The organism is Faecalicatena orotica (assembly GCF_003149245.1).
GTDB classification, from domain to species: domain Bacteria; phylum Bacillota; class Clostridia; order Lachnospirales; family Lachnospiraceae; genus Faecalicatena_A; species Faecalicatena_A orotica.
Genome location: NZ_QGDL01000004.1, coordinates 115344 through 173014 on the forward strand (window position 1 = coordinate 115344; position 57671 = coordinate 173014).

A 57671-nucleotide genomic window follows, 5' to 3' on the forward strand; every position below is an offset into this window, starting at 1 on the left:
ACGGCAGTTACAGATCCATTTGTCTCCTTCGCCTCTACCGACTGTGTATCGGCCGGTGAGTTGTTCGTTATCTTGTTCAGGGCCGTCTGTACGGATTTCATTTTATCAAAGTTGTTCAGAGTCGTAACCCCCATAATGATCACAATCAGTACAAGGCACGCACTGACTGCATACATCAGACGGTTTGTCCTTTTATGCTGCTGTTGTTCCTCGCGGGTTCTAACCAGACTGCGAAAGTCCTTTGCAGCACGATCTTCCACAGTTTCCGAGGGACTCACCCCATTCTTCTTTCTAGTCGAGATCATATAGTTCTGCATGCAAGGGTTCTTTTCATAATATGTATAGTGCCCGCCTATCTCCATCAGGTCATTAAACTTCTGGACGTAGTATACCTCGTCCTTCTCCACGGGATCCTTCATGATCAGGACCGTATTTTTTTTCGGGAACGATTTTTTATGCAGCTTCACCATATTGTGCTCCGGCGATAAAGGTACCCCCGAATGGGCAACAAACCATCCCAGCATCTCCCCATCCTCGAAGTACTGCTTGCAATCCTCGTACGCTTTCTTCCATGTATCATCATCAATCTCGTAATCATTGCCCGACACTTTCAACTCGTGCATCTGGATCGCTCCATATATGTATACATACTCCTCCTCATCCGATTTCTGCATATCTCCTATAAGAAATGCTCCTATTGGGTTCTCCCCCGCTTTTTCGCACAACTGGGCGAAAAATGTATCTACATAATCTTCTACATAAATCTTCGGGCTGTCACTAACATTCCCGATCTGACGCACATTTTTAGGAATTTGTCTCTCCATAACACTCACCTCTGAATAAAATTTTTCTAAAGCATAGCATAACGAAAAGGCTGAATTTATCGGTTGATGTCAGGTGAGTTCGACAAAAATACCGCATAGGGGTCAGACCCTTTTGCAGTCCATTTTCAGAATATTCTCAATTTTTCTCTCAGAAATTCCCGTTTCCCGTTTGCATGTCCTTAAAAAGTCCTCTTTTAACTGCCCAATTGTTAATATTGTCTGAACCTCTTCAATCCGGTGATCAAACATGTATTTTTCTACAAGAATCTTAACACGTTCATAGTTGTGAATGCATTCATCTTCAACGGTGTCGAGAAATGACTTCTGCTCGAACAGTCGGTGAAAATGCCAGAACTCTTCTGAAGTCTGAAAGCGTGTCCCTATTCTCTCATATGAAGTCTCTCCTATTAATTCTGAAGTGCCTGCAAAATACTCCTGTGCACTGCTGAATTCGTAGTCAAAAGACTCTCTTACAAGACCGATTTTGACCGGATTGTTATGGATATATCTCAGGCAGCACCAGTAATATTCCTCTGTATCCACGCAGTCACTATAGTAACGGCCCTGAAACACGTGTCCTGTCCTGTCGTATTTGGCATTATACAGTTCTGCATATGTCGAATTTAAATGCTGCATAAATTTAGGCAGTATGATTTTGCTTGTTTTAATTTGTTTTTGTGAATCATGGTCCCGAAACGGAACGGATATCCTGGCAGGCATTTTGCTTCGTCAGGTTCATATACTGCAAAAACTGAACTGTGAAAGTTCACGAATCTAAAGAAATGCAGCAATAGATATTAAGAGAATATCATATTTTTCTTAATTTTGCTATAGAAAAATTGAAACCAGTTACCCCTGGTGTTATGATAATGTTACTGTTAATATAAAAAATCAGAGGTGACATTTATGTTGTTTAAAAATAAATTACTCACAAATCTGCGGCGGGAAGCATCCGAAAAAAGGGAGGACCTCCGTAGGGACTGGGGAGAAGATTTTTACGAATGTATCCGGGATATCGCAGAACACCCTGTTGTGCTCCGTATGAAACTATATCCGCATCACGGGCGCACGAATTGCTACCAGCATTGTCTGCATGTTGCTTACTATAACTATGTATGGTGCCGCTTTTTTCATCTGGATGCAGACTCCGCCGCCCGCGGCGGTATGCTCCATGATTTGTTCCTATATGACTGGCACACACATACCGCCAGAACCGGGGACCATTTCCACGGAATGACGCATCCGGCCTGCGCTTATAAGAATGCCAGAAAGTTCTTCAAACTGAACCGGGTTGAAGAAGATATCATAAGGAAGCACATGTGGCCGGTCACACTTTTCCACTTCCCTCGCACAAAAGAGGGCTGGATTGCCACATTAACCGATAAGTACTGTGGAACTTTGGAAACAAGCCAGCGATAGTACATTAACCAAAAAGACAGTATCCCAGCTTAATAGTTGAGATACTGTCTTTCTAAATTGTCAGTATATTCTGAATACGGACCGCAAAAGGGTCTGACCCCTTTGAGCTATAAGAAACTTTTTACTTTCTCATAGATTGAATCTGCATCTAATCCATACTTTTTAACCAATTCTACTGCAGGTCCTGATTCTCCGTAAGTGTCATTGATTCCGATCTTCATAACCTGTGTCGGAGCCTTTGCAGAAAGCACATCGCATACTGCGCTTCCGAGCCCGCCAATGATGGAGTGTTCTTCAACTGTAACGACTTTCCCTGTCTCTTTTGCTGCTGCAACTACTAATTCTTCATCGAGAGGCTTAATTGTATGAATATTAATAACTTTCGCGTCTACTCCGTCAGCTGCAAGTTTTTCTGCCGCTTCCAGACAATTTGCTACCGGAAGTCCTGTAGCGATAATAGTAATGTCTTTTCCTTCGCGGAGTACAACACCTTTGCCAAGCTCGAATTTGTATTCCGGCTTATCATTGATAACCGGCACTGCAAGTCTTCCAAAACGCATGTATACAGGTCCTGCGTGCTCGTAAGCTGCCTGTACGGCTGCCTTTGCCTCAATATCATCGGAAGGATTGATTACAACCATACCAGGGATGGTTCTCATCAGGGCAATGTCTTCATTACACTGGTGTGTTGCACCGTCCTCACCTACAGAGATTCCTGCATGTGTGGCACCGATTTTCACGTTCAGCTTCGGGTATCCGATGGAGTTACGTACCTGCTCGAAAGCACGGCCTGCCGCAAACATTGCAAATGAACTTGCAAACGGTACTTTTCCGGCTGCCGCGAGTCCCGCTGCCACGCCCATCATATTGCACTCAGCGATGCCGCAGTCGATATGTCTTTCCGGAAATGCTTTCTTGAATACACCTGTCTTTGTAGCTGCTGCAAGATCGGCATCCAGTACTACAACTTCGTCATGTGCTTTTCCTAATTCGGCTAAAGCATTACCATAGCTTTCTCTTGTTGCAATCTTCTTTACATCTGACATAATGCTTCACCTACTTTCTCTAAATCTTTCATAGCAACTTCATACTGCTCATCATTCGGAGCCGCACCATGCCATGAAGCCTGATTCTCCATATAAGAAACGCCTTTGCCTTTAACAGTCTTTGCAATAATTGCCGTAGGCTGGCCCTTCACAGTCCTAGCTTCTTTAAAAGCAGCATCAATCTGGTCAAAATCATTTCCATCGATATTAATTACATGGAAATTGAATGCCTCAAACTTCTTATCGATCGGATATGGTGAATTAACCTCTGTTATTGCACCGTCAATCTGAAGGTTATTATTATCTACGATCACAACCATGTTGTCCAGTTTCCTGTGTGCGGCAAGCATGGAAGCCTCCCATACCTGTCCCTCCTGGATCTCCCCGTCTCCGAGCAGAGTATAGACTCTGTAGTCATCCCCGGACAGTTTTGCTGCAAGTGCCATTCCGACAGCCGCAGAAATTCCCTGTCCCAGAGAACCTGATGACATATCTACACCCGGAATATGCTTCATGTCCGGATGCCCCTGAAGGTAAGAACCTGTATGGCGCAGCGTCTTCAGGTCTTCTACCGGAAAATATCCTCTATTCGCCAATGTGGAATAAAGTCCCGGCGCTGTATGGCCTTTAGACAGTACGAATCTGTCGCGGTCAGCCTTCTTAGGGTCCTTAGGATCGATGTTCATTTCTTCAAAATAAAGGTATGTGAAAATATCTGCTGCAGACAGTGATCCGCCCGGATGTCCGGATTTCGCACTGTGGACTGCTGTCACGATGCCCTTGCGGACTTCGTTGGCAGTTTTCATTAATTCTAACTTGTTCATTGGAATTCCTCCTAAATTTTATGTTTAAAACAGACTTTTTCAGAGGGGTCTGACCCCTTTGAAAATCTTCGAAATTATTCGCCGAATACCGCCTTATAATCTGCCTGGAATTTTGCGATTCCTGCATCTGTCAGCGGATGGTGTGTCATCTGCTCGATTACGTTGTAAGGTACTGTTGCGATATCAGCCCCTGCAAGTGCACAGTCTGTTACGTGAATCGGGTTACGAACGCTTGCTGCGATGATTTCTGTCTCAAGCCCTGCTACTGCGAAAATCTCTGCGATCTCTGCAATCAGGTCTGTTCCGCGAACGGAGATGTCGTCCAGACGTCCCAGGAATGGTGATACATATGTTGCGCCTGCTCTTGCTGCAAGAAGTGCCTGGTTTGCAGAGAAGATCAGTGTTACATTTGTCTTGATTCCCTCAGCTGTAAGGGCTTTGCATGCTTTTAACCCTTCTACTGTCATAGGAATCTTAACTACCATGTTAGGGTGGATTTTCGCAATTTCTCTTCCCTCTGCGATCATTCCTTCTGCATCCGTTGTTGTAGCCTTTACTTCACCGCTGATCGGTCCGTCTACGATAGAAGCAATCTCTGCGATGACTTCTTCAAAAACACGTCCTTCTTTTGCAATCAGTGACGGATTTGTTGTAACTCCGCAGATCACTCCCATGTCATTTGCTTTCTTAATATCCTCTACTTTGGCTGTGTCGATAAAAAATTTCATTGTTCGTTCCTCCTTGAACTAGAATCCCTTTGTTTTCTATCCTTGATTATAGTCGTTGTAGTGAAGACGGTCAATAGGACGAAAAATTATTAATAATTTTATCCTATTAATATTTTCAAATTATTAGTCAAGAAACATGAAAAACTTTTCTCAACAATTGCAGTAATACGATATAACTCCTCCATTTTTCGGCTTATCCATTGTTCCAAAATTCATCCTAGCGCAGGATTATTAATAATAATTTTATACAATAAATTAATTTTTCTTTTTTCTGGTCCTTGGATAGGATGTGGTCCCTCTCGAGACAAGTCTCGGTTCATACTCAACATGGTAGATGCTGACAGGCTCCATTTCTGAATACTGCCTGTCCCTCGTCTTAATCTTTTTCATGATAATATCACAGGCATCGCGGCCCTTATATATCACGAAATGTTCGATCGTTGTCAGGGATATTTTCTGCATTTTTGCGAAAAGGGTATTATCACATCCCATCACGGACATGTCACCCGGAACTCTGTATTTCTCATCATAGAGGGCATCCAGAATTCCAAATGCAATCATATCATTCAGCCCTACAATTGCTGTCAGCTCCTTATCCTCCGCCAAAAGCTCCTTCGTCAGATCGTAGCCAATCCGGTATTCAGAATCAATCCCCGGAATATCCCGGTCGATCTCTTCGTTTGCCGCCTTAATCACCACATTGTCACCGAGTCCGGCTTCCTTAAATTCTTTCAAAAAACCTTCCACCCTCTTGGAACGCTGTTTCTGACGCACAGTCAGAGGTGGAGCGATATAGGCCACATGCCTGTGCCCCAGATCCAGCAGGTGGCGCGCCATAATACGTCCAAGCTTCGAGTTGTCCAGCTCCACGGCATCTACATCAAGCTTCTCATTCTGGTTATTAATTACCGTGAACGGAATCTTTCGCGACAGCTCCTCCACAACGGGCATAAAACAACGGCTGGGATTGCACGTGTAAATGACCCCCTGGGGATTCAGGGAAGGCATCATTTTCAGATACCGTTCCTCCAGTTCTAGATTTCTCTGTGTATTGCAGACAAACAGACCGAACCCCTGCTCTGTAGCCCGGGATTCAATACCCTGGAGAAGCATTACATAATACGGGTTCGTCAGGTTCGGGCAAAATACAACGAGAAGCTTTTCCCGCTTATTTTCCTTTTGCTTTTTCCGCTTCGGCAGTTCATAGCCCAGTTCCTTTGCCGCAGCCTCCACCTTCCGGATTACGTCCTTCGAAAAGGAAACATTATACTTCTTATTCAGCACCATAGAAACTGTCGCCTGAGAAACCCCGGCCTTTCGCGCCACATCCGAAGATGTTACTTTTTTCTTATACATCATCCCACATCCTTAAGTTCTGGTACATGCACAGTTTACCGTTCGGGCATTATGAAGCCCCTGCCTACAACTGGGTTCTGCCTTCCAGGGCCCTCAAAAGAGTTACTTCATCAATATATTCCAGATCTCCCCCGACCGGCACCCCACTGGCAATCCGGCTTACCTTGATACCTGTAGGCTTGATCAGCTTGCTGATATACATCGCCGTCGTCTCCCCTTCCAGACTGGAATTTGTGGCAATGATCACCTCGTCCACATCACCCTGGAGGCGCTCCATCAGCTCTTTCAGCCGGATGTCTCCGGGTCCGATTCCCAGCATCGGGGAAATCGCGCCGTGCAGCACATGATAGACGCCGTTATATTTCCCGGTCTTCTCATAGGCCGCCAGATCTCTCGGCGTCTCAACCACCATAATCGTCTTCTGGTCTCTGTCCGGGTTATTACAGATCGGACAAAGTTCCCTGTCCGTCAGCGTACAGCACTGGGAACAGTATCTTACATTATTACGTGCATCCAGAAGACACTTCGCAAGATTCTCCACCTGCTCCTTTGGCATATTAATAATATGAAAGGCAAGCCTCTGCGCAGACTTCGCCCCGATCCCGGGAAGCCTCGAAAACTCCTCGATCAGCCTGCTGATTTGATTACTATAATAATCCATCTGGTATTCACTCCTGTTTTCTCTTTATGTTCCAAAAAGCAAATTCACTCAAAAGGGTCAGACCCTTCTGCAAAGGGGTCTGACCCTTTTGAGCTCCGTTGTCAGAATATTTAGAACATTCCAGGCATTCCGCCGCCCATTCCGCCTGTCAGCTTATTCATTGCCGCCCCGGATACTTCGTCAACCTGGCGCAGTGCTTCGTTCGTCGCCGCCACGATCAGGTCTTCCAGCATCTCGATATCTTCGGGATCAACAACTTCTTCCTGAAGTTTCACCTTTAAGACCTCACGCTTACCGGAAATCGTCACCTCGACTGCACCGCCGCCTGCTGTTGCCGTAAATTCTTTTGTCTCAAGCTCTTTTGCCTGTTCTTCCATCTGGCGCTGCATCTTCTGCGCCTGTTTCATCAGATTTGCCATGTTGCCAGGCATTCCGCCGCCTGGAAATCCGCCTCTTTTTGCCATGATTTAATCCTCCACTATAATTTCCATATTAATTTTCTTCTCAATGTCCACAAATGTATCTTCAAAGTGGCGTCCCTCTTCCACATGCCGGACTTCCACTTCAACCTTTTTCCCGATCCGGTTCTCAATCAGACTTTCCAGTTCCTGCCGGTGGTCTTCCCTGCCGACAACCTCCGCCTCCATTGCTCCGGGCATGACGATCATCAGCCGGTTATCCCCGCCGAGGCTTAACCTTGCCTTCTTTAGGAATGTCCGGATCATCCCGGATGCCTCATCTGCAATGGGTCTGAAGTTCTTCACAACCTCTTTCACATCATCCGGTATAGCATTCGGAAGCTCCGGTTTCGGGGCCGTTTTTCCCGGTGCCGCAGCATTGTCGCCGTTTACATAAACCACCTTTTCCTGCACGGCCGACGCAGGAATTCCCTGCTCCAGCTTCTCTTCAACTGCACGTATGCGGTCCAGAAGACTGTCCTGATCCACCTCCATCGCCGGAGTACACAGCTTAATCAGTGCCACCTCCAGAAGAACTCTCTTCTGCGAAGCGTACTTGAGCTGCCCTGATAGCTCAGAAAAAATACGGATATACCGAAGCAGCATGTCGGTCTCGATCATCCCAGCCTCTTCTTTCAGCTGCTGCATATTCTCCGTAGATACATCCAACACATCCTCTATATTATCAGAAGTTTTCATCAGAAGCAAGTTCCTCAGATACCATGTGAAATCAACCGAAAGCTGTGTCAGTTCCCTTCCCAGCATCACGAGTTCCTCCACAGTATCCAGTACCTTCGGCACATCACGCCTGATGATATTGCGCAGAAGCTGGCTGAAGACATCCGTATCAACGGCTCCCAGTACTTCCAGTACATGATCATAGGTCAGCTTCTGTCCCATGTAAAAGGCAATACACTGGTCCAAAAGACTCAGCGCATCCCTCATGGAACCGTCCGCCGCCTTGGCCACATAGCGTATAGCCTTATCCTCGACCTCCACCTGCTCCTCGATCATTAATTCCTTCAGTCTGTCAGAAATCGTCTCGATACTGATCCGTCTAAAATCATAATGCTGGCATCGCGACAATATCGTAATCGGTATCTTATGCACCTCCGTTGTAGCCAGTATAAAAATAACATACTCCGGCGGCTCCTCAAGTGTCTTCAAAAGCGCATTAAAAGCACCTATGGAAAGCATATGCACCTCGTCAATAATATAGACTTTATACTTCCCTTCCGTCGGCCGGTATGCTACTTCATCACGAATCTCACGGATATTGTCCACACCGTTGTTGGATGCGGCATCGATCTCGATCACGTTCATGGACGTTCCCGCAGCAATAGACCTGCACATCGCACACTCCCCGCAGGGGCTGCCGTCCACCGGATGTTCACAGTTCACCGCCCTGGCAAATATCTTCGCCACCGTAGTTTTCCCGGTCCCCCGGGTCCCACAGAACAGGTAAGCATGCCCGATACGGTCTGCCTTGATCTGATTCTGCAGTGTTGTAATAATATGGTCCTGCCCTTTTACGTCTGAAAACTCAGTCGGGCGGAACTTTCTGTATAATGCCGTATACGACATGAATCACACCTCTGTTCTCTTATTTCACTCTATTGTATTTTATCGCCAAAACTGATGCCCGTAAGCCTTGCCTCTTTGATAAGGCTGCATTCGGGATCAACAAATTTCAGCTTTCCGGCTACATCCTGAAGCGGCACCTTCGTTGTCTCACCATTTCTCATAGCAACCATATATCCAAAATCCTCATTTAAAATCAGTTCTGCAGCTGCAGCACCCACCCTCGTGGAAAATACCCTGTCGTAAGGACATGGGGAACCACCTCTCTGCGTATGTCCCGGAACCGTAATGCGGACCTCTTTATCTGTCTTCTTCTGAATCTGCTCGGACAGTTCATAGGCAATCGAAGGATACTTCCTTTTCTCTAATTTTTCTTTATATTCCTTCTTCTTCAGTTTCGCGTCTTCCTTGGAAATAGCCCCCTCTGCAACCGCAAGTATGGTAAACGGCTTTCCGGCCTCGCTCCGCTTCTGGATCACATCGGCAATAACATCTATATCATAAGGAATCTCAGGAAGCAGTATAATATCGGCCCCTCCTGCGATCCCCGCATGGAGCGTGACATGGCCGACCTTGTGTCCCATAACTTCTATAATAAATACACGGCTGTGTGAAGTTGCTGTCGTGTGGATCCTGTCAATCGTATCTGTAGCAATATCCACAGCGCTCTGGAATCCGAAAGTCATATCTGTTCCCCAGAGGTCATTGTCAATTGTCTTCGGGAGCGTAATCACATTCAATCCTTCCTCCCTCAGAAGGTTCGCTGTCTTATGCGTACCATTGCCGCCTAAAATCACCAGGCAATTCAGGCTCAGCTTATGGTATGTATGCTTCATCGCAGCAACCTTGTCCAGCCCGTTCTCATCCGGCACCCGCATCAGCTTGAACGGCTGTCTGGATGTCCCCAGGATTGTACCGCCCCTGGTCAGTATCCCTGAGAAATCTTTGGATGTCAGCATCTCAAAATTCGCATAAATCAATCCTTTATATCCATCTTTAAAACCATATATTTCTACATCCTTACGTTTAGAACAAACGCCTTTTACAACACCCCGCATAGCCGCATTCAGTGCCTGGCAGTCCCCGCCGCTTGTCAGCATCCCGATTCTCAACATAATACAAATCCTCCTTTTTCAAAGTTCCCTGCATATACCCCTGTCTGTATGCCCGCAGGAAAAATCAACAGCGAAAAGCTTCACTGTAAAGTGAAGCCTCTTCTTACTTTTATAATTATACCCCATTTCAGACACTGTAACAAGAAAATCTTAATATCCGAAACTGACAGTTCAAAGTACTGTTTCCGCCCTCATTTTCCCGGAAATGCTTTCTTTTTATAAATATATTATCATTTTACTTTCCAAAAGTACATTTTCACCATCTTTTTGCACAATTGTATTGTAATTCAGCTCAAAAACTTGTACAATATCAACAAGGAATTATGAAAGAGAGGACTTATTATGAAACAGAACAACATGTTAGCAATGATCTTAGCTGGCGGCCGTGGTTCTCGCCTGCATGAACTGACGAATAAAGTAGCTAAGCCAGCCGTTTCATATGGCGGAAAATACCGAATCGTCGATTTCCCGTTAAGTAACTGTGCAAACAGCGGTATCGATGTCGTCGGAGTACTGACCCAGTACGAATCCATTTTACTCAATAGTTATGTGGCGGCAGGGCGCCGCTGGGGTCTGGATGCCCAGAACAGCGGGGTATATGTACTGCCGCCGCGCGAAAAGGCAGACGCCAATCTGGACGTTTACCGCGGAACAGCAGACGCAATTTCCCAGAATATAGACTTTATCGATTCATTTTCACCGGAATATGTCCTGATCCTCTCAGGTGACCACATTTATAAGATGAATTATGCAAAGATGCTGGCATATCACAAAGAATGTCAGGCAGATGCAACCATCGCCGTCATCGAAGTACCGATGAAGGAGGCGAGCCGTTTCGGTATTATGAATACCGATGAGGAGGGGCGCATCGTAGAATTCGAAGAGAAACCGCCACAGCCGAAGAGCAATCTTGCATCTATGGGAATCTACATATTCAACTGGAAGCTGCTCCGCAAGATGCTGCTGGCAGATATGAAGGATACGGAATCAAACCATGATTTTGGAAAGGACATCATCCCGACTCTCTTAAATGATGACAAGAGGCTGTACGCCTATAAATACAAGGGCTACTGGAAAGACGTCGGAACCATCGACTCTCTCTGGGAAGCCAATATGGACCTTCTCAACAAGAACAACGAACTTGACTTAAACGACCCGAGCTGGAAGATTTACACAGAAGACGGCTATACCCTGCCTCATTATGTAGGCGCTGAAGCAGATATTAAGAATGCATTCATCACACAAGGCTGCATTGTCAACGGAGAGGTTAAGAATTCTGTTTTATTCACTGGCGTAAAAGTTGGGGCAGGAGCCAAAATCATCGACAGTGTACTGATGCCGGGCGTTGTAGTTGAAGAGGGCGCACAGATAACACGCGCACTCGTTGCCGACGGAATCAAGATCGGCAAAAACGCTGTCGTGGGCAGTGCGGACAGTGAGCATATCGAACTGGTTGCGAAACATGTAAAGGGGGCAGAATAGTATGAATAACGCATTTGGAATAGTTAATCCTTCCGGAAACCACATATGGGTAGAGGGTCTTCAGACGTACCGCAGTATCGGGGCATTTTCTTTCCTTGGAAGATACCGCGTCATTGACTTCCCGATCTCCAATATGAGCAACAGCGGCATCGACCAGATACAGGTTTATTTAAGAAACAAGCCCCGCTCACTCGTAGACCACCTCGGAACAGGAAGACATTACAATATCAATTCAAAGCGGGGAAAACTGCGCGTGCTCTTTTCTGAAAGCAGTTCAGAAAATGATATTTATAATACAGATATTGCTGCATTTATGGAGAACATCGAGTGCATCGAGAGAGTACAGTATCCATATGTAGTCATCGTACCGGGCTATATGGTATATACCCAGAACTTCGATCACCTTGTACAGACACACATTGATTCAGGCGCGGATATCACCTTGCTTTACCACTCAACAGATAATGCGAAGGAAAACTTCCTCAACTGTGACCTTCTGAACCTGAACCGCCAAAAGGGTGTCCTTTCCATCGAGAAGAACCGGGGGACCGCAAAAAACAGAAACATTTTCATGGACACTTATGTAATGAAGAAAGAGTTATTTATCGAGCTAATACATAAGGCAAAGAATCTTTCCTCTATGTACAGACTTGCCCAGATCGTGAATAACCAGTGCGGCGAACTCGATATACGTGCCGTACCCCACCGTGGATTTTTTGCTTCCATCACGGATTTCAAAAGCTACTATGAAGCAAACCTTTCACTAATTGACTTTAAATATGCATCAACACTATTTGATGATGAATGGCCGATCTACACACGGACAAATGACTCCTGCCCAACACAGTATTATGATACAGCAGACGTAAGGTCTTCCGTTGTATCCAATGGATGCTTAATCGAAGGCACCATTGAAAATTCTGTCATTGGACGCGGATGTAACGTTCACAAGGGCGCCGTTGTCAAAAACAGTATCCTCATGCCGGGTGCAATTATCGGGAAAGATGTACATGTTGAGAATCAGGTTGTGGATAAAGGAGCTCATGTTCTGCATGCAAAAGAAGTCATAGCTTCTCCAGAAAAACCAGGTTATATCAGGCGGGGGGATACCCTCTAAGGGAATCTTTGAAGACGATATGTAATTTTACTGGCTGCACGAGCGCAGTGAGAACGGGGCGGAAAGCGCTCCCGCGGGTGGCCGGCAGGTCATTTATAAAGACAGGTCGTTTGCTAACTAACAGTAAAGAGTAAAAGGCGGAATCGCAGGGTATCATCAGCATTCGACGCCTAAGCTGATGCTTAGACGCCTCAGGCTGATTTGGAAATTGATTCGGAATCAATTTCCAACCCTGTGATTCGGCCTTTTTCTCTAACTGTTAGTAAGCGCACTTGATGCCTTTATATATGACCTGCCGGCCACCTGCGGGAGCATTTTCCGCCCCATTCTCACTGCTGGGTGCTTCCGGATTTTTACGGGAATCGTCCTCTGGGTAGTGGATTCTACAATTATTTCTTAACAGGCAACTTGAAGTGAAGTTACTCCGCTGATCATTTCCTTTGGAAGTTCTTGTTCTTTTATTGGGGTTCCGTCTGTGAAGATGATCATTGTTGTTGTGGGTTTTCCGAGCTGGCGGATTTTTTGTATGTCTGCTTTTACGAGGATGTCGCCTTGTTTTACGTTGTCGCCCTGATGGGCGTGGATCTCGAAGCCCTGGCCTTCTAAGGCTACGGTGTCGATTCCTATGTGGATCAGAACTTCGCGGCCGTCCGGACTCTGGATTCCGAATGCGTGACCGGTCGGGTAGGCGGCGGCTATTGTTCCTGAGAAGGGGGCCCTTATGGTGCCGTCAGTGATATCTATGGCAAAACCGTCCCCGAGCAGTTTCTGTGCAAATGTTTCGTCTGCTACGTCTTTAAGGAGTACTGTTTTTCCTGTTGCGGGCGCTGTAAATACCTCTTCATCCGGCACCAGTGCTTCTTTTGGTATTGCAAACAGGCAGGTCAGGATAAAGCATAGCGCGACGCAGAATACAGAAATCAGGAAGTAGAACAATATCTGGTGCCCGTTGTAAATATACATCAGGTAGGATGGCAGTACGGCCAGTCCGTAGGAATTCGACTGTATGCTGAAGATAGATAAAAGGGCCGCCCCTGTACCTGATGTCAGCAGCATAACAATGAGTGGTTTTAAGTTAAAACGCAGCTGGATACCAAACAGTACAGGCTCACTGATACCGAAAAGCTGTGACAGCATTGCTCCTATACTTGTCTGTTTGATTCTCCTTGATTTTGACTTTACTGCAAATGCAAGACAGGTCCCGACGTTTGCAAATCCGTACATGGCACATAATGTGATCAACGGGTTGAACCCTGTGTTGGCAAGCAGAGAAGTCTCTATCATGACATATGTGTGGTGAAGACCTGTAATAACTGCCAGAGGGTAAGTAAATCCTATGATAAACCCGCCAATTCCCATCGGGAGGTGGATGAGGTTCTCGATGATCCCAACCATCCCAAGTTCGATCTGGTGCATCACCGGACCCACGCCCAGCAGCATGACAAGCATGGTGATCAGCATGACAAAAAACGGAGTGAAGATCAGGTCCAGTACATTCGGCATGATCTTACGCAGTTTCTTCTCCAGTTTTGAACCAAACCAACCCGTAAAAATTGCGGTCATGACACTTCCCTGACAGCCTACGAGGGGAATGAATCCGAATGCTTTAATCGCCTCTACTCCGCTGTTTGGGTCTGCCACACTGTATGCGTTGGGCAGGGCAGGTGAAAGGAGCATCAGCCCGATTACAAGGCCAATTACCGGTGTCCCGCCAAAGACCCTGAATGCGGACCACGTGATAATTGCGGGCAGGAATGCGAACGCCGTATCGGTCAGTACGGTGACAAGCGTCTGGATATACGCCGGAATATCCGCGGTCGACGCACCGAACAGCGACAGCACGTTATCATTAAAGATACAGCCTTTCAGGCCGAGGAACAAACCGGTTGCGGCAATCACAGGGATGATCGGCACAAAAATATCCGCAAGCGTACGCATCAGTTTCTTGATTCCTTTTTCATTCTGCTTCACAGCTTCATCCTGTTCCTTTTTGGACAGCGTCTTAAGTCCCAGCGTTTCGATCTGCGCATAGACTTTATTTACAATACCTGTACCCAGAATAATCTGATACTGTCCTGAGGTGAAGAAAACACCCTTAACCTGGTCGATTTTTTCTATTTTTTTATCATCAATCACATCTCTGTCTTTTACCATCAGACGAAGTCTGGTCGCACAATGTGTGGCTGAAACGATATTCTCTTTTCCGACCACTTCCACAATGGCTTTTGCTATATTGAAATATTTATCTGCCATGATATCCTCCCTCTTCTACTCCATCTTCATATCTGTGCAGCTGCTCCTATACATCAATGTCTGGAACGGCGCCAGCACAATACGTTCCTTTTCCTGAATTCCTTTATCATTTGCATCACACCCGGCATTTGTTCTTACATCGAGTGTCTCTTCTGTATTCAGCACGATTTCCCTGATCTGTGAAGGCAGGATTTCTTCCTGTGCCTCCCTCGAAAAATTAAAGTAACATACAATGGACATTTCTTCCGTGCTTCTTCTGTAAGCAATGATATCACCACAGGCCGTTTCAAGCGGCTGGATATCTCCGTAAATCAGACATTCGCTGAAAGCGCTGTCCTGACGCAGTGCAATGATATGGCGGTAAAAATGGAAAATACTCTCAGGATCGTTCCTCTGTTTCTCTGCGTTGATCCGGTCCTGGTCTCCGGTTACCTTAAGCCACGGCTTAATGCTGCTGAATCCGGCGTGCTCCCCTGCTGTCCACGGGAACGGGGTCCTTGCATTATCCCGGCTCCTTAAGTTGATATAATGGAGCGCTTCCTCCTTTGTGCAGCCCTCTTCCATCGCACGGTAGTACTGGTCGATACTGGAAATATCATTGAATTCATCAATACTGTCACGTACAAAATTCTGCATTCCAAGCTCCTGCCCCTGATAAATGAACGGCGTACCCCTCAGGAAGAAATACATTGCACCCAGCGTTTTTACAGCCTTCGCATTTCCTGCCGCCTCCAGCAGATATTTTGTCGTGGCACGGGGCTGGTCGTGGTTTTCAATAAAGTTGGCGCTCCAGCCAGCCTTCTGTATTGCCATCTGGCTCCTCATCAGCCGTTCATTGAGGTCTGCAATCGTCCACGGGACCCTCCTGAACCATTCGCTGCCGCCGGCCACATCGAGGTCCGCATGTTTGAAATCAAATATCATGGAAAAATACCCGTTTTCCCCGATAAAATCTTCCAATTCATCGTATCCGACTCCCGGCGCCTCTGCAACAGTAACGCAGTCATGTTTCTGAAATGTTTTCTCTTTCAGTTCCCGTAGTAATTCACCGATTCCCGGCTGGTTCCTGCTGCCCTTTGTACATTTTGCCAGGCCGTCCGCCCCGTCCGGTTCCAGATTTCGAAACGTCAGGTCCTTCTTGATAAAAGTAATGGCATCAATCCGAAATCCTGCAATGCCAAGCTCAAGCCACTGGTTGACCATCCCATAAAGAGTCTCCCTCACCTCCGGGTTTTCCCAGTTCAGATCCGGCTGTTTTGTGCCAAACGCGTGAAAATAATACTCATCCCTTCCGGATACCTTCTCCCAGACACTTCCCCCGAACACAGAGCGCCAGTTATTCGGCCTTTCTTTCCCCTCTTTAAATATATAAAAGTCATGCCACTTGCTGTCCGGGTCTTTCAGTGCCCTCTGAAACCACTCATGTTCATCTGAAGTATGATTAATCACAAGATCCAGAATAATCTTAATTCCAATTTCCTTTGCGGCGCGGACCAGTTCCCTTAGGTCCTCCATCGTCCCGAATTCCGGCGCAAGGTCAAAGTAATCTGATATATCATACCCATTATCGTCCATCGGCGACCGGAATACCGGACATATCCAGAGCATTGTAACGCCCAGTTCTTTCAAATAATCCAGCCTTGACATAATTCCCGGGATATCCCCAGTACCGTCATCATTGCTGTCACAAAAACTCTTCGGGTAAATCTGATAAACAACCTCACTCTGCCACCATTTCTTTTCCATGTTCCTTCCTCCGTTTCTCTTCCTGATCAGTCAAATACCCCGTAACGAGCTGCGGGGAATCAAACCTCTTTTTACCAGTTCCACATATATCCCGTCTTCCATCGGCTTCCCGCAGATACTGTCCGCAGATGCAAGCAGTTCATCGGCCCCATTTGCCATTGCAATCCCGGTGCCGCAGATCTTCAGCATCTCTATATCATTTCTGCCATCACCGAATGCGAGCGTATCCTGTATCCCAATCCCCAGATATTCACAAAGTCTCACGACTGCTGCGCCTTTCCCTGCTCCGTGTGGGATGATTTCATAATAACCATATTCGTTCCAGCTGCCCTGCTGTGCCAGTTCCGTCCGGCCCGCTCCAAACATTTCCCCGATGCGCCGGTAAACCGGGGGGCTGCACCACAAACAAATCTTATGGATATCCACCTGTCCCGGATGAAACTCTTCTATATTGTCCTGATACATGATCTTCTCATTTTTAAAGAACTTCTCCCTCTGCCGGGACGTAAGCTTTTTACTTTTTTCCAGATTCATTTGGTTCAGAATATCAGCAGCAGCCTGATTCATAAATATCTCATCCCGTCCCTCCAGAACCCCGCCCACACCGTCCGTGCACGGGTCTGTCAGATAGTGAAACACTCCGGCAGCTGCATCTGCATCCAGCGCCGTCTCAAACACAGAAACATCTTTGTGGGATATATAGCTCCCTCCGCCTGTGATGAGATTCTCAATCCCGAGTTCCAGAACATCATCCTGAACCGTCCCCAGGCTGCGCCCCGTACAGATCGCCGCCTCATGTCCTTTTCTTTTCAGCTGCCTGAGAACAAATGGTATGGATTCCGGGATTCCAAGCACCTCGTCCCGGAGCGTTCCATCTATATCAAACACAATTAATTTCCGCATCCACCGCTCTCCTTCCTTGTCTGTAACCATATATTAGCACCTGAAAAAAGGACTTACAATGTCTGTAAGCCCTTTAGGAAACATGTGTGCATCCTGCACTTTGTTTTAATGTATGAAATTATGTTTATCTTCGTAACTGTTCAGGGTCCTGAACAGTTACTCATCCTTCAGAAACTGCTGATATCGGATAAATAAAAGTTCAATCAACAGGAAATATGGGGTCGTGATTTCATATGAAATCCCATATCTTTCCGGCAGCGACAGCGCCTGAATATATAAGTTTTCCCCGCATACGGAAGAAAGCGGGTTCATCTGCATCTTTGTAACGGAAACCGTCTTTATGCCCTTCAGGCGCAGCCGTTTCGCGAGTTCCACCATATGTTCCGCTTCACCCGTCAGTGAGATCAGTATGACCAGGTCTTCCTCTCTGACAAGATTTTCAAAGGCTTCCGCCATATCATGTCCGTGCATATAATAAATCTTTTTGTGCAGCGGCAGAAAAATACGCTGGAACTCTTTTGCCACCCGTGCCTGGGAATATCCGCTTGCATAGATCAGAATACGTCCGGAGCAGTAAATTTTTTCAAAAAAGCTACTGTAATCTGTATTGCGGATATACTCGATCATCTTATGGTAATTCTGGAGCGCTTCCTCCTTAAATGAAAACTCCAGTCCCTCTTCCTGCATCCTCTCAAGCCGGATCACTGAGCGAAGTTCACCGTACCCCGGAAGCTTCAGTTTCTGGGCAAACCTTGTGAGTGCACTTTTGGATACATGGTATGTTTCCGCAAACTCATCTATTGACAGCCGGATACAGTCTTTCGGATGTTTCGCCACACACCCGGCGATGTACTTATCGTTTTCGCTGAAGGTATCGTAGTACCTGTTCAGCAGGTCTTCAATCTTCATGTTCGGCCTCTCTTATATATTCCAGATAATTGAGGAACAGCATGTCCAGCAGCATGTAAAACCCCGACACCAGTTCGTATGAAACCTGACTCTGGATGGTCTGGGTCGCCACATAGAGATTATCCCTGCACATTCTGGAAATCGTATTGTTCTGCAGACGCGTGATGGAAATTGTGTATATCCCTGTCGGAATCACTGCATTGAGAATCTCAATCCCCGCCCTTGTCTCACCGGAAAGGGAAATCACGACAAAAACATCCGTCTTCTGAAATGCTTTTTTCATAAACTCGGTTTCCCCGTAATCAAACAATTCGATCACGCACTTCCCGGCGGACAGGAATATCCGTTTGAATTCCTCCGCCAGCGTCTTCTGTTCATTGCCGGTCCCATAGACGTAAATCGTATCGCTCTCATAGAGCCTTTTACAGATATGGACATAAGAAAACTTATTCAATTCATCAACAAGACTGTGGTAAATGTCACAGACAGCGTCAAAGTCCACGTCCGCTGCCTTTTTGTCCGAACGTTCTTCCTTCAGCGTAAGCTTCAGATCCGAAAAAGATGTCAGCCCGATTTTCCGCAGGATACGCAGCAGTGTAGCTCTGGAAATATGACATTCTGCCGCCACCTGTTCACTGGAAAACTGTGCGAACCTCACCGGTTCGCACAAAATTGTTTCTAAGACAGCTTTATCGTTTTCACTTAGTTTATCGTAGTATTGATTCATCAGCTGAGCGAGTCTCATCTGCTACAAATCTCCCATCTTATCCAGAATCAGATGATAGAATTCTTCATCCGTCCCCTTCTTTTCCAGAGTCTCCAGTATCATACCGTCCTTAAGCAGGATGATTTTCCTGCAGCAGCCCGCCATCTTCGGATCATGCGTTACCATGACTATCGTCTTCCCATACTCCTGATTGATCCGTGTCAGGGCGTCAATCACAATCTTGCCTGACTTGGAATCCAGATTTCCGGTCGGCTCATCAGCCAGGATCAGCTCCGGGTCATTAATCAGGGCACGGCAGATCGCCACCCTCTGTTTCTCTCCTCCCGACAGTTCATATGGCTCTTTATCCAGCAGATGTGCAATCTGGAACTGCTCGGCCAGTTCCTTTGATTTCTCATCCATTACTTCAGACTTTTCCTTGTTCAGAATCATGGGAAGCATAATGTTTTCCCTCACGGAGAGACTGTCCATCAGATAAAAATCCTGAAAGACGAACCCGATCTGTTTTCTCCTGATATCCGCCAGTTCATCTGCATGCAGGCCGTTTGTATCTTTATCCGTGAACTTCAAGGTCCCCGCCGTCTGCTTGTCAATCAGCCCCAGCACCTTCAAAAGTGTCGTCTTGCCGCATCCGGACTTTCCCATAATCCCAAGGAAGTCACCCTCCTCCACATCAAAATTAAGCCCCTTTAATACTTTAATCTCATCCTTTGCACCACTCGGGTTCAGTTTCTGATAATTCCTGATCAGATCATTCACTTCCAGTACTTTTAGTTTTCCCATTCCGCCTGCCTCCATATCATTCTCTTAATCCAAAAATACCACAGTACCCATACACCCACATAAACCAGATAAATAATCCCTCCTGCTATAAGGAAACCCAGAACTTCCTTTGAATCGTATAATCTGGCCCTTACCGTAAGGCCTCCGAAAATAATTCCGCCTAAGGTTCCTACCGCAAGCGGCAGCACTGCAAATATCTTCATCTGCCCTGCCAGAGCCTTTTTCCGGTCATTCTGCCGCATACCCAGTTTTCTCAGGAAGTTATTCTGCCAGTTCAGCTCCCTTGCCTCAGATTCAAACTTCACATAATACTGGAAGAGCCCCATAATCGTCATCAGAATGAGGATAAACAGGTACACCAGTTTTCGGAAAAAGATTTCCGCACCGGTATCAACAATCATCTGCTGCTTCCCATAGAACGGCAGGATCGCACTGTCCCAGTCTCTGTCAAACGCATGTTTATCAGTCAGATAGTCCATATCTTTGAGCATCCCCTCATACTCCTTCTCAGGAACATTCCAGCATATAAGCTGTGTCGGTCCCTCTGTCATATTAGATGGACGGGAGTACGACGGGTACGCTCTCCATTCGTCGATGTCAGCCGCTTCTCTTAAACTCCACTGTTCTTTATTGTAAGTGGAAATCCTCTGGTACTCTTCTTCAAAATACTGGTCATTGAATACGACCAGGTTATCCTCCATTCCCTGATGGAACGTCCCCGTGAGACAGTCTCTCTCCTCACTCTTTATGATACGTTCCGGAAATATTTTCTCATATATCCCTGTATTATAAGACATCAGCGGCTGTCCGATCCTCAGCATTTTATGGATTCTGTTCGTATCCCAGTCAATCGTATGTGCCTTTGCCGACAAATCCTGCTGATACACAACATGGATTTCATCATCTGATAAATCCAGCTTTTCAGGCGTCTTCCCTAAGGCCTCCTTCAGGGCCCGGTAAGTAGATTCTGAAATTGCTATATGCTGCCCCTGCGGCCACTGAACCGGGCGCAAGTACGGCCCCCACTGTTTATTAATCGCGTCAGAGCCGTAGATCGATGTAATCCTGAGCATCGGATAAACAGACGCCTCTGCACCATGCTTCTTAGCAATCGCATCTAAATCCTCCATATCCGCATCATAGGCCGTGCAGACAATGCTGTACGGGAACATCTCCGGTATATTCTGTTTCAGGAGTCCGCCTGCCAGCTGTACCCCAAACATAGATAGTATAAACAGATGCAGCACAGACAGATAAAAAAGATTCCATGTGCTTTTCTGAAACCGGTAATACAACGGACGATTTGCAATCAGATTCCTGTTGTACCTGTCCCTGTGCCTTTCCAACCTGTTCAGGCAGATTGCGGTTCCCCCCTTAATAAGCAGGTAAACTCCGAGTACCGTAAAGATATGTATATACATAGTCTCTGCCCAGCTTCTGGAAAAATAGATGCGGATGCTGACTGCCAGAAGGAGAAGTCCCAAAATCACAAGTATGAGATTGTATTTCTTCCCCCGTTTTTCTTTCTCAACCTGTGTATTCATATTCATAGAACGTGCAAGGTTCAGCACATTTTCCTGATTAAATCCAAGGGACAGGAGCACGATCAAGAGATACCCGAGTATCCCAAGCCCAATCGTCCTTACGCTGATTGCAGATGCCAGATTGACTACGGCCCCATTATTTGTGAGTGAACTCTGCCAGATATCCCTAATGATATAGGATACCGCCCCTCCGAAAAGAATACCTGCCACACCTGATATGAAAGCATTTGCACTGAACACGATTCCAAACATCAGATAAATCGTTCTGCTTCTCATGCCAAGGATGACCAGAAGGCTGTTTGACTTATTCTGGTCTTTGATATAATACCCGATGATCATTGTCATCATCAGAATGCTGCACAGAGCCATGAGAAATCCAGTCTGTTTAAATATCCGCGCAAGCCCGAATCCGAACAGGAAGTCTTCCTCCCCGTGCACCTGTGAGATCAGGCCATACATTGTAAGTATAATATACATAAATGCCGCGGTCAGAAAGCACCCCGATGCAAGAATCATCTGCCCTTTCTTGTTGTAGGAAGCATTCTTTCGGATCATCCGGAAAAACTCCTCAGGGTATCTGCCCGGAAAATAGCGTACCCGCTTCTTTTCTTCCTTCTCGTACCTTTCCCGCGCTTTCATCTCTTCGTATTTGCGGTTCATCTCATCCCGCTCTTCAATCCAGCGGGAGCCCATGTAATCGATGATAACCAAGGCTAAACATACCCCTCCGACAAATATCTGTCCACCCGGGAATATGCTGATGGCAAAAAATGCAAATCCGAAACCGGGAAGAAACTCAAATGTTTTCAGGCTTTTTCCATTTATTAACCAAATACAGCGTATTAAATACAGTAAAATTCCAATTACCGCAAGTATACCAAAACTAAACGGTATTAATGATACCAGATCCTCTTTCCAAATGGATCCGTCTCTGAGTTTGTAAATAAAATCCCACAGACTGTAAAAGCCATCAATCGCCATAATCTTACAAAACAATAGCGAAAAAAGCATCAGAAATCCACAGACTATCCTGAATCTCCTGACTTTACGTTCCACATTCATAGAATCCCTCCTCGTCTCTAAAAACATGATCACGTCACCTACCGCAGCCGGCGATACGACAGTGGGCGTATACTGGTTCCCATGCTGTTTCTCCACTTTTAAGCTACACTCATTTTATCGCTAATACTATTTTTATACAATCCTTATTGTGCGAATGATGCGTTTTCCTGCTTGAATACTATCACTTGCCATTTTAAGACTGAGTAAAGGGAATTCCATATTTTTATACTACTGTTTTATTCTACTTCTTCATCAACACCTGAACCGCTTCTTTCAACGTCAAATCCTCCCCTACATTCCCCGGGAAGATAATATAAGGTATCTGCGGAAATTTACTCTCATCACCGGTCTGCCACACAGGAATTCCCGGCTTAATCTGCCCGAGCACTGTCGCCCGTTTCACACGCAAAGCCTTTGTTCCCACATCGCTCGACGTGATTCCCCCTTTTGCGATCACAAACGCAGGCGTCACATCCAGCCGTCCTACGAGCGACTGAACGGCATCTGATATTTTAACCGAAAGGCGCAAATGGTCTTCCTTATTTCCTGATTCTGCCGTAAACAGCTTTCTGGATGTATAGCAGCAGACAGTCCTGCCCGATCTCACACATTCTTCCTCCATTTTCAGGCATCTTGCAACTTCTGCCTCAAACGCCGCACTATCATTTACCATAGCTACATCGAGCTCGATAAATTCAATTTCTTTTAGTTCCCTTAATAACTCCAGCTGTCTGCTTGTTTTAGCTGTATGTGAGCCGATCACAATAACACCGCCATTTGCAGTTTCCCGCGTCACCATTTCTTCTCTTGTAAGCAGCGGTTTCTCCTGAATCCCCCCAAGTACTCTGACAAAAGCCGCCGCTGTGCGAAACATAAAATTTTTTCCTTTTTCCATTGCCCGGTACAAGGCAATGCAGAACACCTTTATATCGGCATAGTCTACAGCATTCACTATGATTTTCCGGAAGCCGCTGATTTCCAGAAGTTTCTTCTCAATCCCTTCTACGTCAACACTTCGAAGCTCTTCTAACGTGATGCATACAACCGTATCCGCGGTATACATGCCATTCGTCTTTTCTTCCACATACTCAGGCATTGTAAGCGCTGTATAACCGAAGGTTTTATCCTTCGCAAATTCAGTTTCACATACTGGGATCAGTTCATCATCATATTTCGCATAGTGGATATTTCCAATTGTAAACCGGCCGCCTTCTTTAAAAAACGGACACAAAATCTCCCCATCTACTGTATTGCCCGTATATTTTTCATAATCCTCTTTTAATATTTCCGTTTCCAGAGGATAATGCCCACGCAGAGTACTGTCCCCGCGGCTCACAAACAGATACTCCTGCTTTGTCTGTTCCGCGGCATAAGCCACCGCCTCAGCGATTTCATGATGTGCCTTCGTTGTCTGGTCAACGGTAAATCCCCTTGAATTTGTCAGGATAAAAAAGAGGCTGCTCTCTTCCTGAAATGCCTTTAAAATACTTTCTTTTTCCCAGTCTGTGTAAACAGAAACGCCATTTACCGTCTGTACCCCCGTAGGATCATCGTCCAAAACGACTATTTTCTTTTTACTTTTCGCTATTTCTTCCGCCAGCATCTGGTCCACTAAAGACTCCTCGATTTTAGGAAAAGTGTCTAAAATTTCAGTATTCATTTTCATAATTATATTCTCCTCTTTTCTATAAATTTGTTTCCTAAAAGCACAAAAGGCGGGAGTTCCCTCCCGCCGTCAGCTTTGCAGTTACTACACTATACTTATTTCAAATTACCATGCTCATCGTGCATTTCATCATATTTGATGTTATTAGTTCCATTGTAGCCAAGTGGGTTTCTGTATCCAAGAGGATTGATTCCGCATGGATATTTTGTCATAATCTCATCAACCAGTTCACAGTATAAGTCTGCACATCTGCCTACAATCTTGTCACCTTTTTCCTTGCTTGCATTTGTAGGATCACCAATGACACCAGTAGAAAGGTCATCTTTTTCTGGAAGTGCGAAAGTTCCTTCAAAGTGATACAGCATTCCTTCTCCGGCTGCCTGGCCCGGAGCGATTTTCCATTTTGAATCAATCAGTCCGTGAGCTTCGCCCGGCACTGCCAGTTCCATATGTACTTTATCAGGATACAGAGAAAGTGCAACAGAAGTCTCCGCTTCATCCGCATGCCACATATAAGTATCAAGTGTCTTCTTATTGTCTCTGAGGAAGTCATACCATGTACTTCCTACTGTAAAGTAGCCTTCAATACCAGCTTTGTGAACTGCCTCAAACATAGACATCGTCTGTCCGTGGGCAGAAATAATGAGGAACTTATTGTATCCTGCATTTGCAGCACCTCTGATAATATCTGTCAGCAGGCCTACATGAGTCTCAAATGTAAGCGGAATTGTGCCAGGCATTCCCCAGTGATGAGCCGGATGTGATCCATACATTGGGCATGCCAGAATCATAGCTCCTGATTTCTCTGCAACTGCCTCTGCGATTCCCATCGCATTAAAGGAGTCACTTCCACACGGGCAGTGAGGTCCGTGCTGTTCAATTGCACCAATCGGAAGAATCGCAAGGTCACACACTTCCTTTGCATATGCAATATTAACCGCTGCTGAGTTGTCTTGGAACCATAAAGAATCTCTCTTGTTTAATTTGAATTCAGTTTGTTTTGCCATAATAAAATCTCCTTTTTTAATTATTAAATTATTAAGTTATATTCATATATGGGAAAAGATCCCATTCATATGTGATGCCACTAATTTCTGAATATTCTGAATATGGTGTGCAAAAGGGTCAGACCCCTTTGAATTTCTTCATGATATTCTTCGCCATACTTCCCACCATTCCTTGATCTGAACTCATTGGAATGTACAGCACGCCTTTCTCGATCAGTTCACGCGCCATCTGCGGGTTATCGGCAACTGTTCCTACCGCTTTTCCTGCTTTTGTTACTTTTTCAATTATTTTATCAATTGCCTCAAGAAGTTTCGGGTGATTCCTCTGCCCCATAACCTCCCTGCCAAGTGACTGTGACAGGTCCATCGGGCCGATAAATACGACGTCCAGTTCTTCCAGCTTAAGTATCTCATCCAGATTGCTGAGTGATTCCATCGTCTCGCAGTGGATAATCGTAAGCACTTCTTTATTTGCTTTGTCAATATATTCCTGCTTATCCATCGTTCCGTAATTTGCGGCCCTGTGGGTCGGTGCAAATCCTCTGTTTCCCAGTGGCGCATAGCGCCCTGCTTTTACCGCTGTCTCTGCCTGCTCCAGAGTGTCTACATTCGGGGCGTGATAGCCAAGTGCACCAGTGTCCAGCGCCTGCATGATATTCACAGCTGTAGCTTCTCTGACGCGGACAATTGGTACAATTCCCGTTAAATCAGACGCTCTCACCAGATTCGTAATGGTTTCTGGATTATAAGAGACATGTTCGCTGTCGATAACGAAGAACTCCATCCCTGCACTGCCAAGTATTTCGACCATACTCGGGTCCATTGTCTTTACAAATGTCCCAATAACCGGCTGACCGTTTTTCAGTTTCTGTTTTACTCTATTTTCTCTGACCATGAGTCCTGCTCCTCTCATTTTTCTTCCAGCAGTGTATCCCATATGGGGATACCTGCCAGAAACGTTACACCGCGTGTCCTTTAATTTTGAAACGATAAAGTGTGGTGGATGCCGCAATGTAAAGAGTATCCATATCTTTTCCGCCAAATGCACAGTTGCCTGCCTGCTCTGGGATATATACGATTCCCAAATATACCGCGTCCTTATCGAATATATGGATGCCGCCCTGTGCACAGCAATATACATTTTCTTCACTGTCAATTTTCATTCCGTCAGGCAGTCCCACGCCATCACCGATTGTTTCGGCCCAGACCTCCCCGCCTCTCAGTGAACCGTTCGGCTCTACCGCAAATTTCCTGATATGCTTTCTGGGAGAGTCATTCACAAACAAAAACTTCTCATCCTTTGAAAAACATAATCCATTGGGATTTTCAAAATCATCCATAAGCAGCTTCAGTTCTTTTGTATCCGGATTATAGGAAAATACTCCCTGGAAATCCAGTTCCTGTTCTCTTTCAAGTCCTACTCTGGAAGGATTTCTTCCAAAACGCGGGTCAGTGAAAAAAATTGTCCCGTCACTTCGGACTACCACATCATTCGGACTGTTCAATTCCTTCCCCTGATAGTGGGAGGCCAGTATCTCCAGTCCTTTTCCTTCGTTATCCGTCCTGCTGATACAGCTTCTAACGTGTTCACATACAATAATATTGCCCTGTGTATCGTAGGCATTCCCATTGGCCTTAAATGTATTTTCACGAAGCAGCCTTACCCCGTCCTTTTCACTGTAGCGGTATGTCCTGCTCTCCGGAATATCATTAAAAGTCAGTGCCTGTGTCTTCTTGTTCCAAATCGGACCTTCTATAAATGTAAAGTCTTTCCAGACTTCCAAAAGTTCCTGCTCTACGTCTAACACATCAAAAAACTTCTCGTGAAAGCTCTTATATGCCAGCCCCATACCTGTCACACACCTTTCCTGCCGATCAGGCGATTACAACCGGTTCAATATCAAGCAGACGGCAGACTTCCAGCAGTTCTTTCTTATATTTACCGGCTACACCACTGATATGGTTTGAATTAAATACGTCAATAAACTTTTCAATATCAAAGTCCGCCTTCATAAATGCTACCGGAAGCTGGTGTACCCCTCTTGCTTTCACAAAAGCATCCAGAATCTCTTTGGACGGTGTCACAAACTCCGTCTCGATAATGAACATCTGATATTTTCCGTCCACCCTGCAAAGTCTGGCCATTGTCATCTCTCCTGCACTGGGGACGGTAAATGTAACAGCTCCGCCGGAAGGCCTGTTGGCTCTTCTGAGCTCGATGTTCTTCATATTCTTGCACCTTTCACAATGGCGTCCTGCATAATATGTACACATAGAACCACAGTTCGGCAGGTAAATCAGCTTTTCTTTATAACCAATATGGCTGACATCCGCAAACATGGTCGGCATACCTCCGGAAATCAGTTTCAAAATTTCCATAGAAAGCGCGCCGTCGGCATCTGCCTCACAGGAAATAGGGAATGGTTCAAAGTCACCGTCAGCATCATATCCGCCGTTTAACAATGCCGTTGAAATACACTGGGGTGCACGGAAATTTGTAAGATCTGGCATACATTTAATGGCCCCGAAATCCAGATGGCGGTCATTAATGATATCCTTTGTAGCCAGATAACAGGCCACCTGATATTTCAGCCTTTCCTCTGTCAGCTTTTCATCATATCTTACTTCACCTACAGACTGAACGAGCCAGTTATATGTAGCATCAATGCGTTCCCCATCAATCGCTTCCGCTCTCCTGATGATTTCTTCATGGTCAATGTGGTCACTGTCAACCTGGAACAGCTTTTTCCACTGCATCGGGTCAAAACTTCCTGTATCAATTCCCAGAGAACGGCCGCCAATGAATCCGAAAATCTTTCCTTTCAGTTTCTCAACCGCTGCCGCCGCCCTGATATAAGGCATCATTTTTGTATCAAAAAGATTTGGGCGTTCTTCTGTAAAATCCTGCTGTATTCTCATATGCCTGTAGCCAATCTGATTTAAAGCCCCGCCTGAACCAAGCAGACCTACCGTACCGTGTGTCCCGGGGTCATCATTGGATAATAAAATCGTCGGCAGTCCCATATTGAGGACTCCTCTTACGACTCCATTAGGCCATGTCCAGCAAGGGATATAAGCGATAAAAACTTCCACACCCTTTTCCTTCAATTCAGCCGTCTGGCGATCGATCTCTTCTGCTGAGCGGGCTGCGATATCAAAGCTGAAGAGTTCCATATCCATCTCGCTAAAATAACTGACAGCCTTTGCCATGCGGACCGCTGTTTTTTCTTCATAGAGTACTTTGTATTCATGCTCTCGTGGGTCACTGAATGTAACCATACCGACTTTTGGTAAACTCATAATCTCTTCCCTGTCCTTCCTGAAATTTATTGAAGCTGCATTAGCTTTTCATACTCCTCATCCGTAACTGTCTTGTATCCCGGTGTAGGGAATGCCTGGAATCCTCTTCCACCGTCTATGAAAATAGACTGTCCATACACAAAATCTGAATCCTCACAAGCCAGGAAAACAGCAAGCCTGCCGCATTCATTCGGACTTCCGATACGTCCGATCGGTGTTCTGGAAAGTACCGTGTTAAATAACTGCGGATCTGATCCCACACGTCTCATCAGCTCGCTCTCGATTGGTCCCGGACACATTGCGTTGACTTTTATGTTATATGGCGTCAGAGCAACTGCCTGTACTTTAGTAAGCTGGCTGACACCGCCTTTACTTGTCGTGTAGCACATCTGGCTGTCCAGTGCAAGGTACGCATTCACAGAAGATACATTTACAATTGCGCCGCTTTCTCCCTGCTTTGCCATCTGCCTTGCAGCAATCTGGCCGCCGAAGAATACACCTTTTAAATTCACGCCCATGATCCGCTCATACTGTTCCTCTGTAATATCGAGATAATGCGTTTTTTTAGAATCATTTGTGCCTGCATTTGCAACAAATATATCTAATCTTCCGAATTTATCAACTGTCTTATCGACAAGCATCTGATTGTCCTCGATAGAAGAAACATCTGCCGGCAGGTACAATACCTCTCCCAGTCTGCTCAATTCCTTCTGGGCGCTGAGACCTTCCTCCTGATTTCTGGAGCAGATCGTAATCTTAGCCCCTTCCTTCAGAAATTCCTCTGCGATCCCGTATCCAATCCCTTTGCTTCCACCGGTAATAATTGCTACTTTATCTTTTAATTTCATAACTGCTGCTCCTTCTATTAACGTAAAATTGTTAAAGGTGCCTTGACATCGCATTCCTTTGCAAGTTCCATCAGTTCCTCATAGGTAGTAACCGGTACCGGAATACCGCTCTCACGCCGTTCCAGCTCCTTACGGTATTCGATCTCACCGGGAAGCAGCATTTCAGCGCCCTCCTGCCACATCGGCGTTGCCTTGAGATTATCCTTGAACAGCTTCATTCTCTCCTGCATCATTTCTTTTGAAATAATCTTAGAAATATCAAGTGCGATGAAAAAGTGTCCTGTCAGGCTTGGATCTTCAGGGTTTGCATACATGCTCTTCATTTCTTTAGAAAAGACACCGCCTGTGATCACTCCTGATAAAATATCCACTACGTAAGACAATCCCAATCCTTTATGTCCGCCCATCGGGAGCAAATATCCATCAAAAGCTTTTTGCGGATCATCTGTCGGCCTGCCTTCCTTATCTGTTGCCCAGTCCATCGGAATTTTCTCTTTTTTCTTAATTGCAAGTGTCAGTTTGCCGCCTGCAACCACGGATAAAGATATATCTAACACAAAAGGAAATTCTGCATAAGTTGGTACCGCGAATGCAATCGGGTTATTGCCCGTTACCGGAACGCTTGCTCCGGGTGCAACGATCAGCGGCTTAACATTGGTCATCGCAATCCCGATCATCCCCTGCTCTGCTGCCATTCTCGCATATAAGGCGCCCGCACCGAAATGATTACTGTTAATCACTCCACATGCGGCAATCCCGGTCTTTCTTGCATTATCAATAGCTCTTTGCATTCCGGCTCTTGCTCCGATGAAGCCCGCCGCTGCATCAGCATCCAGAACTTCCAGATTTTGCTCCCCACGGACTACTTTGATATTCGGGCGTATATTAATTGCGCCGTTTTTCATTCTCTTTACATATGCAGGAATTCTGATAACCCCATGTGAGTCAATTCCCCAATAGTTCGTCTGCACAAGCGCATTTGCATGAAATGCTGCATCATCTTCAGGCATTCCTGCCTTTTCGAAGAGCTGCTGCGCAAACGTAGTCAGTTCTTCCCCATTAACCAAATATGTATTAGCCAACTTAAATTCCTCCTTTTCCCATGTTTACATAGTGAATACCTTTTCTTTCAACTCTTTGTTTTCGTCATATTCAGGTGTTTTTTCCTGCTTTTCTACGTATTATTGTGCGTTTTTTGTGTTGTGTACGTTATTTTTTATTCGCATTAATGAATACGTATTCATTTGACTTGTGTTTATTATATTCCATATTCCCATGATTAGTCAATAAATAAATTATTTTCTTTCGATATTCAGTAGATTTACTCAAATTAAATCTGATTTTTTTGTCTATATTGTCCATCATCTCATTTCTATTCATCATTCAATGCATTTTTCTGTATTCGTATTCACCCTCTTACTTGCTAAGTTTCCAGATATATGTTATTCTTATTTTAAGTATAACAAGACAGGAGGTACAAAAGAGATGAGTACACAAGAACCGGCAGGCAAACAAGCGAATTCCGGCAGAACCAATAATAGAAGCACCCGCAACACCTCTATTGACGTCGCAAAATTAGCAGGGGTATCACAGGCAACTGTCTCCAGGGCTTTTAATCCCTCCTCTAAAATGAGTCCCGAGACCCGCAGGAAGGTTCTTGATGCTGCCGAAGCTTTGAAATATGCACCCGATGCAATCGCAAGAAGCCTGATTTCAAACAGCACCAACATCGTTGCTGTCATTATGCAGAATCCCATGAACCCTTTCTACGCAAAAGCGCTCACCAAATTGTCCATTCAGCTGCGCTCATTCGGAAAGCAGATTCTATATTTTTACCTAGATGATCCCGACAACCTGCATGAGATAATCAATCAGGTTCTTCAGTACAGAGTAGACGGAGTCATTATTACTTCCGTATCCCTGACCAGTAATCTGGCGGATATATGTTTTGATTTCGGCGTCCCCGTTGTCCTCTTCAACCGCCATACCAACAGTCCTCAGGTTCAGGCGGTCTGCTGCGACAATATACAGGCCGGCAGAGACTGTGCAGACTATTTTTTTATGAAGGGATACCGAAAATTCGCATTCATAGGCGGTTACGACAAAGTATCAACCAGCCACGACAGGAAGACCGGATTTTTGGCCAGACTGAAAGAACGTGGGATACAAAATGCCAAGGTTTATCATTCAGAATTTGCTTACGAAGCTGGTCAGGAAGCCTTCCGGCATCTGATCAAAGATATGGGGACTCCCCCGGAAGCCATTTTCTGCGCCAGTGACCTTATCTGTGCCGGTGTTATGGACAGTGCACGTTTTGAATACCACTACCGAATCCCGGAAGATATCGCTATGATTGGTTTTGATGATATCCAACTGGCATCCTACGCCTCCTACAATATGACATCTTTTGTACAGCCAATGGATGAAATGATTGCGAAAATCTGTGAGCTGATCATGGCCCCCGAAAAAAATAATATCCAGCCTAATCTCACCTTGTTCCCTTGTACACTCATTACACGGTCTACTGCTTAGTGTGTCAGGAAGCAAAAAAGGAGCGCTGTTTCACAGATGCAAAACGTCTGTGAAACAGCGCTCCTTTCTCCCTATCCCGCCTACATTCATCAATTAACCGAAATACAGTTCAGTCTGAGGAATCCTAAATCTTTTTCCCTGGTTAATAGGCATCTCTACATAACTCCGAGCGCCTTCGGCAGGGCCAGTGAAATCTGCGGAATATATGTAATCAAAAGCAGCAATATGATCATAACCCCAATCCAGGGCCATATCTTCTTAACTAGCCGGTCAAAGGATATCTCACCCACCTGACTGGCCATGAACAGATTTGCTCCAAGCGGCGGTGTAATGAACCCTATCGAAAGATTCATAACAACGATAATACCAAAATGTACAGGATTTACGCCCAGTAATGTTACAATCGGAAGTAATATCGGTGTTAGAATAATAATAGCTGCATTCGTTTCCATAAATGTTCCAACGATCAGGAGCAGTATATTGATCAGCAGAAGAACCAGAAGCTTGCTGCTTGTCAGACTTAAGATCGCATTTGCAATTGTTGCAGGAACCTGTGAAATTGTCAGAATTCGTCCAAATCCTGTTGAAATCCCAATAATAATCAGTACTGGTGCACACATTAACACAGAGCGGTATACAAGATACACCAAATCAGACAACTTGATTTCTTTATATACAAAAAGACCTATAATTACACCATATACACCTGCAACTGCTGCCGCCTCGGTAGGTGTGAAGATACCGCCGTAAATCCCTCCCAGAATGATAACAGGGATCATAAGTCCCGGGATTGCATCAAGAATAATCTTTCCGACTTCTTTAAAAGTATATCTTCGGCTGTCGCCCTTATAACCGTGCTTTTTCGAATAAATTACAGAGTAGATGATCAATCCGATACCAATCAGAAAGCCCGGTACAATTCCTGCCATAAACAGTCCGCTGATTGAGGCACCTGCAGCCACTGCATACACGACCATACATACACTGGGAGGAATAATAACCCCCACTGTTCCCGCCGTTGCAACAAGGGCACTGGAGTATCCCTTATCGTATCCATGCTGCACCATTGTCGGGATCATAATCAATCCTATAGCTGCAACTGCCGCTGACCCCGTTCCTGCGATCGCAGCAAAAAACAGAGATGTCACAATCGTCACAATTCCCAAGCCTCCTGTAAAGCGTCCGGTAAATACGCTCGCCACATTGATCAGCCTCTTGGATATGCCGCCTTTTCCCATCACCTCACCCGCAAATGTAAAAAGTGGAACTGCCATCAGCGGGAAGGAATTCAGTCCCTGCATCATAGACTGCACAAATGTCTCCATACTAATCGGACTTGCAGCTGCAATTGTCACCAGAGATGACATCCCCAGACTAATACCGATTGGCAATGACATAAGCAAGAACACAACCAAAGAGATAAATAATATTCCTGATATCATATTCTATTCCCCCAATCCTATTTTTTCTTCCATCCCAGCTTCCAGTTCTTCCATTTTATCTTTCACTGCTGGTTCAAAGCAGATTTTATTGTTTTCATAAAAAACACCGTCATAGTTAACAAAACGTTCCAGTGGAGCTTTCCAGTTCATCAGCTTCCATACAATGATCTGAATATTTCTGACAACCATCATAAAGAATCCAAGAGCCCCCGCCAGATACAGGACATTATAGTTCCAGGGCACTGCTGTCAGCTTATCATGATATTTTGCCGCATCCAGACATAGACTGACCACAGCCTTTAGACCATAAGCGGTAAAAATGAAGAAAAGTATATCACAGATCAGAAGCACTACTTTTTGTACCTTTTCTGAGAACTTTCCCGTCAAAAATCCGACACGCACATGACGGCTGTTTCTGGTCAGATAACCAAAGCTTGAAAATGACATCCATACGAAAAATATTCGCGCCACCTCTTCCCCCCATGAAAAACCGCTTTTTAATACAAACCTTAGAAATACCTGAACAGTAACGAGCAGTATCATCATAGAAAAAAATATGACCATCAGAATTGCCTCAAAATTAACATCCATCCAATGTATTAGTTTCTTCATCCTGATTCCTCCATTATTCCTGGCGCTCTGCTTTTACAGCTACCATCAGCATATCGTAAGTCTCTTCTCCACACTGTGACACAATGTCCTGCCTGATTGCCGCATTCATTGTCTCTCCCATTGCTCTTCTGGCCTCGATATCCACTTCATTGATTTGAAAGCCGCTGTCAGCCAGTTTACTGAGCGTCTCCTCCTCTGTTTTGTCAGCAAGCTCCCAATTATAATCAATCGCCTCCCGGGCACAGCTTAAAATAATCTCTCTATCCTCCTCTGAAAGCGAGTTCATAAAGTCTTTATTTGCATACCACAAGAAGTTAGTAAATACATGCTTTGTCAAAGACCAGTAAGTTTGTGCCTCATAAAATTTTTCCGTGTAAAAACTGTTCGTTGCACACTCCTGGCCGTCTAATAATTTCTGCTGCAGAGATGTAAACAGTTCATTCCAACTTACGCTTGTAGTGTTCACCCCCAAAGATTCCCATGCCTTAATCTGAATTGGGTTATACCCCCTGATCTTTAAGCCCTTAAGATCTTCCGCACTGTTGATTGGACGTTTGCTATTCGAGAAATTCCTAAATCCCAGTTCCATATATCCAATCCCTTCCAGATTCATACGGTCTAAAGGTTCCATCATTTTCTTGCCGGCTTCACTTTCAAATACTCGTTTTGCATGATCCGTATCATCAAACATATAAAAACTTTCCCATGCAGCAAATTCAGGTATCGCCTGCGTAAAGTTACTTGTTGTTGAGCCACTCATTTCTATATCTCCCCTGCGGCATTGTTCAAAAGTGTCCTGTACGCTGCCCATCTCGCCTCCGGGAAAGAGTACTATATCAATTCTCCCATCTGATTTCTCTTCCACTAACTCTTCAAATTTTAAGAATGCTTTATGCAGCGGTGTATTTACATTATTATCATGTGCAAGCCTTACTGTTATCACTGCATCTTCTGCTTTTGATGTACCGGCACATCCGCTTAACATCCCAGCTGTAAGCGATATACCAAGCAGTACCGCCACTATTTTTACGGATTTCTTTTTCATAAGGGCATTTCCTCCATCCTGTAAGATAAGAAATAACATAGTCCTTTTCTTATCTTTAACTATAAGTTAATATGAAGCATTTTGTACACTCTTTTTATCTACATTTTCCCATTTAAACGGCTCCTTCCTAAAATAACTATAGTAAATTTGCATACGTATTCTTATTTATGTCTATTTTTCTTTGTATTTGGCTTTTATTTTTTAATATTTTTGTGCTTTATACCCATTTTACTGCACGTTAATCGTGAATACGTATGCATTTGAATTGAATTTATTATATGATTCCCTCATGGTTTTGTCAATTATATTTTTTATTTTGATTATTTTTTGTGGATTTTTCACATATTCCAACCATATTAAGTCATTTCCACCTTTCCTCTTCAGAAGTATTGAACCGCTGTAGTACGTTAGACGAAATACCTTTTTAACTAATTATGTACAAACGATCATTTTCAGTAATTTAAACCAAACCATATGCTCTGATTATCTTTTTTCTTGACAAATCTGTAAAAGAATGGTAGGTTAAATTTAGAGACGTATGAATACGTATTCATTACTGTGTTATGTACCTGTGCAATTATAAAAAGGAGGATTATTATGAATCGAAGAGATGCTTTTACAGCTGCTATGAACCACGAGGATGGTGCGCCGCTGTTTGTTGATTTTGGCAAACACATTGGCTCCCCCCACCTTACAATGTACAAGAAATTAAAAGAATACTTAAATACGCTTGATTTCCCAGAGGAGGAACGTATTATAGACCGTATGGCACAGACCTGCTGTGTAGATGAATGTCTCCTCAAGGAGTTTGATGTGGATTTCCGCTGGCTGACCCCCGACCTCACTGTCGGTTCAGAAGAAGTGGATGACAAACACTATAAGGATATGTGGGGTGTTTTGTTTCAATATACCGGTGATCACTGGGCTATCGTAGGAAGTCCGCTCGCCGATGCCGAGGATGAAGAAGATATTCTTGCGGCACACTATCCTGATCCTCATAATCCAGCTCTTTTTGCCGGTCTTGAAGAAAAAGCAAAAGATCTTTACGAAAATACCGATTATGTTCTTGGCGCTGACGGATTGAAATGTGGTCTTCTGCAGACTGCACTCCAGATGCGGGGATATGAAGATTTTATGTGTGATCTTATGGCCGATGAAGACTTTGCTAATGCCCTCCTTGATAAATTACTGGAAGTTCAAAAGGAAATGTGGACGGAATTTTTGAACAGAGTTGGAAAATATGTACAGCTTGTTTATCTGACGGATGATTATGGGACCCAGGATTCACTGCTGATCTCCCCTGACATATTTAGACAGTACATAAAACCCAGAAATGAAGAACTTATCCGGCATATCAAGAGTCTGGCAGATGTTAAAATTATGTTCCATTGCGATGGTTCTATCCTCCCCATTCTGGATGATATGATTAAGATGGGCGTAGATATTATCAATCCTGTTCAAACTTCAACCGAAAGTATGAAAGATACCGCTATGCTGAAAGAGCGCTTTGGCAGCAGACTTAATTTTCACGGTGCTATCGATGTACAGCAGATTCTTCCTAATGCTTCTATTTCCGAGATTAAAGAAGAAGTTAGGAAGCGGGTACAGGATTTGTGGGCAGGAAAAGGCGGGTATATTTTGGCTCCCTGTCATAACATCGGTCACGATATAGAACCAGAAAAGTTAACTGCTGTATTTGAAGCAGTAAAAGAACTGAGGCGTTCCTGAGAAAAATAGCAAACGCATTTTTCCCGGAGCAGATCAATAGAATTATGATAAAAGGCAGTCAGAGAAATGTATTTTCTCCGGCTGCCTTTTATCATGATTATTCCATAGTAAATTTCTACTCTTTGTGCTAAAATAAAAAAGGTTTCTGTTTAACTTAGAGCTCTGTAAGTCTTATATCTCTATGTTGAACATGATATCTGAGAACTTATATTAAGGAGATGAAACTATGACAGTCATCCGACCCTTTCAGGGCGTGCGGCCCGCAAAAGAACTGGCTTCTTCTATTGCCGCACTGCCTTATGATGTATATAACCGCGAAGAAGCCAAAGAAGTCGTGGAGCAGAACCCTCTGTCCTTTTTAAAGATTGACCGGGCAGAGACACAGTTTCCGGACGATGCAGATATGTATTCCCAGAGCGTCTATGACCGTGCTAGAGACACGCTCGACAGTATGGCTGCTGATGGTTCTTTTATTCAGGATGAGGCAAAATGCTATTATATCTACGCACTTACAATGGGCGGACGCACACAGACCGGACTTGTCGGCTGTGCCTCCATTGATGATTATCTGGAAAACCGGATTAAAAAGCATGAAAATACAAGGGAAGATAAAGAGCTGGACAGAACCCGCCATGTCGATACACTGAGTGCCCAGACAGGGCCCATTTTTCTGGCCTACCACGCAGTTTCTGAACTAAACCAGATACTGGATGCGGTTAAAATGACTCTGCCTCTCTATGATTTTACGAGTGAGGATTCTGTACGCCATCAGGTATGGAAGATCGGAAGTCATGATAATATTGAAAGAATTGCTCATATTTTCGAAGAGGTTGATAATATTTATATAGCAGACGGCCATCACCGTGCCGCCTCGGCGGTAAAGGCTGGGCTGAAGCGCAGGGAAGAGTTCCCGGCATATACAGGGGACGAAGAATTTAACTATTTTCTTTCAGTACTTTTTCCGGCCGAGGAGCTTCATATTTATGACTATAACCGGGTCGTTTCGGATTTAAACGAGTATACGTTCGATGCCTTTCTGGATATGGTCAGAAGCGGATTTGAGGTTTCAGAACCTCAGACAGAAGCTGTGCGGCCATCGCAGAAAGGGGAGATCGGCCTCTACGGAAATGGTTTCTGGTATTCTCTGCATGCGAAGCCATTCCTTTTCTCGGAAGATCCCGTGAACAGTCTGGATGTTTCCATACTGCAAAATGTGGTTCTCGGACCACTGCTTGGCATCCGGGACCCGAAAACAGACAGCCGAATCCGGTTTGTCGGAGGAATCCGGGGACTGGAAGCACTTGCTGAGGCAGTCGATGATGCAGGGGACGGGGCAGCATTTGCCATGTACCCGACTTCGATGGACGAACTGCTGCGAGTAGCGGACGCCGGAAAACTGATGCCGCCCAAATCTACATGGTTTGAACCTAAACTTAGAAGTGGACTGCTGATCCACCGTTTCGAAAGAAGCGAACACTTGGCAACATAAGAAAGGAGATTTTATTAATGGAAAGAAATGACGCATGCTGGTGCGGCAGCGGAAAGAAATATAAAAAATGCCACATGGCTATTGATGAACAGATCACACTACACGCGGAGAAGGGCGAGATCGTCCCGAGCCGCAAGCTGCTTAAAACCCCGTTCCAAATCGAGAAGATTAAAGAAAGTGCAGCGCTCAACACTGCGGTTCTGGACGCTGTGGCTGAACAGATTCATATTGGGATGAGCACGGAAGAGATAGACCGGATCGTCTATGATGTCACGACGAAAAACGGCGGGATTCCTGCACCGCTTCATTACCAGGGCTTCCCGAAGAGTGTGTGTACATCACTCAATAACGAAATCTGCCACGGTATTCCGGATGAGAACATCATTCTGGAAGAAGGAGATATCATCAATGTCGATGTCTCTACCATACTGAACGGATATTTTTCTGATGCATCAAGAATGTTTAAGATGGGGAAAATATCAGAGCGCGCAGAACGCATTATCAAAGTGACGGAAGAGTGTGTGGAACTGGGACTCGCCGCAGCCAAACCGTGGGGGCACTTAGGTGATATCGCCGATGCCATCAACACCCATGCACAGGCGAACGGATATTCCGTCGTCGAAGAAATCGGCGGCCACGGAATCGGACTGCAGTTCCATGAAGACCCGTTCGTAAGCTATGTAACCCCTAGGGGAAGCGAAATGCTCCTCGTGCCGGGCATGATGTTTACGATTGAACCTATGATCAACGAAGGCAGCCCAGATTTCTTCGTTGACGAGGACAATGACTGGACTGTATATACGATTGACGACGGACTATCCGCACAGATTGAATATATGGTGCTTGTGAAAGAAGACGGAATAGAAGTACTGACAAAATAAAGAAGATGCGGCTGCCCCCAGCCGCATCTTCTCTTATATCTCAAGCCTCTGCCGTGCAAACACAGCCGCGCCGATCACGCCTTTGCCGATGAATTCTTTTGAATAGAGATAGTCAAACCCATAAGCCATGACGTCCCTCCCTGTATTCTCATTCACGGCTCTCTCGAATTCTTCCCGCGGGAAATCTGCCATTTCCGGCACCCCGCCGCCCACGATGATCGTGTCAGGGTTAAAGATCGTGACCATGACTGCATAAATATATGCACAGGCCTGAATGAAATCCTTCATCGGTTTTTCATCCTTATGCTTTGTAAACATATCCTGGATCTCGGTGTCCGGATAATACTGTCTGCGCAGCTCCTGCAGCCGCCATCCGGATGCATAGCACTCGCAGCAGCCGGTTTTCCCGCAGCTGCACCTGACATCCCCGCCAAAGTATGGAATGTGCCCGATATCCAGTTCTGCCCCGTTCTTTCCTTCCAGAGGCTTTCCGTCAATCACTACGGATGAACCGACGCCTGTGCCGATATAAATACCGACTACCACCTTCTGTTTTTCAAGGTGGTTTGCCGCGATATCGTACAGCAGGATATTATTCACATCATTGTTGATAAACACTGGTACTTTAAAATATGCCCTGATTCCCTCTGCCATATTGGTATGGGAAAAGACTGCTTCTCCCTCCTGATTCCGGATATTTGTGGTACAGATGACCGTTTCCTTGTCATTCTCCACAGAGGAAGGGACTCCGATCGAAATCGCTTCCACCTTCCGGATATGATTCTTCTCTATATAATCTGCGATGATTTCACAGATCTTTTCGATTGGTTTGTCTGCATATGCAACAGCCGAACTTTTTATCACAGAGGGAGACAGCATTTCATTATCCGGCGTAACTGCACCGATACGAAGATTGGTGCCGCCCAGATCAATTCCGATAATTACGTTCTCCATATTACTCCATTCCTACTTCCTGATGCAGACAGTACAAACTTTTTGCGGACGAATCTGTTTGTGAAGCCCGCTTATATGGAATCTGCAATCTCGTCAATCCATGCATTTCTCGTCATATAGAAGCATCCGCGCATCATATGGTATTCATCATATTTCGCATTCCTTGCCTGTACATGGATCGGGATTGCATCATTCTTCATCTCTTCCATAAATGCCTTGAAATGTTCTGTAATGATCCTGCAGTAGTCGCTTTTACAGCTGTCTACTACAATTCTGGTAGGATTATACACCCACAGGAGATTATACAGAACCTTTGACACTGTGTTCAGCACCGGAGTCAGTATCTGTACTGCCTGCGCATCGTTCTCCTGATACAGCTTAAGCATTTCGGAAAAATGCAGATTCATTCCCGCTTCTTTCATCGTTCTTTTCACGGCAGAGATGGATACGACCTCTTCCAGAGTGGTAAAACGATTCTCATTCCCGTCCATTGTGATGAGCATCTTTCCGACCTCTCCTGCCATATTCTCTTCCCCCGCGACCGCTTCGTCTTTGTGGATGAAATATCCTCCGACCCCATAGCCACAGTAGAAGTAGAACTGGCTCTCCATTTCCGGGTTCAGGCTGTCATACTCTGACCTCGCCGCTGCAAATACATCATGAAGTATCAATATATTATTTATTCCAAATTCATTCTCAAATAATTCCCTGATATGTAATTCTTTAAAATCAGGTATCAGATCATAGTTTACAAGATCCACTTCTTCATCATAGGCACTCGGCACAAAAACGGCCATACCCGTTGTGGCAGTGGATATTGTTTCAAGTTCCTCCCTGATGGCCTGAAAAACGTCCGACAGAGATTCCCTGTAAGTTCTTTCACTCTCCAGAGGAATGCTTCGTTCCCTTAGGAGTCTCTCATATATGTCATAGATCAGGAAACTGATCTCATCCTCAGAGGTAAGATTCACACACACAATATTACCGTAATTCTCTGCAATCTCAAGTACCTTGGGATTCCTCCCCACATCTGAGTTTGCAGACTCCTTTTCTACCAGAATACCGGCAGCTATCAGATCGTCGACCACATGCTTGACCGTCATAAGGCTGATGTGGTTCTCCTTCGCAAGAATACTCCTTGTTGTGGATTTACTCCGTATGATACTCTGCAGGATATTTCCCATATTTACATTTCTGATATTTTTTACTGTCAGGACCGGTTTCTTTTCTACTGCCATATTGTCTGAATCTCCCTCTGCATTTACGCGATTTTTCACCTGTAGTTTATTTTAAACAGGTCTTAAGAGACTTGTCAATGATTTCAACCGCCTCATCTACATTTTCGCGGGAAGTAATCAGGGCCGGATGCATAACGACTACTACATTTTCCAGATTCTTACGGCTTTCCAGTTCGGTAATCAGGCCGTTTTCGAGCATGGTTTCGTAGAATTCCTGACCGAGTACATACTTGTCTGCATTCGGGCTTCCTTCTATCTCAATGCCCTGAAGCAGGCCGCGTCCGCGCACATCTTTGATTACATCGTATTTTTCTTTCAGGACCAGAAGCTTCTCATGAAGGTAATCCCCTGTCTCACGGCTGTTGTCTACCAGATGTTCCCTCTCGATAATTTCCAGATTTTTAAGCGCACTGCGGCATGTCAGCGGATAGCAGGAGTGTGTATGTCCGTGCAGGCTGATTTTGCTCATTGCTTCCCCGATCTCCCTGCGGCATAGAACCGCGGATCCCGGTACATAGCCACTCGTCAGGCCTTTCCCGGTGACAAGGATATCCGGCGTTACGCCCTCATACTGACAGGCGAACATCGATCCTGTCTGGCCGATACCTGTTACAACCTCGTCGAAGATCAGAAGTGCGCCATACTTATCGCACAATTCTCTTACACCCTTCCAGAATCCCTTCGGAGGCACAATCACGCCGCCGGCCGCAAAGATTGGCTCTGAAATGACCGCCGCGATGCGGTCCCCGCCTTCATGCAGCATCGTCTGCTCCAGATATTTCAGGCACTGCAGTCCGCAGGTGCCCGGCTCTTTACCGAAATCACAATGGTAGCAGTAAGGTGGTGCAGAATGTACGAACCCTCTCGGAAGCAGTTCGGAAATCCCTGAGTTTTCCTGAATCATCTCTGATTTACCCGTTGCTGCTGCAGCTCCTGCTGTGGAACCGTGGAAACCTCTTCTAAAGGAAATGACTCTTCCTCCGCCTCTGTAATATTTTGCCGTCTTCAGCGCAAACTCATTGGCGTCTGATCCGGTACATCCGAACATCACCTTGTCGAGTCCTTCCGGTGATATTTCAATCATTTTTTCCGCCAGGGCTGCTCTTTCTTCTGTCGCAAAACAGGACGTTACAGACACCAGCTTTTCCAGCTGCTCCTTCAGGGCCTCAATCATTTCCTCATTTCCATGTCCAAGGGTACAGGCAGAAAACTGTCCGGAGAAATCCAGATATTTTTTTCCTGACTCATCGTACATATACATTCCCTTACCCCTGGTAAATACAATATCGTCCGTTGTATAGCACTGTATTAAATATTTTTTATCTTTTTCGATTGTCTTCATACTGACATCTCCTTTTTGTCTAAATGTCATATCTTTGACAGGGCTGCTTCGTCTGCAATGACCGTCACATCCCTGTGAAGCTGCAATATGGAGGCCGGCACACGTGGAGTAATCGGTCCGCCAAGCATACGGCTGAGGGCATCTGCCTTCTCTTCGCCGCTTGCCAGCAGCAGGATCTTCTCCGCACTCATGATCGTGCCGATACCCATTGTATATGCCTGTCTCGGTACATCTTCAGCATTCTCGAAGAATCTCTTATTCGCCTCAATGGTACTCAAAGCAAGTGAAACGCAGTGGCATTCTTTTATGAAGCTGTCCGACGGTTCGTTAAAACCGATGTGCCCGTTCCTCCCGAGTCCCAGAAGCTGGAGTCCGACGCCCCCGGTGCTTTGGATCAGTGCTTCATATTCCCTGCATACGGCGTCTGCATCTTCCCGCTCGCCGTCCGGGATAAACGTATTCTCTTCCTTTATATTTACATGGCCAAACAGATTCTCTTTCATAAAATAATAGTAGCTCTGGCTGTCCTCTCTGGAAATTCCTCTGTATTCATCCAGATTCATTGTCCTGATTTCTGAAAAGTCCAGAATTCCTTCCTGATACCACTTGCAAAGATATCTGTAAGCCCCTGCCGGGGTGGAGCCTGTTGCCAGGCCCAGAGCTTTCTCCGGGCCGGACACAATCTGCGCTGCAAGGATGGTTGCAGCCTTTTTACTCATTTCGTCATAATCTTTTACTCTGTATACTCTCATAATTTATGTACACCTTATTTATCCCACTCACCATACTTGGCAATTACTTTGTCTTTGATCATCTGGCAGAACTCATCTGTTACTTTGAAATCATTTACGACTGTATACCAGTAGCCGTTGCTTTTCAGGAATTCTTTTTCATACTTGATTGCAGCAAATACGTCGTCCCATGTGATTCCCATGCCTTCCGGACGGATCTCAACACCTGCCCTGTGGATAATATCAAGTATTCCGTCAGGATCATTTCCGCCCATAGCTGAACCTACGAAGATTCCTAAGCATACTGGCTGTCCGTGGATAAATTTCTTCTTTGTCATGTACTCTAATGTATAGAATAAGAAGTGGTCGCTTCCCTCGATCGGTCTTGGGTTCCAGCCATTGTTGTGGAACGCTCCGCCGCCCCATCTTAAACCTTCTGTCAGGATGCGGATTCCTTTTTCATTTAGCGCATAGATATCATCAAGCCCGTCTACGACTGACTGGAATACTTCTCTGACTTCTGCAACCATCTCTTCGTCATATGGCCATTTCTCTTCGCATTTGCCCTGATCTGCAGCATATTTCCAGTCAAACATGGAGTTATTGTAGCAGAGTACGTCGCAGACACCGCTTCTGTTGAGAGCTTTCGGTCCGTTCTGGATAACATCATAATCCACATATACTGCAACCGGCTCAACATACCCCACATACTTTACAACACTGTTGAAACGAACACCGGCACGGTGTCCGAACACTGCATTTGTCGCGATAGAAGTCGGAACCTGGTACAGAGGCATGTGGCTCTTCCATGCCACCATCTTTGCATAGTCAACTGCCTGTCCGCCGCCGAGGCCGATGACGGATTCAAACTTCGGAAGCTTCTCAACATTTGCCATGATCTCATCATATTCCAGTGTTTTTACAAAATGCACGATACAGTCATCGTCAAATTCATCCTTAAAGGTATCCCATAAATCCTCCATCGTCACTACCAGATAAGGTCTCTGCACGATGTTTTTTAACTCTCCCACAAGGTTACGTCCGTAGATTGTTGTAAATAATTTTTTTGCCATGATTTTTTCTCCTTTTATTCTTAAATATAATTTATAAACACTATTTAATATTATGGTATAACGAAATTTTTCATTTGTCAATCATTAATTCTAACTATTTTCCACTTCCATATTCATGCGCCTTTCGCGCACTTCACGCATACACTCATCCAACCTCTTGTCACTGAGTCCATAGAACATCTGAACGATAAAATGGATCATTGTCACAATAGCCGGCAGGATAAACGCAAGTACTAACAGCCATGTCAGTGTTGACTCCGACTGTGCCTGATTTGCCACGTAACCGGAACCGTCCAGCAGGATTCCCATGATCTGTGCCCCGAGTGCCGCACCGATCGTGATACAGAACCCGTTGATTGCAGAGATGATTCCCGCCTGCCCTTTGCCGTTCTTCCACTCACCGTAATCTACCGTTGCCGGAATCATAACATTTGAGAAAGAATAGTATGCCCCGCTGAAAATACCGTTGAGGACAAATAACACGAATAATATCCCAAACTGCATGGAATCTGCTGCAGCTCCCGGCCCGTAAGCCCTGCACAGGACAAACAGGAGGATACTGACTGCCGCGCTTCCCACCATGCAGAACTGGTAGGCCCTTCCCGTATCTCTGAACAGTCTGATCAGGGGCTTCATAAAGAACACACCGAACATTAATGCCACCGTAAATGCGAACATTGCCACGGAATAAAAGTCTTTCAGACCCAGATAATATGTAAATACATAGATAACCATACCATTCTTGATCGCCTGCATGATCTGCTTTAGCACCTCACCGACCTGAAGAATAATAGCCGGGCGGTTCTTACCAAAACTCTTAAGCTGGAGAAGGAGGTTCTCGTGGTCTACCTGACGGAGATGTTCCCTGCAGGAGCCGTCCCGGTTCAGCTCATATTTCCTTGTCATAAATACATTCAGCACCTGAAACAGCATTACGGTAAGCCCGATCGTCACTGCCGCCCAGAAATATCCCTGTGCTTCATTTCCACTATTGCCGCCAAACAGTTTTACCAGAGGGAGGAACAGAGATGCTGCGACAACCTGTGCCAGATTTGTGCACACACTTTTTACAACTGCTATCGTCTCTCTTTCTCTTGGATTCCTCGTCATATTACAAAACTGTGCAATCTGGGGCATAAAGGAAAACGTCGCACCGATAGAGCCAAAGCATCCATAGCAGATTGCCGCCCACCCGATCTTCAGCCCCGTACTCTCTGTCGGCAGTGCAGTAAATACACCCACAAACAGGAGAAACAATGGCACTATGCCAAATATCGCCCAGGAGCGGTAACGCCCCCACCGGTAACAGACATTGTCCAGCATATAACCGACCCACAGATCGGTGAAGCAGTCGGCGAACCGGGCAACCAGCATAATCGTTCCCGCCACCGTGGCGCTTAAGCCAACCACATCGGTGTAAAAATAAACCAGATAGTATCCGAATATAACCCATGAAACCTGAAAACTATATGCGCCGTACATACTGTGTATAATCTTATCGTACCACGGCACCTTCGCTGTCGTTGAAGTAAAATCAATATCGTATGGATCTCTTCTATTTCTCAAAACATCATCCTCCCTGTCCTGCTTATACTACTTGGGTCCGGCCCTGTCGGGCGTTAGTTCTCCCACGCTCCGTATTTGACAGTCACTTTATCTTTGATCATCTGGCAGAATTCGTCTGTTACCTCAAAGTCATTCACAACTGTATACCAGTAACCGTTGTTTTCGAGGAATTCTTTTTCATACTTGATTGCAGCAAATACATCGTCCCATGTAAGCCCCATTCCTTCAGGCCTGATCTCGACGCCCGCCCTGTGGATGATATCAAGGATTCCGTCAGGATCGTTGCCACCCATTGCAGATCCGACGAAGATTCCCAGGCATACCGGCTGTCCGTGGATGAATTTCTTCTTTGTCATGTACTCTAATGTATAGAATAGGAAGTGGTCGCTTCCCTCGATCGGCCTTGGGTTCCAGCCGTTGTTGTGGAACGCCCCGCCGCCCCATCTTAAACCTTCTGTCAGGATGCGGATTCCTTTTTCATTTAGCGCATAGATATCATCAAGCCCGTCTACGACTGACTGGAATACTTCTCTGACTTCTGCAGCCATTTCTTCGTCATATGGCCACTTTTCTTCGCATTTTCCCTGGTCTGCGGCATATTTCCAGTCGAACAGTGAGTTGTTATAGCACAGTACATCGCAGACACCGCTTCTATTGAGCGCTTTCGGTCCGTTCTGGATAACATCATAGTCCACATAAACTGCAACCGGCTCTACATAACCTACATACTTTACAACGCTGTTGAAACGAACTCCCGCGCGGTGTCCGAATACTGCATTAGTTGCAATCGAGGTTGGAACCTGATACAGAGGCATATGACTCTTCCATGCTACCATTTTAGCATAATCTACAGCCTGTCCGCCACCAAGGCCTATGACAGATTCAAACTTTGGAAGTTTTTCAACATTTTCCATAATCTCGTCATATTCGAGAGTTTTTACAAAGTGCACGATGCAGTCATCGTCGAATTCGTCTTTAAAGGTATCCCATAAATCTTCCATCGTAACTACCAGATATGGCCTCTGTACAATGTTCTTCAATTCTCCTACCAGATTGCGACCGTAAATTGTTGTAAATAATTTCTTTGCCATAATACATTTCTCCTTCTTTTCTATTATCTCGTTGTTGTTTTCCTATTCATAAACTTTATTTCTAAATAGTGTTTATAAATATTATTTAACATTATAATACGCGTATATTCCCGATATGTCAATTCTTACAAATTCACAAATAACAAGGAAGATTTTTATGCACTTTTAACAAAAAAATGCCCTGCAGTCTAAGCAGGACATTTCCAAATGTCATCCCTATGTTCTTCCATCAGGCAAACTTCCTGATCTTCAACTCTACTCCCAGTGATTCTGCCAATTCCCGGCTTGCCTGAATATCCTCTTCCGGCAATACATCTACAATGGTCATCCTTACATGTGGGATCACCCCTTTGCATTCCACGGCAAAATCCAGCATTGCTTCGAATGCATTCTCAAATTTCGGCCGTGTCACATCCATATACGCCTCCTTTGTCGGTGCATTCAGACTGATGGATACCGAATCCACCACCTCTGCAAGAACAGGAACAATGTCCCTCTCATGATAGAGATTTCCAAGTCCATTCGTGTTGACCCTTATCGCAACCCCGTATTTTTCCTTCGCATACTTCGCAGAAGCAATCATATTGTCCAGTGCACAGGTCGGCTCTCCATAGCCGCAGTATACGAGTTCCGTATACCCTGTGAAATCAAATGCATCCATCGCCGCAATAATCTCCACCAGCGTCGGATCAGCCTTATGCCACAATGTCTCTGCATCACCGACACCGTCCTCATGGCTGCGGATGCAGAACCGGCATCTGCAGTCACAGAGATTCGTGATATTTGCGTAAACCTGATTTTTATAAGTATACAGTATATCTGCCATATTAATTTCCTCTCTTTTTTCCCTGCCTGTTATTCACACATATGCAGTATTTTCTGGGTTTTATTCTTCACATGCGCCTTATCCATTGCTGCTGCCAGCACAAGGAAAATGACTGCGCTCCCGCCGGACTGCACCGCACTTCCGGCAAACGATGCCAGCGGCGCTATAAAGGAGCCAAACAGAATTCCTTCTGCAAGATAATACCCGGAGGCGGAGATAACTGCCGCAAGGAAAGGTGCCGCAATGTTTCTCTGCGCAAGGATTCTGCCTTCTTTACTCGTAAAAGGCAGTGTAATCAACATCTTGATGATAATCGTCGCCGGAGCCCACATCGGCGCCGTCAGGATATCCGCCATTCCGCCTCCGATTGCAGCCGCCGTGAGCGCGTATGGCCTCGGGAGAAAAACTGCCGCCATATAAATCAGTGCATCCCCGAAATGAATATACCCTCCGTTTGCACCGTAAGGGATATGGCAGATATAGGCTGTCATCACCGTAATCATAGCCGCAAACAGACCTGTCATAGTAACTTTTGATGTGTTGCTTTTCATGCTCTTAGGCCTCCTTTTCTACTGGTTGGTATTCTTCATCAGCATACCGAGGAACTGTTCATAATTCACCCCGTCGTTGCGCGGGATATTTTCCTTCACAGAATCCACAATCGCCCGCTCAATAAAACCTCCGGCCAGCCGGATACTTTCTGTTATCTTATCACCACGCGCAATTCCCGCCGCTATGACAGATGCGAAAAGGTCACCCGTTCCGGAATAGCTCCCCCCTACATATGGAAATGCAGAGAGACTCACCTGTTTACCGGATACTGCAAGGTTTCCCATCTTCTCCACACCGTCTTCCCCATCCAGAAAATGGATTCCGGTCACCACAACGGTATCCGGTCCCTTTTTAATCACGTTCCTCGCCATCTGTTCCACGATAGTCAAAAGATTCCGCTCATCCGTCATATTCTGGATCATCCTGTAGTCCGTATCCGTCAGCAGGCAGAGCTCTGTCAGGTTAGGGGTAATCGCATCCGCTTTCCAGACAAGTTCCTTCATAAGGCTTAAAAGCCGGTCTGTAAACATGGCATATACATTGCCATTATCCCCCATGACCGGATCAACTAAAAGAAACGTATTCTTCCTTTGAAATGTCTTTAAAAATGTAAATATATTCTCAATCTGGTGCTCACTTGCCACAAATCCGGTATAAATTCCGTCAAACTGAGCATCCATCTTCTCCCATTCCTGCCGGAAGTTTTCCATTTTATCTGTGTAATCATCGCAGAAATAACTCGGGTACCCTGTCTGTGCGCTTAAGACCGCAGTAGGCAGGGGACACGGCTGGACCCCCATTGCCGCGATCACCGAAATGGCAGCGGTGAGGGAGCATCTTCCAAATCCTGATAAATCATTGATGACAGCAATTTTTTTAGTCATAATACAGCCTCATTTCTTTTCTATGGTAATGATGGAATTCTTCTACTTGCATGACATCATATCACAGAAGTGGTTTACTCAAAACGTCCAGTTATACCATATTTAAGCAAGCCAGTTTTTTTCAATGAAACAAAAAGGAGTGCTGCAAAATGTGATTACTCATCATTTTGCAGCACCCCTATTACATTGTCCTATTCCTCCACGATTGTCCATACGCGGACCGGAAGACCGGCCGCCTTACACGAACCGCTTTAATCTGCGATATATCCGCCCTTTTTCAGCTCTTCCTTTGCCTTCGCAAGGTTTGCATCGGCTACAAGGATAATCGGTCCTGTACAGCCCATTCCGCTTTCTGCATACACTCCGATCTTCCAGAGTGCCTGAACGCCGTCTTCCAGATCCATGATCTCGATTCCCGCGATCTGTGCAGTAACTACTTCTTTTGCCGGCGCTGTTACAACTTCCTGTGCCACTGCGGATTTGTCAGAAGCTTTTCTGGCTGCAAGTATATCTGCAAGTCCTGCTTTATTTGCTGCTGCAAATTCTGCTGCTGCCACTTTGAAAATTCTGCCTTTTACAAGCTGTGCCGCATAACGGATCGCTCCTGCAATGAGAGGCGCCCCTGATGCACGTGAAATGATCATGACAAGCTGGTCATATCCTTCGCCTATTCCCGGGCCATATCCGTATCCTGATGCTTCATAGCTGCCGCCTGTTGTGAAGGAGGACAGCATTTTGATCAGGATATTTCCGGATAAGGAATCACATACCATGATGTCCGGTGTCCCCTGGAGGACATCGTTTCCTCTCATGACACATCCTCCGTCAGCTCTTGCTGACTCAGCAAAATTGATGTGATAGCCGTTATCTTTTAACTGCTTCAGAGCGATCTCTGTCTGGCGCGCTCCGTCCACATTCAGAATTCCGACTGTAGGTTCTGCATTTCCGCATGCTTTTGCTGCAATGATTCCGTAAATTGCATTTTTGATCATGCCTTCAATACGGTCAGCACTGGATGTACCCGTTGTTGTTGCCACATACATCTCTCTGCCCCTGCCCGGTGTCACAGCGCGTCCTACTGTAGATACGCCGATCGGGAACGGGTAATGCATGGTAACTGCTCCGTCTACTTTCTTTTCTTTCAGAAGTTCTTCCATCTTCTTGTGGGCCGCTTCTTCATCTTCAACCTTTACAGTGATAACATTGCCTGAAGAATTTCCATTCTCTTCTGACTCTAAAGTTCCAATGTAATATACATCTATTCCGTCTTTTGCAGCGGCAATTGCTGCTTCCATTGCGTTTGCTTCACCATGTTCGCTGCCCATGCCTGTCAGTGCAATTTTCGGTCTTTTACCGAAGCTTCCTGTCTCCAGGCCCTCCGCCATCTGAAGGAAGGTATCGGCGATCATTTTCTGAATATTATCTGCCATAGTCACTGCCTCCCTTACTCTGCCAGTAAAGAAGCTGCAAAATCCTTCATTGCGTTTGCGATCATCTTCTTTACTTCATCCTCTGAAACACCTGCGTCTGCTGCACTCTCCTGTGCTGCTGTATTTCCGTGCATTACAAAGGATACACCATCGAATAAGTTTGTCATTCTTCCAAGGAACAGACTTCCCTTACCGATGATCATTGCATTATTGATCCGGCCTTCTTTGATGTCTTCACTTGCGAATCCGATATAAGGCACACCTGAAGGAATATGTCCCTGTGTAGGAGCCCATCCGGTAAGTCCGTGTGAAGCTGTGAAATCAGCCAGTGCTTTTCTGTCGAGCTCGCCGCGTTTTACAGCAAGCGCACCAATCATCTTGTAATTGGCAAGCGGAACATCTCCTGCACCTGCCGGTTTTGTGATGTCCGGGTTCTGGAGCTCCGGTGCAAATTTGTCAATATCTGTAATCTTCATGCCCACTCTGTCAAGTGATTCTGTTACAAGGCTTCCGATAACTGCCTGCGGTGCAGAACCGGTTCCTACACTGTGGCGTCCCAGAAGATTCAGGTCGATCTCAGCGCTGACTCCGTCATTTTCAGAAATAACAACAGCAAATCCGCCGAGGCAGTCTTCTAAGATTGGAAGGCCTTTCTTGATGTGGTCCTTTCCGTTCATTCCCAGTTTCGCGGTACATCCGCCTGCTGTTACAACAACCGTCTTGTACGCACCTGATTTAACCAGTGCTGCCGCTTCAATTACTGCGTGTACAGGTGCCGCACAGAATCCTCTTACGTCTGATCCGGATGCGCTGACAAGTCCTGCCACTTCGGCTGCTGCCTTTGCAAAGTTTCCGCCGCCTCTCTGGTTCATATCGCCGCATGCTTCCTCTGCACAGTCGATAACATATTCAACATCAGACTTCTCAATTCCTGCATTGCGTACTGCATAAAGCAGGGCAAGAACGCTGGATGCCTTGCTCATCAGGTTTTCATGCATAACATGTGAAGATAAATTCACATCAATATCATGTGCCGGTTTTACACATCCAACCAGTTTATTCTGGAAGTACAGGCCCTCTGCGTGATCATTGTTTACGAATTCTTCGATCTCAGAGAGTTCAGCGCCTTCCGTGATTTTTTCTACGATATCTTCTGAAATGATCGGGTTTTTCGCAAATGCTTCTTTGTATTCTGCAACAAAACCTTTTTCCAGTTTTACAACCTCGAACATGTCACATGCCTGTACAAGGAATAAGAATTCTTCCTCCGGCATGATCTCGCCGAATTTTCCGTAACGGCCGGCATCTTCTTTCTTCTTGTCATACCACGGAAATTCTACCCCTGTAAGCTCATCAGGATGTACATTTCCGATATAAGTCTGGTTCGGCCAGTAGGAAACTGCTTCCTCATAGGAACGCAGGTGGTTTGGCACTTCTTTTAAATACTCTGATTCCGGGTTAACAATCTTCTCTGTTGTCTGTGTTGTACCATTATATAAAACCATATCAGGAGTATGTACTAATACATAGCTTGCTCCTTTAATTACACTGTTCATTGGTTTTCCGCCTTTCTTAAGCTCATATAGTTTGATTCGTGATATAAATTCCGGTAAGGAACTGTATTAACAGGAAAAAAAAGAGGGCAGGCCCTTATCGGGTACACTTAAGGCCTGCCCCTCTTAACTTGTGAAGTAGAACTAACAGTCTATAAGTTTTATTAGAACTTGCAGTACTGCTCTCTGATGTCGGTCATTTCATTGATAATATCATCAACATCGAGTACCATTTCCATCATACTGATCTGTTCATCATAAACGGCTTCATCAAATTCTTCTTTCATCTCTGGTTCACATACGTGATATACCTGAAGTCCAAGCTGGACTCCTGTCAATGGACCTGCAAAAGTAGGATCACCTGCTGTTACAGTCTCAGCTGCAAGACCTGCAGCTTCGCCTTCTGCAGCACCGAGAACTACTACTAAGTTCTCTGCACCGTATTCGTCAGCAAATTCTTTTACCCTCTTCTGATTCTCTAAGTCCATTGCGCCTGCGCTCGTTCAGACGAAACATTCCGTGGATGAAAATACAATTTCAGCGCCGGCAGTTTTTACACATTCTGCGATAGCCGGTCCCGGAATTCCATCACGGTCTCCGATAATTATTGCTTTTTTACCTTCTAAGATAGCCATAATTATTCGATCTCCTTTCTTGTAAGTTATATCACTCATCTTGTAATCTATGATCTAGAAAACATCTAATTAGATGTATTTCTTAATCATTGCTTCAATGCTCTCAGGAGTAGCATCATCTTTCACTACTTCGTCGATCTTCTCTCCGCCTTTGTAAATTGCCATAACAGGAAGTCCAAGAACTTTCTGTGCAATCGCAAGACGACGTGCTTTTGTTGTATTCAAAGATGTAAATTTCATCTTATCGCCATATGTCTCTGCAAATTCATGTACCTTCGGCATCAGTGCCTGGCATGGCACACAGCCGTCTCCGTAGAAATCTACGAATACATATCCTTCTGCTTTTAAAACTTCTTCCTCAAAATTAGTCTTATCCAAATCTACCATTGGTCAAACCCTCCATTCTTGTAAAGTACTTCCTTTGGTTACTGTATGTCCTAGAAATAATCTGACATACTTCTTTCCACCTGAACGGCTGCGATTGCGCCGTCAGCAGCCGCTGTTACAACCTGTCTCAGGCTCTTGATGCGGACATCTCCTGCCGCATAAACACCCGGGATATTAGTATGCATATCAGCGTCTGTTTTGATGTATCCTCTCTCGTCCATGTCAATGATTCCCTTGAACACGTCAGAGTTGGGAACTGTTCCAATGAACCCGAACAGGCCGAACATTCCATCATCCGGATCAGCCTCTACTGTTCTGATCTCTCCTGTCTTTACATTCTTCACTGTCATAGACTGAAGAATATCGTCACCGAAAAGCTCTTCCACTACAGAATCCCAGAAGAATTCGATCTTCGGATTAGCAAATGCCTTTTCCTGAATGGATTTTGCTGCACGCAGTTCATTACGTCTGTGGATAATGGTTACTTTTCTGGCAAACTTTGTGAGGTACATAGCCTCCTCAACTGCGGAGTCGCCGCCGCCTACTACATATACTTCAAAATCTTCAAAGAAATTAGCATCGCATGTTGCACAGTAAGACACACCCTTGCCCATAAACTCCCTCTCACCTTTACAGCCGATCGGTCTTGCGTGGGCTCCTGTTGCGATGATTACATTCTTAGCCTGATATTCTGCTTTCTCACTCTTTAAGATCTTTACTTCGCCTTCCAGTTCAACCTCTTTGATTGTATCAGATACGCGCTCTGCGCCAAACTTTTCAGCCTGCTGTGTCATTCTCTCGATCAGTGACGGGCCTGACTCCCCATCTACGATCTGTCCCGGATAGTTCTCGATCTCATCTGTGATCGCGATCTGTCCCCCGTCCTGTCCTTTTTCGATAATCAGTGTGGACAGACGGCTCCTGCCTGCATATAATCCTGCTGCAAGTCCTGCCGGGCCTGCTCCCAGAATAATAACGTCATATATTTTGCTCATAACGAAAGTTTCCTCTCCTTCGCGAATTCAATTGCAGGAGATACTTTCCTGATTACTATTATCAGGAAGGTATCCCCCTTTTTATTTTACTCGAAAATCTTCTGTCCGTCTACTTCTGTTGTTAAAGCATTCAGTGCTTTTACAACAATCCTGCGGCGGAGTTCTTTTTCCTCTTCGTGGCTTAATGCCGGGTTTCCAAGAGGATGTGGTATCGCGATAGCCGGAACGATTCTGTTCGCCCCTACTGTCATAGAAATCGGTGTTACAGTACAGATATGTACTACAGGGATTCCCGCTCTTTCCACTTCTTTCACCATCGTTGCACCGCAACGAGTACAGGTGCCTCAGGTGGAGGTGAGGATGACTGCGTCTACGCCTGCCGCAAGCAGTTTCTGTGAAAATTCAGCAGCAAATGCTTTTGAGTTGGCAACGGACGTACCATTCCCCGTTGTTGTATAGAATTTGTTATGCAGTTCCCCGATAACGCCTTCTTTTTCAAGGTCACGAAGCACATCTACAGGCAGTACCCTGTCTGAATCTTTGTTTGCGTATACCGGATCGTATCCGCCGTGTGCTGTCTCGTATGTCTCTTCTGTCAGGTCATATACACCTGTGATATCGTACTCTCCGTAGTGTGATGCACTGGAGCTTTCGATATGGTCCGGATTTCCTTTCGGAACAATACCGCCTGATGTTACAAGGGCGATCTTTGCATGAGCTAAATCCTTTACTGCCGGATTCGGGTCAACTCTGTCGAAGTCTGGCATCGGATACTCTGTTACGAACGGTTTGTCATTCAGTTTCTTAAGCAGCATCTTTACTGCCCTCTGTGAACCTCTTTCTTTTTCAAAGAAGTTTACACGGATGCCATTAGGCATGTAGCCTTCTTCTGCTGATGCACCGATCGGCTCGCCTTTTGCAAGCTTCAATGCCAGAGGTGCCATCTTAGAAACAGCGTCTCTCATACCTGCCGCATTGTTTTTCGTAGCAATCATATATACCTGGTTCTTGAACATATCTGCACCAGGGTTCTCAACATACATACCTGTAAGTGCCGGGATTCCCAGTTCTTCCTGTACTGCAGCAGAGATCGTAGCACATGCCACGCCGTAACGTCCTGCGTTGAATGCCGGTCCTGCGATAAATACATCCGGAGCCTGCTCTTTTACCATAGCCAGAATGTCTGCTTTTGCCTTCTCCAGGTTCTCATTGAAATAAGAGTCACCGCACACGATTGTAGCGATAATCTCTGCATCATCTTTAAAGCTGGCTGTCAGTGCCATACCCGGTCCAACAACCTCTCCTACACGGATTTCTGCCGGATAATCAGCTTTTTCCTCTCCGCCAATCTGTGCGAAGAATTGATTAATATAATGAACAACTTTAATTTTAGCCATTTCTTCTCCTCCCCGCTATCTTGCACTCAGCTTGTTAAAGCCAGTTTCGTTTGTTGCGCCTGTGATAACCTGAAGCTCAACTTCCAAGCTTCCATCCTCGCGAAGAGTCTCTTCACTTGCACCTGCGATCTTAGTTACATAGTCCAGAGTACCGATCACCTTGTCCAGTTTAGGAAGAATGATCACCTGGTTTGCATTTCCGCCTGTGATAACAGCATCTGCTGCCGGGTCTGCGTCTGCGAGAGACTGGGATTTACCGTCACGTCCTGCATACTCATCTGTGATGATAACAGTCTTAACGCCTTCTGCCTCAATCTTCTTGCAGTTCAGGATCAGGTCTGTATCCGGATTTCCGAATCCTTCCTGAGAAACGATAACGCCGTCCAGATCAAGCATCTTGCAGAGCTTTGCTGTCCAGTCGGATGAACGGAGCTTGTCAGCTAAGTACACGTTCTCATTTGTAATGATCTGGCATACAAAGTTCAGAGTTTTTCCGTGCTGTTCGAATAAATCATGTACAACCGGATTGTTCAGGTGTACATATGTCGGGTTCTTGTCACATGCAGATACGCAGTTTCCTGATACAATCGCGCCGTCCATGATCTCTGTCGGGCTTAAGATTGTAGGAACGATTCTCTTTGCGTCTACGCCGTAAACATATGTGTCATGCAGAAGCCCCTGGCTCTGCAGCATCTGTACATATGCAACTCTCGGAAGGTCAGGATACTTCTCAATACCTTCTTTAATCGTGCATGTCTCATATACTTTTGTCTCATCAGGTGTCAGGTCGCGAGCTAATTCCCCAATATAAACTGCAACCCTGAATCCTGCAAGTCTCACTGCTTTTTCATAATCATGAGGTTCGATTCCCTCTTCCGGTTCACATACCATAACCAGGTTCTGTGTCTTTGAGAATGGTGTATATTCTGCTCCGGGGCCTGTCATATCAATGATACCTTCCTGGAATCCAACGATCTTGCCCGCTGTTACAACAGCCATTCCTTTCAGTGCATAAGTCTTGCCTTCTCCGACTGTATCAGTCTTAGAGATGACGCCAGGGAAAATTCCTCCTCTTCCCTCAACTTTTACTCTCGGTTCAATAACATCCTTTACCGGTGTGATTCTTACTGACTCTCCCGGTCTCGCAATATCAAGTGATACACTCTTAATCTTTTCCTCCTCCAGAGCAACTGCCTTCACAGCCTCCTCGGATACATAAAGGACTCCGTCTTCAATCTTTGACTCCGGTCCGAACTGGATATCCTTAATGTAAATGTGTCCCATTTCTAATCTCACTTGTCATGCCCTCCTCTCAATTATTTGATTACTATTCGCAGGTGCGAACAGTATCAGCATTTTCATAGTTTTCGTACAACTAGGCGATTCAAAACCTCTTTTGAACTTACTGGCGCTGGTGCTTCTCTTTGCAGCCGCCGCCATGTGCACCGGCCTACCAAAGGTCGGCTGATGCCAATCCACTTTCTAACAGGGTCCAGTCAATCATCTGAAAGTCTTTGTACACCCCGGCGCCGTACTTGTCTGACTTAAATTCAAACTTCCGGCAGGCCTGGATGGCACTTTCAATGATCTGTACGGACCAGTCATCCATCTTCTCCTTTCCTTTTGTAATTAGAATTGATTTGTATGGTGTTTCATTCGGCTTTACGCTTCCTGATAACGGATGTGTTAAAAGCCGGTGACCATCGTGGATTCTGTCTCTGACGTCTTTTAGAATCTCTTCGTAAGAAATCTCCCTGTATATGACTTCGTGCCCGTCTTTCAGCTTTTCAAAAACAAGTGGATTGTTGGTTATGACTATGTAGTTGCCTTTGCTCATGTTACCCTTCTTCTCCTTTGGCTTTTCAAAGATAAAAAAAGACAATTTAAACACGCCCGTGTATAAATCGTCCTCCTTTCTGTTTGTTTGCC

At 45.4% G+C, this 57671-nt stretch carries 52 protein-coding genes (1 of these 52 only partly in view); 7 read left to right on the plus strand and 45 right to left on the minus strand.

The genetic code is table 11. The features are described 5' to 3' along the window. A protein-coding gene (locus tag A8806_RS08085) for a LysM peptidoglycan-binding domain-containing protein (RefSeq protein WP_109730685.1) crosses the window boundary here: on the minus strand, nt 1-824 show its 5' portion. 376 nt of this gene lie to the left of the window's left edge; only the first 824 of its 1200 coding nucleotides appear in the window; the start codon lies at nt 822-824; its stop codon lies off the left edge, out of view. 102 nt (nt 825-926) lie between these two features. Beyond that, nucleotides 927-1460, minus strand: coding sequence for a hypothetical protein (locus tag A8806_RS08090; RefSeq protein WP_146203262.1), 534 nt, complete (start codon nt 1458-1460; stop codon nt 927-929). Nucleotides 1461-1730: 270 nt separating this feature from the next. Here A8806_RS08090 and A8806_RS08095 point away from each other — a divergent pair, with 270 nt between their 5' ends. Next, complete coding sequence (locus tag A8806_RS08095; protein WP_109730687.1) at nt 1731-2243, plus strand: HD domain-containing protein; 513 nt, start codon at nt 1731-1733, stop codon at nt 2241-2243. A 107-nt stretch (nt 2244-2350) separates the two neighbouring features. Here the strand turns inward: A8806_RS08095 and A8806_RS08100 are convergent, their stop codons facing one another. From A8806_RS08100 to A8806_RS08135, 8 genes are all read right to left on the minus strand, one after another. After that, the gene (locus A8806_RS08100) at nt 2351-3289 is read right to left on the minus strand and encodes a transketolase family protein (RefSeq protein WP_109730688.1); all 939 of its coding nucleotides are present in this window, start codon (nt 3287-3289) and stop codon (nt 2351-2353) included. Then, entirely contained in the window at nt 3277-4113 is an 837-nt protein-coding gene (locus A8806_RS08105) for a transketolase (RefSeq protein WP_109730689.1), read from the minus strand. The genes A8806_RS08100 and A8806_RS08105 overlap by 13 nt, the downstream gene beginning before the upstream one ends. Before the next feature lie 74 nt (nt 4114-4187). Further along, nucleotides 4188-4841, minus strand: coding sequence for a fructose-6-phosphate aldolase (fsa, locus tag A8806_RS08110; protein WP_109730690.1), 654 nt, complete (start codon nt 4839-4841; stop codon nt 4188-4190). Between the two features lie 255 nt (nt 4842-5096). Next, nucleotides 5097-6197, minus strand: coding sequence for a LacI family DNA-binding transcriptional regulator (locus A8806_RS08115; protein ID WP_109730691.1), 1101 nt, complete (start codon nt 6195-6197; stop codon nt 5097-5099). Between the two features lie 64 nt (nt 6198-6261). Next, nucleotides 6262-6858: a recombination mediator RecR gene (gene recR / locus A8806_RS08120; RefSeq protein ID WP_109730692.1), complete on the minus strand. Its 597-nt coding sequence runs from the start codon at nt 6856-6858 to the stop codon at nt 6262-6264. A 110-nt stretch (nt 6859-6968) separates the two neighbouring features. Next, nucleotides 6969-7322, minus strand: coding sequence for a YbaB/EbfC family nucleoid-associated protein (locus A8806_RS08125; RefSeq protein WP_109730693.1), 354 nt, complete (start codon nt 7320-7322; stop codon nt 6969-6971). 3 nt (nt 7323-7325) lie between these two features. Then, nucleotides 7326-8900, minus strand: coding sequence for a DNA polymerase III subunit gamma/tau (dnaX, locus tag A8806_RS08130; RefSeq protein ID WP_109730694.1), 1575 nt, complete (start codon nt 8898-8900; stop codon nt 7326-7328). A 29-nt stretch (nt 8901-8929) separates the two neighbouring features. Then, nucleotides 8930-10012, minus strand: coding sequence for a 6-phosphofructokinase (locus tag A8806_RS08135; RefSeq protein ID WP_109730695.1), 1083 nt, complete (start codon nt 10010-10012; stop codon nt 8930-8932). Between the two features lie 342 nt (nt 10013-10354). Here A8806_RS08135 and A8806_RS08140 point away from each other — a divergent pair, with 342 nt between their 5' ends. Then, nucleotides 10355-11494 (plus strand): glucose-1-phosphate adenylyltransferase, encoded by a 1140-nt coding sequence (locus A8806_RS08140; RefSeq protein WP_109730696.1) that lies wholly within the window; start codon nt 10355-10357, stop codon nt 11492-11494. Nucleotide 11495: 1 nt separating this feature from the next. Next, nucleotides 11496-12611, plus strand: coding sequence for a glucose-1-phosphate adenylyltransferase subunit GlgD (gene glgD / locus A8806_RS08145; protein WP_109730697.1), 1116 nt, complete (start codon nt 11496-11498; stop codon nt 12609-12611). Nucleotides 12612-13007: 396 nt separating this feature from the next. On the opposite strand, the gene A8806_RS08150 is transcribed toward glgD, so the two are convergent. From A8806_RS08150 to A8806_RS08215, 14 genes are all read right to left on the minus strand, one after another. Next, nucleotides 13008-14864 (minus strand): PTS sucrose transporter subunit IIABC, encoded by a 1857-nt coding sequence (locus tag A8806_RS08150; RefSeq protein WP_109730698.1) that lies wholly within the window; start codon nt 14862-14864, stop codon nt 13008-13010. Between the two features lie 15 nt (nt 14865-14879). Then, entirely contained in the window at nt 14880-16610 is a 1731-nt protein-coding gene (locus tag A8806_RS08155; RefSeq protein WP_109730699.1) for a glycoside hydrolase family 13 protein, read from the minus strand. Nucleotides 16611-16640: 30 nt separating this feature from the next. Next, nucleotides 16641-17513, minus strand: a complete 873-nt coding sequence (locus tag A8806_RS08160) for a Cof-type HAD-IIB family hydrolase (protein WP_181368630.1) — start codon at nt 17511-17513, stop codon at nt 16641-16643. Between the two features lie 156 nt (nt 17514-17669). Next, the gene (locus A8806_RS08165) at nt 17670-18422 is read right to left on the minus strand and encodes a MurR/RpiR family transcriptional regulator (protein WP_109730701.1); all 753 of its coding nucleotides are present in this window, start codon (nt 18420-18422) and stop codon (nt 17670-17672) included. After that, the gene (locus A8806_RS08170; RefSeq protein ID WP_109730702.1) at nt 18412-19167 is read right to left on the minus strand and encodes a MurR/RpiR family transcriptional regulator; all 756 of its coding nucleotides are present in this window, start codon (nt 19165-19167) and stop codon (nt 18412-18414) included. Before A8806_RS08170 ends, A8806_RS08165 begins: the two co-directional genes overlap by 11 nt. A gap of 3 nt (nt 19168-19170) precedes the next feature. Further along, nucleotides 19171-19932, minus strand: a complete 762-nt coding sequence (locus tag A8806_RS08175) for an ABC transporter ATP-binding protein (RefSeq protein WP_109730703.1) — start codon at nt 19930-19932, stop codon at nt 19171-19173. Then, complete coding sequence (locus tag A8806_RS08180) at nt 19920-22634, minus strand: ABC transporter permease (protein WP_146203263.1); 2715 nt, start codon at nt 22632-22634, stop codon at nt 19920-19922. The genes A8806_RS08175 and A8806_RS08180 overlap by 13 nt, the downstream gene beginning before the upstream one ends. 145 nt (nt 22635-22779) lie before the next feature. Next, complete coding sequence (locus tag A8806_RS08185; protein ID WP_109730705.1) at nt 22780-24204, minus strand: four-carbon acid sugar kinase family protein; 1425 nt, start codon at nt 24202-24204, stop codon at nt 22780-22782. A 95-nt stretch (nt 24205-24299) separates the two neighbouring features. Further along, complete coding sequence (locus tag A8806_RS08190) at nt 24300-25211, minus strand: creatininase family protein (protein ID WP_109730706.1); 912 nt, start codon at nt 25209-25211, stop codon at nt 24300-24302. Nucleotides 25212-25329: 118 nt separating this feature from the next. Further along, entirely contained in the window at nt 25330-26106 is a 777-nt protein-coding gene (locus A8806_RS08195) for an HpcH/HpaI aldolase family protein (RefSeq protein WP_109730707.1), read from the minus strand. A gap of 64 nt (nt 26107-26170) precedes the next feature. Further along, on the minus strand, nt 26171-27061 hold the full coding sequence (locus A8806_RS08200) for an SMP-30/gluconolactonase/LRE family protein (RefSeq protein WP_109730708.1): 891 nt from the start codon (nt 27059-27061) through the stop codon (nt 26171-26173). A gap of 25 nt (nt 27062-27086) precedes the next feature. Continuing rightward, nucleotides 27087-28511, minus strand: a complete 1425-nt coding sequence (locus A8806_RS08205) for an L-fucose/L-arabinose isomerase family protein (RefSeq protein ID WP_109730709.1) — start codon at nt 28509-28511, stop codon at nt 27087-27089. 26 nt (nt 28512-28537) lie between these two features. Continuing rightward, nucleotides 28538-29359 carry an SDR family NAD(P)-dependent oxidoreductase gene (locus tag A8806_RS08210; RefSeq protein WP_109730710.1) on the minus strand — a complete coding sequence of 274 codons (822 nt, stop codon included), beginning with the start codon at nt 29357-29359 and terminating at the stop codon, nt 28538-28540. Between the two features lie 17 nt (nt 29360-29376). Beyond that, on the minus strand, nt 29377-30441 hold the full coding sequence (locus tag A8806_RS08215; protein WP_109730711.1) for an Ldh family oxidoreductase: 1065 nt from the start codon (nt 30439-30441) through the stop codon (nt 29377-29379). A gap of 403 nt (nt 30442-30844) precedes the next feature. On the opposite strand from A8806_RS08215, the gene A8806_RS08220 reads away from it, so the two are divergent. Further along, a complete protein-coding gene (locus A8806_RS08220) occupies nt 30845-31891 on the plus strand; it encodes a LacI family DNA-binding transcriptional regulator (RefSeq protein ID WP_109730712.1) in 1047 nt (348 codons plus the stop codon). A gap of 155 nt (nt 31892-32046) precedes the next feature. On the opposite strand, the gene A8806_RS08225 is transcribed toward A8806_RS08220, so the two are convergent. Genes A8806_RS08225 through A8806_RS08235 form a run of 3 tightly spaced genes read right to left on the minus strand, consistent with a single transcriptional unit; the run spans nt 32047 to nt 34990 of the window. After that, complete coding sequence (locus A8806_RS08225) at nt 32047-33333, minus strand: TRAP transporter large permease (protein WP_109730713.1); 1287 nt, start codon at nt 33331-33333, stop codon at nt 32047-32049. A gap of 3 nt (nt 33334-33336) precedes the next feature. Further along, the gene (locus tag A8806_RS08230) at nt 33337-33945 is read right to left on the minus strand and encodes a TRAP transporter small permease (RefSeq protein WP_109730714.1); all 609 of its coding nucleotides are present in this window, start codon (nt 33943-33945) and stop codon (nt 33337-33339) included. A 13-nt stretch (nt 33946-33958) separates the two neighbouring features. Next, complete coding sequence (locus A8806_RS08235) at nt 33959-34990, minus strand: TRAP transporter substrate-binding protein (protein WP_109730845.1); 1032 nt, start codon at nt 34988-34990, stop codon at nt 33959-33961. A 597-nt stretch (nt 34991-35587) separates the two neighbouring features. Here A8806_RS08235 and A8806_RS08240 point away from each other — a divergent pair. From A8806_RS08240 to A8806_RS08250, 3 genes are all read left to right on the plus strand, one after another. Further along, on the plus strand, nt 35588-36718 hold the full coding sequence (locus A8806_RS08240; protein ID WP_109730715.1) for a uroporphyrinogen decarboxylase family protein: 1131 nt from the start codon (nt 35588-35590) through the stop codon (nt 36716-36718). A 226-nt stretch (nt 36719-36944) separates the two neighbouring features. Then, nucleotides 36945-38207: a DUF1015 domain-containing protein gene (locus tag A8806_RS08245; RefSeq protein ID WP_109730716.1), complete on the plus strand. Its 1263-nt coding sequence runs from the start codon at nt 36945-36947 to the stop codon at nt 38205-38207. Between the two features lie 17 nt (nt 38208-38224). Further along, nucleotides 38225-39088 (plus strand): methionyl aminopeptidase, encoded by an 864-nt coding sequence (locus tag A8806_RS08250; RefSeq protein WP_109730717.1) that lies wholly within the window; start codon nt 38225-38227, stop codon nt 39086-39088. 33 nt (nt 39089-39121) lie between these two features. Here A8806_RS08250 and alsK read toward each other — a convergent pair whose 3' ends face one another. The 18 genes from alsK to A8806_RS08340 form a co-directional block, all read right to left on the minus strand. Beyond that, nucleotides 39122-40042 (minus strand): allose kinase, encoded by a 921-nt coding sequence (gene alsK / locus A8806_RS08255; protein ID WP_109730718.1) that lies wholly within the window; start codon nt 40040-40042, stop codon nt 39122-39124. A gap of 71 nt (nt 40043-40113) precedes the next feature. Continuing rightward, nucleotides 40114-41280: an ROK family protein gene (locus A8806_RS08260; RefSeq protein ID WP_109730719.1), complete on the minus strand. Its 1167-nt coding sequence runs from the start codon at nt 41278-41280 to the stop codon at nt 40114-40116. A 46-nt stretch (nt 41281-41326) separates the two neighbouring features. After that, nucleotides 41327-42622, minus strand: coding sequence for an aminotransferase family protein (locus A8806_RS08265; RefSeq protein ID WP_109730720.1), 1296 nt, complete (start codon nt 42620-42622; stop codon nt 41327-41329). 26 nt (nt 42623-42648) lie between these two features. After that, complete coding sequence (nagB, locus tag A8806_RS08270; RefSeq protein WP_109730721.1) at nt 42649-43374, minus strand: glucosamine-6-phosphate deaminase; 726 nt, start codon at nt 43372-43374, stop codon at nt 42649-42651. A 14-nt stretch (nt 43375-43388) separates the two neighbouring features. Continuing rightward, entirely contained in the window at nt 43389-44426 is a 1038-nt protein-coding gene (locus tag A8806_RS08275) for an iron-containing alcohol dehydrogenase (protein WP_109730722.1), read from the minus strand. Nucleotides 44427-44516: 90 nt separating this feature from the next. Further along, a complete protein-coding gene (locus A8806_RS08280; RefSeq protein WP_109730723.1) occupies nt 44517-45992 on the minus strand; it encodes an MFS transporter in 1476 nt (491 codons plus the stop codon). A gap of 53 nt (nt 45993-46045) precedes the next feature. Further along, on the minus strand, nt 46046-47083 hold the full coding sequence (locus tag A8806_RS08285; protein WP_109730724.1) for an iron-containing alcohol dehydrogenase: 1038 nt from the start codon (nt 47081-47083) through the stop codon (nt 46046-46048). Nucleotides 47084-47312: 229 nt separating this feature from the next. Next, a complete protein-coding gene (locus tag A8806_RS08290; RefSeq protein ID WP_109730725.1) occupies nt 47313-47909 on the minus strand; it encodes a TIGR04100 family radical SAM protein in 597 nt (198 codons plus the stop codon). A gap of 29 nt (nt 47910-47938) precedes the next feature. Then, complete coding sequence (locus tag A8806_RS08295) at nt 47939-48460, minus strand: TIGR04002 family protein (RefSeq protein ID WP_109730726.1); 522 nt, start codon at nt 48458-48460, stop codon at nt 47939-47941. A gap of 18 nt (nt 48461-48478) precedes the next feature. Continuing rightward, nucleotides 48479-49345: a pyridoxamine kinase gene (locus tag A8806_RS08300; RefSeq protein ID WP_109730727.1), complete on the minus strand. Its 867-nt coding sequence runs from the start codon at nt 49343-49345 to the stop codon at nt 48479-48481. 251 nt (nt 49346-49596) lie between these two features. Further along, entirely contained in the window at nt 49597-50775 is a 1179-nt protein-coding gene (gene grdD / locus A8806_RS08305) for a glycine/sarcosine/betaine reductase complex component C subunit alpha (protein WP_109730728.1), read from the minus strand. A gap of 14 nt (nt 50776-50789) precedes the next feature. After that, nucleotides 50790-52331 (minus strand): glycine/sarcosine/betaine reductase complex component C subunit beta, encoded by a 1542-nt coding sequence (grdC, locus tag A8806_RS08310; protein WP_109730729.1) that lies wholly within the window; start codon nt 52329-52331, stop codon nt 50790-50792. A 161-nt stretch (nt 52332-52492) separates the two neighbouring features. Then, nucleotides 52493-52963 (minus strand): glycine/sarcosine/betaine reductase complex selenoprotein A, encoded by a 471-nt coding sequence (gene grdA, locus A8806_RS08315; protein WP_109730730.1) that lies wholly within the window; start codon nt 52961-52963, stop codon nt 52493-52495. A gap of 69 nt (nt 52964-53032) precedes the next feature. Then, on the minus strand, nt 53033-53350 hold the full coding sequence (gene trxA, locus A8806_RS08320; RefSeq protein ID WP_109730731.1) for a thioredoxin TrxA: 318 nt from the start codon (nt 53348-53350) through the stop codon (nt 53033-53035). Between the two features lie 50 nt (nt 53351-53400). Further along, nucleotides 53401-54345, minus strand: a complete 945-nt coding sequence (trxB, locus tag A8806_RS08325; protein WP_109730732.1) for a thioredoxin-disulfide reductase — start codon at nt 54343-54345, stop codon at nt 53401-53403. Nucleotides 54346-54431: 86 nt separating this feature from the next. Beyond that, nucleotides 54432-55742, minus strand: coding sequence for a glycine reductase complex selenoprotein B (grdB, locus tag A8806_RS08330; RefSeq protein ID WP_109730733.1), 1311 nt, complete (start codon nt 55740-55742; stop codon nt 54432-54434). A 15-nt stretch (nt 55743-55757) separates the two neighbouring features. Then, on the minus strand, nt 55758-57038 hold the full coding sequence (locus A8806_RS08335) for a glycine/sarcosine/betaine reductase component B subunit (RefSeq protein WP_207657856.1): 1281 nt from the start codon (nt 57036-57038) through the stop codon (nt 55758-55760). A 154-nt stretch (nt 57039-57192) separates the two neighbouring features. Beyond that, the gene (locus A8806_RS08340) at nt 57193-57579 is read right to left on the minus strand and encodes a GrdX family protein (RefSeq protein WP_109730847.1); all 387 of its coding nucleotides are present in this window, start codon (nt 57577-57579) and stop codon (nt 57193-57195) included. Between the last annotated feature and the right edge of the window lie 92 nt (nt 57580-57671).

Excerpts from the sequence above, each read along its gene's own strand:
- nagB (WP_109730721.1), bottom strand. The coding sequence starts at position 43,374 with ATGAGAGTATACAGAGTAAAAGATTATGACGAAATGAGTAAAAAGGCT.
- A8806_RS08125 (WP_109730693.1), bottom strand. The coding sequence starts at position 7,322 with ATGGCAAAAAGAGGCGGATTTCCAGGCGGCGGAATGCCTGGCAACATG.
- grdD (WP_109730728.1), bottom strand. The coding sequence starts at position 50,775 with ATGGCAGATAATATTCAGAAAATGATCGCCGATACCTTCCTTCAGATG.
- A8806_RS08190 (WP_109730706.1), bottom strand. The coding sequence starts at position 25,211 with ATGGCAAAACAAACTGAATTCAAATTAAACAAGAGAGATTCTTTATGG.
- A8806_RS08150 (WP_109730698.1), bottom strand. The coding sequence starts at position 14,864 with ATGGCAGATAAATATTTCAATATAGCAAAAGCCATTGTGGAAGTGGTC.
- A8806_RS08095 (WP_109730687.1), top strand. The coding sequence starts at position 1,731 with ATGTTGTTTAAAAATAAATTACTCACAAATCTGCGGCGGGAAGCATCC.
- A8806_RS08235 (WP_109730845.1), bottom strand. The coding sequence starts at position 34,990 with ATGAAAAAGAAATCCGTAAAAATAGTGGCGGTACTGCTTGGTATATCG.
- A8806_RS08140 (WP_109730696.1), top strand. The coding sequence starts at position 10,355 with ATGAAACAGAACAACATGTTAGCAATGATCTTAGCTGGCGGCCGTGGT.
- A8806_RS08245 (WP_109730716.1), top strand. The coding sequence starts at position 36,945 with ATGACAGTCATCCGACCCTTTCAGGGCGTGCGGCCCGCAAAAGAACTG.
- A8806_RS08090 (WP_146203262.1), bottom strand. The coding sequence starts at position 1,460 with ATGCAGCATTTAAATTCGACATATGCAGAACTGTATAATGCCAAATAC.
- A8806_RS08105 (WP_109730689.1), bottom strand. The coding sequence starts at position 4,113 with ATGAACAAGTTAGAATTAATGAAAACTGCCAACGAAGTCCGCAAGGGC.
- A8806_RS08175 (WP_109730703.1), bottom strand. The coding sequence starts at position 19,932 with ATGGGAAAACTAAAAGTACTGGAAGTGAATGATCTGATCAGGAATTAT.
- A8806_RS08100 (WP_109730688.1), bottom strand. The coding sequence starts at position 3,289 with ATGTCAGATGTAAAGAAGATTGCAACAAGAGAAAGCTATGGTAATGCT.
- A8806_RS08200 (WP_109730708.1), bottom strand. The coding sequence starts at position 27,061 with ATGGGGCTGGCATATAAGAGCTTTCACGAGAAGTTTTTTGATGTGTTA.
- A8806_RS08210 (WP_109730710.1), bottom strand. The coding sequence starts at position 29,359 with ATGAAATTAAAAGATAAAGTAGCAATTATTACCGGTGGAAGCAAAGGG.
- A8806_RS08155 (WP_109730699.1), bottom strand. The coding sequence starts at position 16,610 with ATGGAAAAGAAATGGTGGCAGAGTGAGGTTGTTTATCAGATTTACCCG.
- A8806_RS08290 (WP_109730725.1), bottom strand. The coding sequence starts at position 47,909 with ATGGCAGATATACTGTATACTTATAAAAATCAGGTTTACGCAAATATC.
- A8806_RS08230 (WP_109730714.1), bottom strand. The coding sequence starts at position 33,945 with ATGAAGAAACTAATACATTGGATGGATGTTAATTTTGAGGCAATTCTG.
- A8806_RS08250 (WP_109730717.1), top strand. The coding sequence starts at position 38,225 with ATGGAAAGAAATGACGCATGCTGGTGCGGCAGCGGAAAGAAATATAAA.
- A8806_RS08115 (WP_109730691.1), bottom strand. The coding sequence starts at position 6,197 with ATGTATAAGAAAAAAGTAACATCTTCGGATGTGGCGCGAAAGGCCGGG.
- A8806_RS08185 (WP_109730705.1), bottom strand. The coding sequence starts at position 24,204 with ATGAAAATGAATACTGAAATTTTAGACACTTTTCCTAAAATCGAGGAG.
- A8806_RS08275 (WP_109730722.1), bottom strand. The coding sequence starts at position 44,426 with ATGGCAAAAAAATTATTTACAACAATCTACGGACGTAACCTTGTGGGA.
- A8806_RS08300 (WP_109730727.1), bottom strand. The coding sequence starts at position 49,345 with ATGACTAAAAAAATTGCTGTCATCAATGATTTATCAGGATTTGGAAGA.
- fsa (WP_109730690.1), bottom strand. The coding sequence starts at position 4,841 with ATGAAATTTTTTATCGACACAGCCAAAGTAGAGGATATTAAGAAAGCA.
- A8806_RS08220 (WP_109730712.1), top strand. The coding sequence starts at position 30,845 with ATGAGTACACAAGAACCGGCAGGCAAACAAGCGAATTCCGGCAGAACC.
- grdC (WP_109730729.1), bottom strand. The coding sequence starts at position 52,331 with ATGAACAGTGTAATTAAAGGAGCAAGCTATGTATTAGTACATACTCCT.
- A8806_RS08165 (WP_109730701.1), bottom strand. The coding sequence starts at position 18,422 with ATGAAGATTGAAGACCTGCTGAACAGGTACTACGATACCTTCAGCGAA.
- A8806_RS08170 (WP_109730702.1), bottom strand. The coding sequence starts at position 19,167 with ATGAGACTCGCTCAGCTGATGAATCAATACTACGATAAACTAAGTGAA.
- A8806_RS08260 (WP_109730719.1), bottom strand. The coding sequence starts at position 41,280 with ATGGCAGTAGAAAAGAAACCGGTCCTGACAGTAAAAAATATCAGAAAT.
- recR (WP_109730692.1), bottom strand. The coding sequence starts at position 6,858 with ATGGATTATTATAGTAATCAAATCAGCAGGCTGATCGAGGAGTTTTCG.
- dnaX (WP_109730694.1), bottom strand. The coding sequence starts at position 8,900 with ATGTCGTATACGGCATTATACAGAAAGTTCCGCCCGACTGAGTTTTCA.
- glgD (WP_109730697.1), top strand. The coding sequence starts at position 11,496 with ATGAATAACGCATTTGGAATAGTTAATCCTTCCGGAAACCACATATGG.
- A8806_RS08195 (WP_109730707.1), bottom strand. The coding sequence starts at position 26,106 with ATGGTCAGAGAAAATAGAGTAAAACAGAAACTGAAAAACGGTCAGCCG.
- A8806_RS08295 (WP_109730726.1), bottom strand. The coding sequence starts at position 48,460 with ATGAAAAGCAACACATCAAAAGTTACTATGACAGGTCTGTTTGCGGCT.
- alsK (WP_109730718.1), bottom strand. The coding sequence starts at position 40,042 with ATGGAGAACGTAATTATCGGAATTGATCTGGGCGGCACCAATCTTCGT.
- A8806_RS08135 (WP_109730695.1), bottom strand. The coding sequence starts at position 10,012 with ATGTTGAGAATCGGGATGCTGACAAGCGGCGGGGACTGCCAGGCACTG.
- A8806_RS08285 (WP_109730724.1), bottom strand. The coding sequence starts at position 47,083 with ATGGCAAAGAAATTATTTACAACAATTTACGGTCGCAATCTGGTAGGA.
- trxA (WP_109730731.1), bottom strand. The coding sequence starts at position 53,350 with ATGGTAGATTTGGATAAGACTAATTTTGAGGAAGAAGTTTTAAAAGCA.
- A8806_RS08265 (WP_109730720.1), bottom strand. The coding sequence starts at position 42,622 with ATGAAGACAATCGAAAAAGATAAAAAATATTTAATACAGTGCTATACA.
- A8806_RS08240 (WP_109730715.1), top strand. The coding sequence starts at position 35,588 with ATGAATCGAAGAGATGCTTTTACAGCTGCTATGAACCACGAGGATGGT.
- trxB (WP_109730732.1), bottom strand. The coding sequence starts at position 54,345 with ATGAGCAAAATATATGACGTTATTATTCTGGGAGCAGGCCCGGCAGGA.
- A8806_RS08225 (WP_109730713.1), bottom strand. The coding sequence starts at position 33,333 with ATGATATCAGGAATATTATTTATCTCTTTGGTTGTGTTCTTGCTTATG.
- A8806_RS08340 (WP_109730847.1), bottom strand. The coding sequence starts at position 57,579 with ATGAGCAAAGGCAACTACATAGTCATAACCAACAATCCACTTGTTTTT.
- A8806_RS08160 (WP_181368630.1), bottom strand. The coding sequence starts at position 17,513 with ATGCGGAAATTAATTGTGTTTGATATAGATGGAACGCTCCGGGACGAG.
- A8806_RS08205 (WP_109730709.1), bottom strand. The coding sequence starts at position 28,511 with ATGAGTTTACCAAAAGTCGGTATGGTTACATTCAGTGACCCACGAGAG.